Raw genomic sequence first — 55038 nt, forward strand, 5'->3', positions numbered from 1 at the left:
GGCGGCGTAACCCCCGTCCGAGAAGCCGGACAGGAAGGCCAGCAGCCCGGCGACCATGAGCAGAGCGGCGGCCGGTACGGCGACCGCCCGGCGGCGGACGCTCACGGCGACCGCCAGAACGACTTGGGCGATCATCATCGGGATCGGTGCCGACAGCCGGGCCTGGGGGCCGAGGGCGTCCAGGAAGGTGGGGCTGAGGCCGGCGGACACCGATATCAGCGCGCCCACCACGTCCATGACGAGCAGGACGCCGATGGTGACGACGACGGCGGGGGCGAAGGAGCGCCCGGCCGACGTGACCGGCGGGGTGAGGGACATGACTTCTCCTCGGAAGAGGTCGCAGGGGGTGACGTTCCGAGGATCCGTGGCGGGACCGCCGGGCGTCCTGAGGCGCCGGTCCCGGCGTCGACGGGACTTCTCGTCCCGTGACGCCGGGACTCGTGGCTGGCAGCATCGGGTGCGTGGCGGACAGAACGGCCTGGCGCGTGGTCGTCCCGGTGAGCGCGCTGGTGGTCTTGGTGGCGGTGACCCTCGCCGTCGAGCCCCGGTTGAGGCACCTCGGGGTGACCGGGATCGTGGAGCGTTTCGACGCGTTCCGCTGTGTGGCGGGGCTGGCGTTCGGCGTGCCGGGACTGCTCGTGGTGGCGCAGCGGCCGGCGAGCCGGGTCGGCTGGGTCATGGTCGTCGTCGGCGCGGCGCAGGCGGTGGGGGTGGCGCTGGGGGCGTACGGCCTGCTGGGCATCAACGACGGTGGGCTGCCGGGCGACGACTGGGCCATGTGGCTGTCGAACTGGCTCTGGGTGCCCGCCTACCTGGCCGTACCGACGATCCTGCTGTTGATCTTCCCGGACGGGCGGCTGCCCTCGCCCCGATGGCGACCGGCGGGCGCCGCCGCGATCACCGGGATCCTTCTGAACGCGCTCGACTGGATCCTCCAGCCGGTGACCCTGATGGGTGCGGTCGGCCGCATGTATCCCCCCGACTATGTGGGCGTCTTCGCGCACCTCACCGGCCTCCCGCCGGCGGTCCGCGCGGCCGGGATCGGCTGTTCGCTGGCCGCCGCGGTGGCGGCGCTCGCCTCCCTGGTGGTGCGTTATCGCCGCGCCGACGAGGAGATGCGGCGCCGGCTGCAGTGGATCATGGCGGGGGCGCTGCTGACCGTGAGCATGATCGGTGTGGCCCTGATGGTCCCGTGGGGGGCGCCGATCCTCGCGCTGTCGTGCGTGCCGCTGCCCGCCGGGGTGGCCGTGGCCGTGGTGGCCCACCGGCTGTGGGATCTCGACCTGCTGCTGTCGCGGGCGCTGGCCTTCAGCGCCGTGAGCGTGCTGCTGCTCGCGGGCTACACGCTGATCGCGGTCACGCTGGGCGGCGTCCTGGGCGCGGGTGCGTCGGCGGTGCTGGTCGCGCTGGCGGTGCATCCGCTGTACGTGCGGGCCGGCGCCGCCGCCAACCGCCTCGTGTACGGAGACCGCGACGACCCCGCCCGAGCCCTGCGCCGGTTGGGAGCCCGCCTGTCCGACGCCGACGCCCCCGGCGACCTGCTCGAACGGATGGCCGCCGAGGTCGGCCGAGTGCTGCGCGTCCCCTACGTGGCCGTCGAGGAGCACGGCGAGATCGTGGCCTCCTGGGGCCCGCGCGGCGAGGCCGCCGAACGGGTGCCGCTGCACCATCGGGGCCGTGACGTGGGCACACTGGTGGTCGGCGAGCGGCTGCGCGCCAAAGACCGGGCGCTGCTGGCGGAGCTGGCCCCGCACGTCGCGGTGGCCGTCCACGCCCACCGGCTCGGCGCCGACCTGGAGCGCTCGCACGCCCGGCTGCTGGCGGCCAGGCAGGAGGAGCGCGACCGGCTGCGCTACGAACTGCACGACGGGGTCGGCCCCACCCTCGCGGCCCTCGCGCTCCAGATGGACCGGGGCCGCCGCCTGGTGGACACCGATCCCGGAAAGGCCAAGGAGATCATGGACGACCTGTCCACCCGCATCCGGTCGACCGTCGGCGACGTCCGCGCGATCGTCAACGACCTGCGCCCGCCGCCCCTCGACGACCTGGGCCTCGCGGGCGCCCTCGCCGACCTGGGCCGAGGCTTCGCCGACCACCTCGACGTCACCGTCGACGCCGACCTCCCGGCGCTGCCCGCGCCGATCGAGCTGGCCACCTACCGCATCGCCGCCGAGGCCCTCACCAACGCCGCCCGCCACGCCAGGGCCTCCCGCTGCACCATCCGGGTGCGCGCCCGCGACGCCCTGGAGCTGAGCGTCGACGACGACGGCTCGGGTCTCGGCTCGGCCAGGGAGGGCGTCGGCCTGACGTCCATGCGCCGCAGGTCGGAGGAGCTGGGCGGCACGTTCGAGGTGCGCGGCGACGGCCCCGGCACCCATCTGGTCGTCCGGCTCCCGCTGGTGACCCCGTGATCCGGGTCGTCGTGGTGGAAGACCACCCGGTCTTCGCCGACGGGCTCGTGGCGCTGTTCCGCGACCTGCCCGAGATCGAGGTCGCCGGCGTCGCGGGCACCGCCGAGACCGCCCTCGACCTGGTCGGACAGCACACGCCGGATGTGGTGCTGATGGATCTGCGGCTGCCCGGGATGAGCGGCGTCGAGGCCACCGCGCTGATCAGGGCCCGGCACCCCGCCGTCGCCGTGCTCGCGCTGACGATGATGTCCGACGACGAGTCGATCATCGCGGCCGTCCGGGCCGGGGCCAGGGGCTACCTCCTCAAGGAGGCGCCGCCCGACGAGATCATCCGGTCGCTCCAGGCGGTGGCGTCCGGCCAGGTCGTCTTCGGGTCGTCGGCCGGGAGCCGGGTGCTGGCCGCGCTGGCCGCCGAGACCGTCCGGCCGCCGGTGCTGCCCGAGCTGACCGACCGCGAGCGGGAGGTGCTCGACCTGGTCGGCGCCGGGCTGACCAACCACGCCATCGCCCAGCGGCTGTTCCTCAGCGAGAAGACGATCCGCAACCACGTGTCGAACATCTTCGCCAAACTCGGCGTCTCCGGCCGCGCCGAGGCCGTGGCCAGGGCCCGCGACGCCCAGCTACGACGATCGTGACGGCCTGAACCTGAGGTGGTCGCCGGGCCGGAGCTGGGCCACCTTCGGGAGATCGGCCACGGTGACCACGCCGATCACCGGATAGCCGCCGGTCGGCGGATGGTCGGCGAGGAAGACGATCGGCTGGCCGTCCGGCGGCACCTGGATCGCCCCCGCGACCATGCCCTCACTGGGCAGTTCCCCGGTCCGCGCCCGCCTGAGCGCCGTCCCGGCCAGCCGCGCGCCGACCCGGTTGCTGTCCTGACTGACCCTGTACGACCCCGCGCACAGCGTCGTGAACCCGTCGTCGGTGAACCAGTCGTCGCGAGGCCCGCGCACCACCTCGACGGTCGGCGAGGCCGAGATCGGCCGCTGCGGCGCGACGTCGGCGTGCAGCCCGGCCATCGGCTCGCCCAGCGCCAGGATCGTTCCCGCCGTCAACGGCGCAGGTCCGAGGCCCGAGAGCGAGTCGGTCGACCTGCTGCCCAGCACCGGCGGCACGCACACGCCGCCCCGGATCGCCACATACGTCCGCAAACCCTCGTAGGGCACGCCGATCGACAGGACCGTTCCCGGCGCCATCCAGAACGGCGACCACATGCCGCCCGCCGACGTCAGGACGGCCGCTCCGGTCAGCGCCACCCAGGCACCCCGAGTGAACCGGAGCGCGGCCCCGCCGAAGGTGAGCTCGATCGCGGCGGCGTCCTCGGCGTTGCCGACCAGCCGATTGGCCAGCCGCAGGCTCGGCACGTCGGCCGCCCCCGACCGGGGAACGCCCAGGTGGGCGTAGCCGCGCCGCCCGAGATCCTGGACCGTCGCGTAGGGGCCGGGAGCGATGATCTCGACCGTCACGCCGCGACCATCCTGACCCGGGTGCCCGGCGTGAGCAGGGCGGGGGAGTCGCCGGTCACGTCCCACACCGGCAGTGAGGTGCGGCCGATCAGCCGCCACCCGCCGGGCGAGGCCGCCGGATAGACCGCCGAGTAGGCCCCGGCGATCGCCACCGCCCCGGCCGGTACGGCGGTGCGGGGGCGGTCCAGCCGGGACATGTGCAGAATCGGATCAAGGCCCACCAGATAGGCGAAACCCGGCGCGAAGCCCAGCCATCCGGCCACGAACTCCGACGCCGTGTGCCGGGCGATCACCTCGTCGATGGAGATCCCCGCCAGGGCGGCGACGTCGGGGAGGTCCGCGCCGTCGTACACGACCGGGATCTCGACGGTCTCCCCGGCCACGTCGTGGAGAGGGGAGTGGTCGAGCTGCTCGATCAGCGGGACGAGCCGGTCGGCCCGCCCGCCCACGACCAGCACCGTCTCGGGCCCCGGGACGATCTCCTCGACGTCTGCCAGCAGTCGTAGCCTGGCCTCCAGCCGGTGGGAGGCGGCCAGCGACCCCGTCTCGACCAGCAGGGCGCGCTCGCCCACCCGCCGGATCACGCGAACGCCTCTACTGCCACACCCGCGCCGACGAGCGCATCGCGGACGGCCTGCGCGAGGCGTACAGAACCGGGCGTGTCCCCATGAACGCAGATGGACCGGGCCTCGACCCGCACCTCGGAACCGTCGGCCGCCACCACGACGCCGTCGCGCGCCATGCGCACGGCGCGCGCGGCCACCTCACCGGGATCGTGGAGCACCGCCCCGGGCTCCCGCCGCGACACCAGAGTCCCCTCGGGCGTGTAGGCCCGATCGGCGAAACACTCGTTGACGGTCGGCACACCCATGCCGTGCACCACCGACCCGGGAAGGGTCAGCACCGGCAGATCGCCATAATCATTCACCGCCCCGACGACGGCCGCGGCCTGGACCCGATCCCAGATCACCCGGTTGTAGAGCGCTCCATGCGGTTTGACGTAACTCACCCGGCCCCCGCACGCCCGCGCGATTCCGTCGACCGCCGCGAGCTGGTAGAGGATCTCGGCCCGCAGCTCCTCGGCCGGTACGTCCATCTCCCGCCGCCCGAACCCCGCCAGGTCGCGGTAGGACACCTGGGCGCCGATGGCCACCCCCCGGGCGACCGCGGCCTCGCACACGCGGCGGATCGTCAGCGGGTCGCCGGCGTGGAAGCCGCACGCCACGTTCGCGCTGGTCACGATCTCGAGCAGGGCGTCGTCGTCGCCCAGTTTCCAGGCCCCGAACCCCTCACCGAGGTCGGCGTTCAGGTCGATCTTCATGATCCTCAGCCTAGACGGGCGGCTCGTCGGGGATGTCGGCGATGTCGTCGAGGGCGGCGGCCAGCTCGTCGGGGTGGTCGCCGATGCGCTCGGCGATCTCGATCAGCACGTGTAAGACGTCGTGGCGGTCATGACCGAGGTCGATCAGCCGCTGGGCCGCCTCCCACATCTGGGGCGGATCGCCGTCCCACAGACGCTTGGCGATCTCCTCGTGCCAGGCCAGATGTTCGGCGAAGTCGGGCCGCGACAGCTCGGCCGCGTGGTCCATCTCCAGCAGGATCCGCCGGTCGGCCTCGTCGGCCGGGTTGAGCCGGTCGAGCTCGATGTCGCCGTAGGTGCCCTGGAGCACCGGGAACACGAACGCCCGCCGCGCCAGCGCCGACAGGTCGCCGTCGGGCAGCAGGCGTTCGACCAGCTCACGGTCGAGCCCGAACGACGTCGGGTCGCGGTAGGCCACGCCGAACCGGGCGGTCGCCTCCCACACCGCGTCGAGCGTGGCCCGGATCGCCTGGTCGGGCAGGCCGATGCGCTGCCCCGCGAAGCGGACCCAGGCCGCCAGCACATGGGGCATGGCGTCCTGCTGCGCCGGGGTCAGCATGATCTTGCGGGGCAGCCAGTCGAGCAGGAACGTCTCACACTTGGACGGGCTGACCCGATGCGGGCGGCCGAAATCCTGGTCGCAGCCGTAGTCGATGATGTGGTCGGCGCACCGCGAGGCCGCCGAGGGGTCGGACAGGTTCTCCGCCGCGTCGCTCGCCAGGAACTCGGCCGCGAGCATGGCCCGCCGCTCTCTCGTGTACGGCGCCTCGGAGTGGGCCGGCGCCGGCCGCTTCCGGCCGGGGGGCAGCGCCTTGATCCGCGACCGGGCGAACGCGTGGTAGGCGGAGTAGCTGTCGCTGACGACCTTGGGCGCCTTGCGGTCGTAGGCCTCTTCCCTGGCCGCCTTCATGGCGAACTCGAGCAGCGCCCGCGCCTGCTGCGGCTCGATCTCCTCGAAGCGCAGCATCGGGTTGCCCGCCGCCTCGAGACCGGCCTGCTCCAGCAGCTTGTCGACCTGCGTGGAGACCCAGGCGTCGCGGGCCATGCCCCGCATGTTGTAGTCGACGACCAGCACCAGCGCGTGGAGGTCGTCGCCGTTGTAGGCGAACGTGCTGACCACGGTGTCCTGGTCGCCGTAGATGTCACGCGAGACGTAACACCCCTGGGGCTTCACCGCGCCGACGCGGTCGGCCCAGCCGGGACGGGCGACGTCGGACTCCATGAGGGCCAGCGCGGCCCCCTCGGCCTTGGCGGCCTGCCGGGCGGTGCCGAGGTAGGCGACCGAGATGAGCAGCGTGAGCGCGGCGGGGGTGCCCGCCTTGGCGGCGTAGTCGACGAGGCCCTCACCGAGGATCTGCTCGACGTCGCCGCCGCGCAGCCGCTTCCCCCACCAGGCGCCCAGCATGTCGGACACCATGAGCTCGGCGTCGAGCGGGCTTCGGACCGCGAGCAGCTCGCGGGCCGCGAGAAGCATCTCCGCGAAGACGTCGTCCGGCGGATTTTCCCGGGGATCTCGTCTCCGTCTTCGACTCACGGTTCCACCTTCTCGCATTACGAGGCCAAAAGGCACCGTAACGCGACCCGGTGACTACCCCGTTATTTATCTCCTGCCGGGAGGCGAGGAGTTGACCAGGGCCAGAAGGTGTTCCCGGGCGATCCGCTCGATGCTCACGGGAGTGACGTCGACTCCGAGGTGCTCGGCGCACGCCCAGACGTCGTCGACGCAACGTTCGACGGTGACGAGGGGAACGGTGAGGAATTCCTCGGTGAGCCGGGTGGTGACGGCCTCGCGTGTACGAGCTTCAGTGGAGCTTGTGGCGAGTGTAGGCATAGAGGTAGGCATCCTCGCTTGCTGTGGGAATTCCGGTGCTCGGTGGGGCACCGGTTGTCGGGCGAAAGTGCCGTCTCTCATTCCATAACTTTCCGCGCTGGTGTCAACCCTCCGCGTGGTTTTGTTACATGAGCCAAACACACCAGGGTGACGCGTGCGAAGCTGGAAACATGTACATCCGGCTAACACAGCGGCCCGAGGCCGACGATCTTCTCGGGCGCAGTGGCCTGGCGCTGCTGGTGGGCATGCTGCTCGATCAGCAGGTCCCCATGGAGTGGGCCTTCCAGGGGCCGTACACGATCTCCGAGCGGCTGGGTCACGATCTCGACGCCCACGAGATCGCCGCGATGGACCCGGAAGCCTTCGCCGCGATACTTTCGGCCAAACCGGCCGTGCACCGTTATCCGGGCTCCATGGCCGGGCGCATCAGGCAACTGGCGGCCCATCTGGTGGACCACTACGATGGCGACGCCGAGCGGGTCTGGGCCGACGCGGGAAGCGGCGCCGAATTGCTGCGCCGCCTCACAGATCTTCCCGGGTTCGGCAAGCAGAAGGCGCAGATCTTCCTGGCGCTGCTGGGCAAACAGCTCGGCGTGCAGCCGCCGGGCTGGCGCGAGGCCGCGGGGGCTTACGGCGAGGAGGGGGCGTTCCGGTCGGTCGCCGACGTGGTCGACGCCGGCAGCCTCGCCAAAGTGCGCGCGACCAAGCAGGAAGCGAAGAGGGCCGCCAAAAAGTAAGTCTTATCTTGCTGCGCGAGGTGGCGCTTTTTTGACAGGATGCGTTGACCGCATGCCGGGCGGGGCTTCCGTCCATGCATGCCCATCGCCGATGATGTAGGGCAGAACCGCGCTACTCAATACAGTTATGGAGATGTGCCTCGTGGGAGACCCTGGCACGCGACGGAGGTGCCGACCATGAGCGCCGAAACCTCCGTGCCCCGTCCCCGGGAGTCGGGTTTGGACATCTCAGACTCTGCCCTGTTCAAGGGCCTCATGACGGAGGCGCCTTACGCCTTCGCATTCTTTGACATCTCTGGCCGTTTTGTCCGTGTCAACTCGACCTTTACCGAGCTGACCGGGATGCCTGTCGACCGGCATATCGACCGCACCCCCGCCGACATCCTGTCGGCCGACCTGGCCAATGTGATCGACTCCGCCCTGCGCAGGATCGGCGACGACGGTCTCCCCGTCACCGACCAGCGGTTCCGCACCCGCGCCGAGAACGGCGACAACCGCCACTGGGCCATTTCGTTCTTCCCGCTCCACGACGACGAGGGCGCCGCCCTCGGGACCTCCCTGTTCGGCGTCGACGTCACCCAGCGCCAGACCACCGAAGAAGACCTGCGCCGCAGCGAGGAGCGCTACCGCTCGCTCGTGGAGTCGCAGCAGCAGCTCGTCTGGATCACCACTCCGTCCGGCTCCGTCATGGAGGACGCGCCGCAGTGGCGCGCCATCACCGGCCAGGGGCTCGAGGAATACCTCGCCCACGGCTGGCTCGACGCCGTCCACCCCGACGACCGCCCCGCCGCCGAGGAGGCCTGGCGCGAGGCCCTGCGCGGCCGCACGATGTTCGAGTGGAGCTACCGGGTCCGCACCCGCGCCAGCGGCTACCGCGACTTCGAGGTCCGGGCCGTCCCGATCATCCGCCACGGCCGCGTGATCGAGTGGGTGGGCGCCAACTCTGACGTCACCGCCCAGCGTGAGGCCGAGGAGATGCGCGGCCGCCTGACCGACCAGCTCGGCGCGGCCGCCCTGCGCACCGCCCGGCTCCAGGGCGCCACCGCGATACTGGCCGAGGCGCTCACGGTCGAGCAGGTCGTCCAGGTCATCATCGACGTCGGCCGCACCGCCCTGGCCGCCGACCACTCCGCCGTCGCGCTGCTCGACCCCGACCGCGGCACCCTCAAGGTGATCAACTCCGGCGCGATCCCCGACGCCGGCGGCGCCCCTGGTGAGGACATCTCCCTGTCGCGCTCCAGCGTCATGACCATGGCCGTCAACAGCCGCCGCCCGGTCTTCGCCGAGTCGCCCGAGAGCCTGCGCGCCCAGCTCGCCGACGCGGGCGGCGAGACCGACCAGATCAACGGCTTCCTCGCCCACACCCAGGAGCGGGCCTGGGTGGGCCTCCCGCTGCTCGCCGCCGGGCGGGCGCTGGGAGCGCTCCGGTTCTCCTTCACCCGCCCCCAGAAGATCTCCCAGGAAGACGGGGTGTTCCTGGAGGCCCTGGCCGGTCAGTGCGCGCTGGCCGTCGAGCGGGCCACCCTGTTCGAGCGTGAGCACCGCACCGCCGAGACGCTCCAGCGCAGCCTGCTCCCCGAGCGGCTGCCGGTCGTGCGCGGCCTCGTGCTGGCCCAGCGCTTCCGCTCGGGCTCACGCCACGTCCAGGTCGGCGGCGACTGGTACGACGCCTTCGTGCTCCAAGACGGCCGGGTGGCCGCCGTGGTCGGCGACGTCATGGGCAAGGGCGTCAAGGCCGCCGCCGGAATGGGCCGCATCCGCAACGCGATGCGCGCCCTGGCGCTGACCAACCCGCCCCCCGCGGCCGTGCTCACCGGGCTCGACCGCGTTTTCGAGGCGACCGAGGAAGAAGAGCAGGTCACGACGCTGGCCTACATGGTCGTCGAGCCCACCACCGGCGAGGGCACCCTCGCGCTGGCCGGTCACCCGCCGCCCCTGCTGGTCTCCCCGCAGGGCACGGCGATCCTCCAGGAGTGCGAGCCCGGCACTCCGCTCGGCTGGGCGACCAGCCGCAAGCAGTTCCGCTTCTCCGTGCCGCCGGGCCATACGGCGGTGCTCTACTCCGACGGACTCGTCGAAAACCGCAAGCGGGGTCTGGACGCCGGTCTCCGGGAACTTTCCGCCGTCGTCGCGGAAGCACCTGAGGAGATCTTGACAAGTCCCCATATGTTGCTTGATTTCCTGGTGGACCGGATGTTGTCCGGGTATGAACAGGATGATGACGTCACGGTGCTTGCGGTCCATGTTCCCGCTGCCACGAAGAGTGACTGAATGAATCAGTCATAACGGTTGCTTTCGGGTATCGGTGACTGGCTTCCGTACGCACCAGTCCTTCGGTCGGCCTAGGGTGGAGGGCAACCGGCCGGAGGCGGCCGTACGGGGTTTGGCGGCGTGTCAGAATGGCATGTCGCCCACCGTGCGACCTCGCCATCGGAGAAGAAGCAACCACCTGGGTCCATTCTCGCCATGCGTTCGTTCGAGAGGTGTTCGTGTCGCCTGCAAGTTCGACTCGCTCGAAGCCGTCGGAGCTGAACGAGCCAGTGATTCAGCAGCTCCTCGAGCGTGGGCGCTCGCAGGGTTTCCTCGAAGCCGAGGATGTCCGCCGGGCCGTCGAGGAAGCGGACATTCCGGTGCCGCAAGTCGCCGGAATCCTGCGCAGCCTCAGCAAAGAGGGCATCATCGTGAGGCTCACCGCCGAGGACTCCGCGGGGCCGAAGAAAGCGAAGCCCCCCGCGAAGACCCGCGCCAAGGCCGCGCCCGTCAAGAAGACGTCCACCAAGGCCGCCGCCGCCAAGGAGTCGCAGCCCGAGACCGTCACCGCCGTGGTGACCGATCCGGCGCCCGCTCCGGCCGCGAAGAAGCCGGCCGCCAAGAAGGCCGCCCCGGCCGCGAAGCCCGCCGCGACCGCGAAGAAGACCGCCCCCGGCGCCAAGGCCGAGGCGCCCGCCAACGGCCCCGCCGTCCCCGGCGCCAAGGCCGACGCGAAGCCCAAGTCGGCCGAGCTGTCCGGTGAAGACGACGACGACATCGAAGACGTCGACATCGAAGACTTCGACATCGAGGACATCGAAGAGGTCGAGGTCGAGGTAGAGGGCGAAGAGGCCGAGGCCGAAGGCGACTCCGAAGAGGAGACGACCGACGAGCCCAAGGCCGAGGTCGTGGTCAAGGTCGAAGAAGAGGTCCTGATCCTCACCGACGACGACGATGACGCCCCCGTGGCGCAGGTCGCCGCCGCCGGTGCCACCGCCGACCCGGTGAAGGACTACCTGAAGCAGATCGGCAAGGTCCCGCTGCTCAACGCCGAGCAGGAGGTCGAGCTCGCCAAGCGCATCGAGGCCGGCCTGTTCGCCGAGGAGCAGCTCGGCACCGACGGTGACCAGCTCCCGGTCGACGTCCGCGCCGAGCTCGAATGGATCGCCGAAGACGGCCGCCGGGCCAAGAACCACCTGCTGGAGGCCAACCTCCGACTCGTGGTCTCGCTGGCCAAGCGCTACACCGGCCGCGGCATGCTGTTCCTGGACCTGATCCAGGAGGGCAACCTCGGTCTGATCCGCGCCGTCGAGAAGTTCGACTACACCAAGGGCTACAAGTTCTCGACCTACGCCACGTGGTGGATCCGCCAGGCGATCACCCGGGCCATGGCCGACCAGGCGCGGACGATCCGCATCCCGGTCCACATGGTCGAAGTGATCAACAAGCTGGCCCGCGTGCAGCGGCAGATGCTCCAGGATCTGGGCCGCGAGCCCACCCCGGAGGAGCTGGCCCGCGAGCTCGACATGACCCCCGAAAAGGTCATCGAGGTCCAGAAATACGGTCGCGAGCCGATTTCGCTCCACACCCCCCTCGGCGAGGAGGGTGACAGCGAGTTCGGTGACCTGATCGAAGACTCCGAGGCCATCGTCCCGGCCGACGCCGTCAGCTTCACGCTGCTCCAGGAGCAGCTCCACAGCGTTCTGGACACCCTGTCCGAGCGCGAGGCGGGCGTCGTCTCGATGCGGTTCGGCCTCACCGACGGCCAGCCGAAGACCCTCGACGAGATCGGCAAGGTCTACGGCGTGACGCGCGAGCGCATCCGCCAGATCGAGTCGAAGACGATGTCGAAACTGCGGCACCCGTCGCGTTCGCAGGTCCTGCGCGACTATCTCGACTAAGGGATAACCGTAAATCTGGCCCGGTGCGCAATATTGCGTGCCGGGTCGGATTTATATTCTGGTTTTACGCGGGTGTAACACAGAAGTATCCCCTCGCCAACTCCCCACTTCTATGCTGCCTCCCCATGGGAGTAATCGAAGTGGATCGAGCACGTGCTCGGGGGCCACGAGTGATCCCGGACCGCCCTTGGGCGGACATCATGCTGGACGAGGCGGTTCTGGCTGTTCAGCGCCGTAATTTCGAGGCGGCAGCCCCCCTTCTCGCCGCCACCAGGGGCGATCCCGAAGTACGCGCATTACGGATCGAAGCCCTCTCCCGTGCCGCGATGGGAATGAGCCGCGGCATCGAAAGCCTCATCGCCCGCGATCAGGCCAATCCTGATCTGTGGCTGTGGCTCGGCAGAACCAGAATCGAGGAAGCCTGGGACATAAAACCGGAGGTCAAGGCCAGGGCCGTGCAGGCCCAACGGCTGGAGGCCTACCACGCGGCCATGGAAAGCGCCCGCCAGCCCCTGCTCACCGCGGCCGGCCTGATGCCCGCCGACCCCGTTCCCTGGGAGTCGATGCTCTGGCTCGCCCTCGGCCTCGAACGCCCCCGGACCGACAAGGACTCGGTCTGGTACGAATGCTCCCGCCGCTGGCCGACCCTCTATTCGGCCAATGTGGCCCGCCTGATCACCCTTTCCCCCGGCTGGGGCGGCACCGCGACCGAAATGCTGGAATTCGCACGCACGGTCCTCGCCAACGCTCCCGAGGGAAGCCCCCTTCCCGCCTTGATCCCCCTGGCGCACTTCGAGAACACCGCCTCGGAACGCACTCCCATGTCGCGCGGGGGCTGGTTCAGCTTCGACGCGCAACGGGAGATCGTCGCCGCGGCGGGCCAGTGGTCCCAGCGCCGGATCGGCCCCGCGCATCCCCGCTCCATCGAGGCCCACAACGCCTTCGGAGCCGCCTTCTACCTTTCTGACCTGCGACGTCCGGCGAGGGGACATCTCACGCGGACGGGCGGGCGCTTCAGCAGACTGCCGTGGTCACACCTCGGCGGCGAGCCGGAGAACCAGTTCCAGCGGGCCTGCAACAAACTGAACGTCATCACGAACTGAGCACCACGTCGAGCCTGCCCGGGTGGAGCTCGACGGCATGACCAAGCCTGGTCAGCAGGTGGGCGAGCTCGCCGGCATCCCTTGCCGGGGCGGGGCTCTCCACCAGCGACCGGGCGATCAGACCACGTGTGAGTTTGGCCATGTGGCTGACGACGGTCCGGTCCTTGGTGAGGACCCTGACCGAAACCGTCTCCCTCTTGGGCTTCCACGCCGCCGCGTAGGTGGCCGACCTGAGATCGACCACGAGCCCCTCGGCCTGGTCGAGCAGCGGGGCCAGGCTCGGCTTCCAGAAGGCGGCCAGACCGCCGACCGGTGGGAGGCGGACCCCCATCGAGAGCCGGTAGGGCGGGACCCGGTCACCCAGCCTGAGCGCTCCCCAGAGCCCTGAGAAGACGACGAGCCGTTTCGTGGCGCGCGCCTTGGCCTTGGAATCGAGCGTGGCGAGGCTCAGGGCGTCGTAGAGGACCCCGGTGTAGAGGTCGGAGACCTTGACGGTGCGGGCCGACCGCAGGCCCTGGTTGCGGCTGATCTCCTTGGCGAGGCCCGGAGGGAGACCGAGGACCTGGTGGGCTTGGTCGGGGGTGTGACAGAGCTCGATGAGCGCGTCGAGGACCTTCTCACGGGAGGAGGTCAGCTCGGGGAAACTCAGCGACTCGAGATCGAGCGGACGGCCCCGGCCGGAGGCCGCCTTGCCCTCCGAGGGCGGCAGGAGGATCAGCACGTGCCTAGCCTAGGGGCGAACGCGCAGGTGGACGGCACGGGGAATTTCTCGCCTGCTCTCCCGCTATCGCGCGGCACGGGCCTTGTGAGGCGGGTGCGTCTGCTGTCACGTGGCCGGTGTTGACGCCGTTACGAGGTGTGCGACGGCCGCCACCGTCTGCTCCGCTGGGGAGGCCGTCGTGGCGTTGCCGTGGAGTCGTTGCGGCGCTAGGCAGGGCGCGGTGAGGGGCGCCGGTTGCGGGCGATACCCGGGGCGGTGGGCGGTGCCGGGGTGGGCGGAGCCGTAACGGAAGAGGAAATGACTACGGCGTGATCAGGGGATGCCTGATCACGCCGTCGTCGACGTTAGTGGCCGGATCACCGCTCGTCGGGAGCGGCGGAGGCGGTTGTCGAACTGAGTCGGGCTGATTCGTCCTGGATCTCAGCGCCCTTGTCGCGCAATGCGGCCACATGCTGTCGGCCGTGGTGTGCGCAGAACAGGAGTTCGGCGCCTACCGGAAGAATCGCGCGAATGTAGGCCTGAGCGCCGCATCGGTCGCAGCGGTCTAGGGCGGTCAGCGGCTTGGTGGGGGCGAGAGCTCCAGTCACGTATCGCCTTTCGGGTCACCCCGTTGACCGGGGATGTTGGCGTCACAGTCACTTGGGACAACATCTAACCGGATGAGGGCGTTCCCAATCACCTCCTGACTACGCCGAGAGCGGAATGTTCCGAAAGGTGACGTGGATCACACCGCAGGTAACGAGAAGCCCTGGACAGCTGGCAAGCTGGTAGTCGTAAAACCACGCCAAGCGCTAAGCTGCGTACGCGTGTTCGACTGTTGAGCGTGGGAGCTGGAGTGACGGTAGCGGAGACGGGTTACACGGCTCGTCATCTGTCGGTTCTGGAAGGTCTCGAAGCCGTCCGCAAGCGCCCGGGGATGTACATCGGCTCGACCGACAGCCGTGGCCTCATGCACTGCCTGTGGGAGATCGTCGACAACGGTGTGGACGAGGCGCTGGCCGGATACTGCTCGCTGATCGAGGTGGAGCTCCATCCCGACGGCTCGATCGAGGTGCGCGACAACGGGCGCGGCATCCCGGTCGACGTCGAGCCCAAGAGCGGGCTGGCGGGTGTCGAGCTCGTCTACACGAAGCTCCACGCCGGCGGGAAGTTCGGCGGTGGCTCCTACGGCGCCTCCGGCGGTCTCCACGGTGTGGGTGCCTCGGTGGTCAACGCCCTGTCGTCCCGCCTCGATGTCGAGGTCGACCGAGGCGGGCGGGTCCACGAGATCAGCTTCCGGCGCGGCGTCCCCGGCGTCTTCGACGGCGACGGGCCCACGGCCAAGTTCAAGAAGAAGTCCGGCCTGCGCGACGGCGGCCCGCTCGGAGCCCGGGTCACGGGCACGCGGGTGCGCTTCTGGGCCGACCGGCAGATCTTCCTGCCCGAGGCGGAGGTCTCGCTCGACGAGATCCACGTCAGGCTGCGGCAGACCGCCTTCCTGGTGCCCGGCCTGACCCTGTCGGTACGCGACAGCCGCGGCGCGGAGCCCACCGAGGAGATCTTCCGCTTCGACGGCGGGATCAGCGAGTTCACCGAGTTCCTGGCGCGCGACGAGGCCGTCTGCGACGTGCTGCGCATGCAGGGGCAGGGCCACTTCCACGAGACCGTGCCGGTGCTCGACGAACAGGGCCACATGACGCCGACCAAGGTCGAGCGCGAGATGGTCGTCGATGTGGCGGTGCGCTGGGGCAAGGGCTACGACTCCACCGTCCGGTCGTTCGTCAACGTGATCGCCACCCCCAAGGGCGGCACCCACGTGCTCGGTTTCGAGCGGGCGCTGGTGCGCACGATGAACGAATTACTGCGTGAGTCCCGGCTGCTCAGGGCCAACGACGACGGCGTGACCAAAGAGGACATCCTCGAGGGTCTGACCAGCGTGGTGACCGTCCGGGTGGCCGAACCGCAGTTCGAGGGCCAGACCAAGGAGGTGCTCGGCACCTCCGCGGCGACCCGCATCGTGACCACGGTCGTCTCGCGGGAGCTCCGCGAGATCTTCACCAACGCCTCACGCAGCGCGAAGCCGCAGCTCAGGGCCGTCCTGGAGAAGATCGTCGCGGCGGCCAAGGCCCGCATCGCGGCCCGCGAGCACCGCGACAACCAGCGCCGCAAGACCGCGCTCGAGAGCTCGGCGCTGCCGGCCAAGCTGGTCGACTGCCGTAGCGACGGCGTCGACCGCAGCGAGCTGTTCATCGTCGAGGGAGACTCGGCGCTGGGCACCGCCAAGCTGGCGCGCGACTCCGAGTTCCAGGCGCTGCTCCCCATCCGGGGCAAGATCCTCAACGTGCAGAAGGCGTCCGTGAGCGACATGCTCAAGAACACCGAGTGCGCGGCGATCATCCAGGTGGTGGGTGCGGGGTCGGGCCGGTCGTTCGACATCGAGCAGGCGCGCTACGGGAAGATCATTCTCATGGCCGACGCCGACGTCGACGGTGCGCACATCCGGTGCCTGCTGCTGACCCTGTTCCATCGCTATATGCGGCCGATGGTGGAGGCGGGGCGGGTCTTCGCCGCGGTGCCCCCGCTGCACCGGGTGGAGCTGACCAATCCGGGGCGGGGGCAGGAGAAGTACATCTACTGCTACTCCGACGCCGAACTGCACAAGGTTCTGGGCGGGCTCCGGAAGCGGAACAAGAAGTGGAAGGAACCGCCGCAGCGCTACAAGGGTCTCGGCGAGATGGACGCCGACCAGCTGGCGGAGACGACCATGGACCCGCGTCACCGGGTGCTGCGACGCATCCGGATCGAGGACGTCGAAGAGGGCGAGCGCATCTTCGACCTGCTGATGGGGAGCGACGTGGCGCCCCGCCGGGAGTTCATCGTGAGCTCGGCCTCCGACATCGACCGCGACCACATCGACGCCTGACGCCCTCCCTCTTTTGGATCACTTCCGCTGCTGACGGGAATGGTCTTGAGCGGTTATGGCATCGCGCCTGGCGGCTTGAGCGCGCCGGGACGAGTTGACGAACGCGTCTGGCCGGGTCACGGGCCGCGCCATTTTGTCGCTGGCCCGTCTCCGGCGCGGAGCGGGCGGTATGCCGAAATTTCGGGCACCGAGGTGCCTGATGTCGCTTCGCCGGCGATTCGGCGGGGGCAGCAAGTGGGTTCGCGACGACTGGTCTGCGGGCGGGTTTGCGGCGTTCAAACGCCGAAATTTCGGGCGGCGAAGCTTTTCCGAGGCCGTGGTTTCGGCGATCTCGGCGCGCGGTCGAGGGGCCGCGTCACAGTCGGCGCTCGTCGGTGATGGACACCCGCTGCACTGTCGCCTGGTCTGTTTGGTCGAGCTGTCTGATGTCGCGTGATGGCGGCTCGGTGGGAGCAGCGGGTGCGCTTGTGGTGCCGAATGGCGAAGTTTCGGGTGGCGGACCGTTTGGTCGGCTCAGCCGAATTTCCGGAATGCGTGGGTTGTGCCGATGGGCAGGAAGCCCAGGCGGGCGTAGAAGTCCTTGGGCCAGTCGTTCTGGTCGGCTTCCAGAAACAGGGACAGACCGGCCGCCCGGTGGATGGCCTCCGTCACGATCGCGCGGGCGTGGCCTCGGCGCTGGTGGGACGGGTCGGTGATCAGGTCGTCGAACTGGGCCAGGCCCGAGGCGCGGTGGACGTACAGGTCGCCGTGGCACACGATCGTCGCTCCGTCGCGGATCGCCAGGAAGGTCACGTCGTAGCCGTCCTGGAGGAGGGCGGAGCGGCGCTCTGTCAGCTCGTCGAGCTCCTCAGGGGCGATCTGGGGGTATTCGGCGGCCCAGGCGGCTCTGACGACCTCCTGGAGCTCCTCTGTCGCCACAGTCGCCACGTGGGGCTCCGAGGGCGGTGTGGGGCCCTGGTGGAGCATCAGGACGTTGGTCTCGTGGCCGTAGCCCACTTCGGTCAGTGACGCGGCCACGGCCGTCGCGGTCGGCTCGTGGTGGATCTCGACCAGCCGGTGGCCGGCCCCGCTGAGGGCGTGGTCGGCCAGGGCCAGGATGTCTCGTGCGTCCGCCGGGCCGGTGATCACGACCTTGTTGTGGTGGTGTGAGGCGGCGTACCGGAGATTCCGCACGGTGAACCCGAAGGGGTGCTCCTGGACATCGTCGGCCTGGGAGCGGATGTGGTCCTCCTTGAACCGGAGGACCCGGTCGAGCATGGTCATGCGGCGGCGTTCCTGCGCAGTTCCTCGATGGGGGTGAGCTTGCCGGTCCGGACGTCGTAGATCGCGCCGCCGACGGCGACCACGCCGTCGAGGAACGGGCTGGTCCGGATGCGGATGAGGTCGTGCCGGAGGGCCGCGTTCTGGTCGGGGACGGTGTGGAAGTCGAGGCTGCGGGTGTCGACGCCCTGGGCCCTCGCCAGGTCGTGGATGTCGTCGTCGGTGACCTTCGTCATGCCGCAGTCGGTGTGGGGCATCACGAGTACCCGGTTCACACCGAGCACGAACACGGCCACGACGAGGGTGCGCAGCACGTCGTCGGTCACGCGGGCGCCCGCGTTTCGGAGGATCTTGGCGTCGCCGGGTTTGAGGCCCAGCAGGCCGAGGGGGTCGATGCGTGAGTCCATACACGTCACGACGGCCAGGCCACGGGCGGCCGTGCCGGTCAGGCCGGAACCCGTGAACGTGGCGGAATAGGTCTCATTGGCGGCCAGGAGGTCGTCGAAGGCACCGTTCATGTACGGAATGTTCCCGCAAACCGCTTTCGTGACCTTTCCCGGGGTCTACCAATGCGGTGAACCACCTCCGAACTCGTGTCACCCTAGGTAATTATCCGTGACGTAAAGTCGCCGACCGTTTGAGGAGACCCGAGAACATGAGCACCACCGCGCCCCTCTCCGACCATCTTCGCGCCCACGCCCGCCGTCGCCTCGACCGCGTGGAGCCGTCGGATGAGGGCCGCAACGCGCGTCTGGCCCTCGCCCTGATCGACGCGGCCTGCTACGTGGACACGCTCCCGGAGGACGACCCGGTGATCGTCGCACTGCGTGAGACGGGAATGCTGAAGCCCGACGGCTTCGAACCGGGCGACCGCGAGGCCCAGTTGCTGGCGGAATGGCCCGGCGGCGACCCGGCGCAACTGCTGGCGGCCTTGGCGAGGTAGGTCTCGGCGGCTCGTCTTGGCGACCGCGGGGGCCGCAGGGTGGTGGCCCGCCTGACTGTCGTGGTGGTGCTCTGAAGGTTCGCCGGGTTCGGGGGAGTGGTCCCGCTCGGCGGTGGACTCGGGGTGGGCTGGGCAGGGGCCGGGATATTGCCTGGCATATCCGGCGACACCGGTATAGCTTCTTTACCGGTTACCTCCTCATGGAAAGCGAGAGACGTCCATGGCCATCGCCGCCCTTCATTCGTTCGTGTACGACTGCCCCGACCCTCAGGCCCTCGCCGGCTTCTACAAGGAACTTCTCGGCTGGGAGGTCGTGCGGGACGACACCGACTGGGTCACGATCGGGGACGGCGGGCCGGTGCAGCTGGCGTTCCAGCACGCGCCCGACTACGTCCCGCCGGTCTGGCCGCAGCCCGATCACCCCCAGCAGGCCCACCTCGACGTCACCGTTGACGACCTGGTCGAGGCGGGGGAGCGGGTCGTCGCGCTGGGCGCGGTCAAGCATCACCACCAGCCGGGCAACGAGAAGGGTTTCGTCGTCTATCTCGACCCGGCGGGTCATCCGTTCTGTCTCTGCGATTGACGTCTTATATTCCCGTCGGGGAATATAGGCTGGTGGACGTGTTCGTAGTGCTCGCCGAGCCGGCCAGGCGCCGCATTCTCGACCGGTTGCGCCGGTCGGAGAGCAGCGTCGGGGAGCTCGTACACGAGCTGTCGATGGGCCAGCCCGCCGTCTCCAAGCACCTCAAAGTGCTCCGGGAGGCGGGGCTGGTCTCGTCGCGCACGGCGGCGCAGCAGCGCATCTACCGCATCGAGCCCCGTCCGCTGGCGGCCCTCGACGAATGGCTGGCGCCCTACCGCCGCCTCTGGGACGACCGGCTCGACGCCCTCGAAGCCCACCTCGACCGGCAGGAGTAGCCATGGATCTCGCGGACGTGTCGTCCCACCCCGAGGACGACGGCCGGTGGACCCTCGTGTTCACCCGGGAACTACGTCACGGCCCCGAGAAGGTCTGGGCCGCCCTGACCGAAGCTGGCCAGCTGAAGGAGTGGGCCCCGTTCGAGTCCAGCCGTGATCTCGGTGCGCCGGGCGAGGCCACCCTGGTCATGGACGGCGCCGGCACCGGCGAGACCGTCACCAGGGCGGAGCCGCCGCACCTCCTCGAATACACGTGGGGCGGCGACCTCCTCCGCTGGGAGCTCGAACCCACCGAGGCCGGCACCCGCCTGCGCCTGTCGCACACCATGCCGGGCCCCGAATGGGGAGCGCGCAACGCCGCAGGGTGGCACGTCTGCCTCGACGTCGCCGACCGTCTCCTCGCGGGCACCTCGAAGGGCCGCATCGTGGGGGACGACGCCCGGGAGCACGGCTGGCAGGAGCTCCACGACGCGTACACGACGAAACTGTCGTGACTGGCACCGCCTAGGCGTGACACGCGGGGTTCTCAGGCGACGAGGGAAGGCCCCCGGTGCCCGCCGAAAGGGCACCGGGGAGCTTGTGGCAGGTGGCCGTCTCGTCAGCCGTTCCCTAGAGGGCGCCGCCGATCGCCGAGACCGTGTGGGTCAGGCGGACGCCCGAGCCGTCGCGGCGGCCGATCTCGTCGGGCAGTGGCACCGGCTTGCCGACCGACGACACCGCCTTGGCGGGGCTCGGACCGGCCCAGGCCAGCAGCAGCACGTCTTCGCCCTTCAGGAAGCGCTGGGCCCGCACCCCGCCCGTCGCGCGGCCCTTCGCGGGGAACTCGGCGTAGTCGGAGATCTTGCCGCCGCCGATCTGGGTGCCGGGCAGGGCGGTGGAGGAACCCGCGATCGTCACCACGCACGACTCACGCGCGGGGTCGATCGCGCCGAACCAGATGACCTTGGCGCCGGGCTCGACCCGGATGCCGGCCATGCCGCCGGCCGGGCGGCCCTGCGGGCGGACGTTGGTCGCCGTGTAGCGCAGCAGCTGGGCGTCGGAGGTGATGAACACCAGGTCGTGGTCTTCGGAGGTGAGCTCGACGGCGCCGATCACGGTGTCGCCGTCTTTCAGGCCGATGACCTCGAACTCGTCGCGGTTGGCCGGATAGTCGGGCACGACCCGCTTCACCACGCCCTGTTCGGTGCCCAGCGCCAGGCCGGGGCCGTCGGGGTCGAGGGAGCCGATGCCGACGACGGTCTCGTCGGCGGCCAGCGACACGTATTCGGCCACCGGATGCCCGCCCGCCAAGGAGGGCGGACCGGCCGAGCCCGGCAGCGTCGGCAGGTCGACGACCGACACGCGGATCATGCGGCCCAGCGAGGTGACCACGCCGACCTCGCCGCGGACCGTCGACCGGACGGCCGACACGAGCACGTCGTGGACGCTGCGCTCGCCCACCCCGGGCAAGGGTGAGGCGTCGAGGGTGCGGGCCAGCAGGCCGGTGGAGGAGAGCAGGACCAGGCACGGGTCGTCGGCGACCTCGAGCGGGACGGCGGCCACCGCCGCCACGCCGCCTTCGAGCAGGACGGTGCGCCGGGGGGTGCCGTAGGTCTTGGCGACCTGGGCGAGCTCGTCGGAGACGACCTTGCGGAGCTTCAGGTCGGAGGCGAGGATCTCGCTGAGCTCCGCGATCTCGCGGGTCAGCGTCTCCTTCTCCTTGTCGAGTTCGAGGTTGTCGTAGCGGGTGAGGCGGCGCAGCGGGGTGTCGAGGATGTAGTTGGCCTGGATCTCGCTCAGCGAGAAGGTCTCGATCAGGCCGGTGCGGGCCGCCGCCGAGTCGTCGGCGTTGCGGATGACCCGGATGACCTCGTCGATGTTGAGCAGGGCGATGATCAGGCCCTCGACCAGGTGGAGCCGCTCCTCGCGCTTGCGCCGCCGGTAGAGGGAGCGGCGGCGGACGACGTCGATGCGGTGGTCGACGTACACGGAGAGGAGTTCGCGCAGGCCCAGGGTGCGCGGCTGGCCGTCGACCAGGGCGACGTTGTTGATGCCGAACGTCTCCTCCATCGGGGTCAGCCGATAGAGCTCCTCGAGCACCGCCTCGGGGTTGAAACCGTTCTTGATCTCGATGACCAGCTGGAGGCCCTTGTGCCGGTCGGTGAGGTCTTTCAGGTCGGCGATGCCGGTCAGCTTCTTGGACGTCACCAGTTCCTTGATCTTGGTGACCACCCGCTCGGGGCCCACGTTGTAGGGCAGGGCGGTGACGACCAGGCCCTTGCGGCGCGGCGTGACGTTCTCGACCGTCGCGGTGGCCCGCATCTTGAAGGTGCCGCGGCCGGTGCGGTAGGCGTCGTGGATGCCGCCCAGGCCGTTGATGTAGCCGCCGGTCGGCAGGTCGGGACCGGGGATGAAGTTCATCAGGTCGTCGAGCGTGGCGTCGGGGTGCTTCAGCAGGTGGCGCGCGGCGGCCACGACCTCGACCAGGTTGTGGGGCGCCATGTTGGTGGCCATGCCGACCGCGATGCCGGTCGAGCCGTTGACCAGCAGGTTGGGGAACGCCGACCCCAGGACCGAGGGCTCGGTCTCCTGGCCGTCGTAGTTGGGCTTGAAGTCGACCGTGTCCTCGTCGATCGACTGCACCATGAGCATCGCCGCGTCGGACAGGCGCGCCTCGGTGTAACGCATGGCGGCGGGCAGGTCGTCGGGCGAGCCGAAGTTGCCGTGGCCGTCGACCAGGGGCAGCCGCATCGAGAACGGCTGCGCCTGGCGGACCAGCGCGTCGTAGATCGCGCCGTCGCCGTGGGGGTGGAGCTTGCCCATGACCTCGCCCACGACGCGGGACGACTTCACATGCCCCCGGTCGGGACGCAGCCCCATCTCGTTCATCGAGTAGAGGATGCGGCGCTGCACGGGCTTCAGCCCGTCGCGGGCGTCGGGGAGCGCGCGCTGGTAGATGACGCTGTAGGCGTACTCCAGGAAGCTGGTGCGCATCTCCGCGGACACGTCGATGTCGACGATCCGCTCCTCGAAGTCCTCGTCGGGCGGGGGGCTGGTCGTTCGTCGGGCCATGTCGAACATTTTGCCGGTCCGCACCGACACCCGCGACTCAGACCGCCGAGACTTCCGTTTTGTACAGGCGGAAACCCCTGGCCTCGTAGTTTCCGCGCGCCGCCGGGGAGTCGAGTGAACAGGTGTGCACCCAGACCCGCTCGGTGGCCAGACTCCAGGCCCGTTCGACGCCGTAGTGCAGGAGATGCCCGCCGACGCCCTTGCCGATGGCGAAGGGAAGAAGCCCGAAGTAGGCGACCTCCACTGAGGAGCCCTGTGGTTCCAGCGCGATGTAGCCCGCCGGTGTGCCGCGAAGGTAGGCCACCCAGGTCTCGACACCCAGGTCGAGCCACGTGAGCCACTGCTCATCGGTCCACGAAAGGCGGTCGGTCCACTGCCAGCCGCCGCCCACCGCGCCATAGAGGAAGCGGTGGAAATCGGCTGACGGGGTTTCGGCCCGGACGATGTCGACATCGTCGCGAGGAGGCCGGGCGGCCCGTAGATCGGAGGGAGAGGTCTGTTCGAGGTACCAGGTGGTGACGTCCACATGAGGAATTTACTGGTACTAAGGACACCGTGAGCGAAGAGGAGATGCTGCGCGAGGAGGCGGAGGAGCGCCTGAGGGCGCTCGCCGGCGACCATGCGACCCTGCGTGACGACCAGTGGACCGCCATCAGGTCGCTGGTCCTCGACCGGCGGCGCACGCTGGTGGTGCAGCGCACGGGGTGGGGCAAGTCGGCGGTCTACTTCATCGCCACCGCGCTGCTGCGCGAGCTCGGCGAGGGGCCGACGGTGATCATCTCGCCGCTGCTGGCGCTGATGCGCAACCAGATCGCCGCCGCCGAGCGGGCCGGGATCCACGCCGTCAGCGTGAACTCGGTCAATCCGGGCGAGTGGGAGAAGATCTACGGCCAGGTCGCCGAGGGCACGGTCGACGTGCTGCTCGTCAGCCCCGAGCGGCTGAACAACCCCGAGTTCCGCGACCAGGTGCTGCCTGAGCTGGCCGAGTCGGCCGGGCTCGTGGTGGTCGACGAGGCCCACTGCGTCTCCGACTGGGGCCACGACTTCCGGCCCGACTACCGGCGGCTGCGCACCCTCCTCGAAGAGCTGCCGCCCGGCGTGCCGGTGCTGGCCACGACCGCGACCGCCAACGCGCGGGTGACGCGCGACGTCGCCGAGCAGCTCGGCGACGCGCTCGTGCTGCGGGGGCCGCTCGAACGCGACAGCCTGCGGCTTTCCGTGGTGCAGCCGGGCGGGCCCGAGAAGCGGCTGGCGTGGCTGTCGACCGCGCTCAAGGAGCTGCCGGGGTCGGGCATCATCTACACGCTGACCGTCGCCGCCGCCTCCGAGATCGCCGCCTACCTGCGCGACCAGGGGTTCCCGGTGGTCGCCTACTCGGGGCAGACCGAGCCCTCGGAGCGCCTGGCCGCCGAAGACGACCTGCTCGCCAACCGGGTCAAGGCGCTCGTCGCCACCTCCGCTCTGGGCATGGGCTTCGACAAGCCCGACCTGGGGTTCGTCGTGCACGTCGGGGCGCCGCCGTCGCCGGTCGCCTACTACCAGCAGGTCGGCCGCGCCGGGCGCGGGGTGGCGCGGGCCGAGGTCATCCTCCTGCCCGGCACCGAAGATCGTGACATCTGGGCCTATTTCGGCTCGCTGGCGTTCCCGCAGGAGAACCAGGTCAGGGCCGCGCTCACCGCGCTCGACGGCCAGATGCTGTCCACGGCCGCGCTCGAAAGCCGGGTCGACCTCAGCCGCAACCGGCTGGAGATGATGCTCAAGGTCCTCGACGTCGACGGCGCCGTCCGCCGGGTCAAGGGCGGCTGGGAGGCGACGGGGGAGGAGTGGTCCTACGACGCCGACCGCTACAAGCGGGTCGCCGCCGAGCGCACCGCCGAGCAGCAGGCCATGCTCGCCTACCTCACCACCACCGACTGCCGCGAGATGTTCCTGCGCCGCCACCTCGACGACGACACCGCCACCCCGTGTGGCCGCTGCGACAACTGCAGCGGCTCGACCTGGGATGCGAGCGTCGCCGAGTCCGCGGTGAAGAGCGCCCACGACCGCCTGGCCCGGCCCGGAATCGACCTCGAACCCCGCCGCCAGTGGCCGACCGGCCTCGACGAGCTCAAGGGCCGCATCAAGCCCGAACTGGCCGCCGGCACCGGCCGCGCGCTCGGGCGGCTCACCGACATCGGCTGGGGGTCACGTCTCAGGGAACTGATCGCAGGCCCCGACCAGGACGTACCGGACGACGTCTTCGCCGCGGTCGTCGAGGTGCTCAAGCACTGGGGCTGGGAGCAGCGGCCGGTCGCCGTCGTCAGTGTCCCGTCGGTCTCCAAACCGCGGCTCGTACGCTCTCTCGCCGAGCGCCTCGCCCAGGTCGGCCGCCTCACCTACCTGGGAGAACTCGGCTACCGCAACGGCAGCCCCGGCCGCCAGTTCAACAGCAACCAGCGGGTCCAGGCGATCAGGGGCACCCTCGCGATGCCCCGTGACCTGGCCGCGAAGATCGCCGAAGCGGGCGGCCCGGTGCTGCTCGTCGACGACCGCGCCGACACCGGCTGGACGGCCACACTGGCCGCCGCACAAATCCGGCACGCGGGCGCACCACAGGTGCTCCCTCTGGTGTTGGCGACCGCCACGTAGGTATAGGGGAGGGGTGCTTCCCTCCCACCGCGTCGCGGACGCCCTCGTCACCGTCACCGCCGACCGAGAACCGGTCGCCGGGCAGGACGTTCTCGTAAGGCAGACCGATCACGAGTTCCTCTTCGGCTGCACCGGTTTCGACAGAGACATCCCCTTCATCGACCCCTGGCTCGACGTGTTCAACTTCGCCACGCTGCCCTTCTACTGGGGGCGGTTCGAGGGCGAGGCGGGCAGACCGCAGACCGAGAAGCTGATGGAGATGGCCTGGCTCTTCAGGGACCGGGGCGTTCCGGTGAAGGGCCATCCGCTGGCCTGGCACACCCTCGCCCCCGACTGGCTGCTCGACCTGAACAACGGGGAGATCGCCGCCGCCCAGGTGGAACGCATCACCCGGGAGGTCACCGAGTTCTCCGGCGTGGTCGACATGTGGGACGTGATCAACGAGGTCGTGATCATGCCCATCTTCGACAAGTACGACAACGGCATCACCCACCTGTGCCGCGACATCGGCCGCATCCCGATGATCCGGATGGTGTTCGACGCCGCCCGCCGCGCCAACCCCCGCGCCACCCTGCTGCTGAACGACTTCGACATGTCGGCCGCCTACGAGTGCCTCATCGAGGGCGTGCTGGAGGCGGGCGTCCGCATCGACGCCCTCGGCCTGCAGAGCCACATGCACCAGGGCTACTGGGGCGAAGAGCGCACGCTGGAGGTCCTCGACCGCTTCTCCCGCTACGGCCTGCCGATCCACTTCACCGAGACGACGCTGCTGTCGGGCCACCTGATGCCGCCGGAGATCGTCGACCTGAACGACTACCAGATCGACGAGTGGCCCAGCACGCCCGAGGGCGAGGAGCGCCAGGCCGACGAGATCGTCCGGCACTTCCGGACGCTGGTGGGTCATCCCGCCGTCCGGGCGATCACCTACTGGGGGATCCAGGACGGCGAGTGGCTGGGCGCGCCGGGGGGCCTGATCAGGGCCGACGGGAGTCTCAAGCCCTCGTATCACGCCCTGCGGAACCTGGTCAGGGACGAGTGGTGGCTGCCGGAGACGACGATGCGGACCGACGGTGAGGGCCGGTTCTCGTTGAAGGGCTTCCGGGGGACGTACACGATCGAATGGGCAGGCCGCCAAGGCACGGTGACGCTCGGAAACGGTAGTACTTTGGGCGGATCTGCCATCGAGTGCGAACTCGTACCATGACGGCGTGTGGAACGAGCCGCGTCCTCCCGACGCGCCGAAACGGGTCTGGCGCGACTACGCGCTGATCGGACTGCTGGTCCCGGCCGCGGTGCTCGAAGGGGTGCTGCGGCCGGAGCTGCCGTGGACGGTGGTGGCGCTGACGCTCGCGCTGGTGCCGACGCTGTGGTGGCGGCGGTCGCATCCGCTGACGGTGGTCGTGATCGCCTTCGGGGCCACGCTCGTGGCGCGGTTCGCGATGGGCGGCGACCCCGACACCTACACCGCCGTGTTCATGCTGATCCTGCCCTACAGCCTGACCCGCTGGGGGTCCGGGCGGGAGATCCTGGCGGGGGCGGCGCTCATCCTGGGCAACGTCGCCCTCTCGATGACGGGGCTCACCGACCTCGTCGGCGCCTTCGCCGTGGTGTCGATGGCGCTGCTCGCCGGGATCGCGATCCGGTTCCGGGCCCGGTTCCAGCAGCGCGAACGCGACCAGGTGAAGCTGCTCGAACGCGAACGCCTGGCCCGCGACCTGCACGACACCGTCGCCCACCACGTGTCGGCGATGGCGATCCGCGCCCAGGCCGGGCTGGCCCGCGCTCCGAAAGACCCCGACGCGGCCGTGGAGGCCCTGAAGGTCATCGAGGCCGAGGCGTCGCGGGCGCTGGCCGAGATGCGGACCATGGTCCGGGTGCTGCGGCAGCCCGCCGACCTCGATCCGGCCCGGGGCGTCGCCGACCTGGCCGAACTCCAGAAGGGCGCCGGGGTGCCGGTGTCGCTGGAGATCCACGGCGACGTCGCGGCGATCGCGCCTTCGACCGGTGCCGCGATCTTCCGGCTGGCCCAGGAGTCGGTCACCAACGCCCGCAGGCACGCCCGGCACGCCACCCGCATCCATGTGCTCGTCGCGGCCGACGGCGATGCGATCAGGCTGCGGGTCACCGACGACGGCGAGGCGACGCCGCCCGGCGCGACGGGTTATGGTCTGCTCGGCATGGCCGAACGGGCCACCCTCCTCGGCGGCACCTGCGAGGCGGGCCCCGGCCCCGGCCGTGGCTGGACCGTCACCGCCGTGCTCCCGAGGACCGCATGACCATTCGCGTGATCGTGGCCGACGATCAGGAGATCGTCCGCACCGGCCTGGTGATGATCCTGGAGGCCCAGGACGACATCGAGGTGATCGGCGAGGCCGCGAGCGGCGAACGCGCCGTCGAACTGGCCCGCCGCCTGCGGCCCGACGTCTGCCTGCTCGACATCCGCATGCCGGGCATGAACGGCATCGAGGCCACCCGGCAGCTCTCGGGCGAGGTCGCCGTGGTGGTCATCACCACGTTCGATCTGGACGAATACGTCTACGCCGCCCTGAGAGCGGGGGCCCGTGGCTTCCTGCTGAAGGACGCCGGTTCGGCGCTGCTCGCCCAGGCCATCAGGGCCGCCGCCAACGGCGACGCGCTGATCGCCCCCAACGTGACCGCCCGCCTGCTGCGCGCCTTCGCCGGGACCAGCGACCCCGTCCAGCCCTTCGAGCCCCTGACCGACCGCGAGGAACAGATCCTCGCCACGGTGGCCAGGGGCCGGACCAACACCGAGATCGCCGACGAACTTCACATCTCGGTCAGCACGGTGAAGACCCACATCGCCAGCCTCATGGCGAAACTGGGTGCCCGGAACCGGGTCGAGATCGCGATGTGGGCGTACGAGTCGGGGCGGATCCGGAACGCCGGATAGCCCATTCGGCGACGGCGATGTTGATCGCCCATCCGGCGGCCATCGCGACGAAGCGTCCCGTGTCGTCGGGGGTGGTCCCGGAGACGGCGAAGGGGAGATGGGTGAAGGCCTGGGTTCCGGCGCCCATGGCCAGGGCGTAGGCGCGGATCATCCAGGCCCGGTGGGTGCGGAAGTCGCGGCGGCGGACGGCGCGGAAGGCGTACAGGAGAGCGAAGGCCATCACCCCGCCGACGGTCACCCTCAAGATCATCATGGGCAGCCCGTCGTCGATGTCGGGCATGTCGTACCAGAGGGCCATCCAGATCCCGCTGAACGCCACCACGAGCCCGCAGACCAGCACCAGCCGCCCGGTCCAGCGATGGAAGCGATGGTGGGCGAACTGGAAGGCCCCCACCAGGCTGTAGATCAACGCACCGAAGATGTGCGCGATCACGGGCACCGGCATGTCGAAGAAGCGCGCGTTGTCCGGCGTGACGGGTCCCCCGGAGGAGAGATCCTCAAGGCGGATGGCACCGCCGAGCGCGGGAATCAGGGCGAGGAGGACAAGGCCGACGATCAGGGGAACGCGGGAGGTCATACCTCAGATCGTCGCGATCGGGGCTGCCCGTCCACATCGTGCCGACGGCTCCGGCCCACTCGTTCGATGGGCCGGGAACCGGGCGTACTTTCGGCTAGAGGCGGGGCCGGGCGCCGAGGTTGACCAGGCACTTGGCGGCCAGCGCGTTGCCGGCGGCCAGCGCGTCGGCGGGCTGCTTGCCGTCGAGCCAGCTCGGCAGGAAACCGGCGGCGAAGGCGTCGCCCGCACCGGTGCCGTCGACGACCCGCTCGACCTGCTCGGCCGGGGCCTTCACGGCCTCGGACCTGTTGTTGCTGTACCAGAGCGCGCCGTCGCTGTTGCACTTGATGACGACCTGCGGGAACCACGCGGTCAGCACCTTGGCGGCGGCCTCGGGGTCGTCGCGGCCGGTGAGCACCTTGGCCTGGTCGGCGTTGGCGAACAGCAGCTTGGCGCCGTGGGTCCACTCGAGGAAGGGCTCGGCGCCGGTGCGCTCGACCGGCGCGGAGGAGGCGCAGTCGACCGAGATCGACATGCCCGCCCGGCGGGCCAGGTCGAGGGCGGCCAGACCCGCGTCGCGGGAGCCCTCGCAGATCAGGGTGTAGCCCGACATGTGGAGGTGGGTGCCCTGGGTGAACAGGTCACGGGGCAGGTCTTCGGGTGACAGGGCCGCGTTGGCGCCCGGGTCGGAGAGCATCGTGCGCTCGCCCTTGTGGGTCACCAGGACCACACAGGTGCCGGTGGGACGCTCGGGATCCATGACGAGCCGGGCATCGACGCCGTAGCCCATCAGTTCCATGTCACGGTTGCGGCCGGTGATGTCGGCGCCGCGCCGCCCGATGAAGGCGACCTCGCCACCTTCGACGGCGAGCCACGAGGCGATGTTCGCCCCGGAACCACCGCCGTGCATGGTCACCACGGCCGGAGTGTCGCTTGCCCGGGCGAGCGGATACCGGGCGCGGGCGACCGCGTCGGTCATCAGATCGCCCACCACGACGACCCGCGTCATGATGTCACCACCTTGCCCCTGCAAATCGACGCTGACCCCGCAAAACTTAACAGCTTCCGCAAGCTTCGTGGGGGGTGAGGCGGACACTCGTACACAGTCGATGCACATCCGTTGCCCAACCACCGCGATTGCCCACAGATACCCTCGAATGGTGGAAGCACCGTATCCCGCCCACTGGGAGGCCGACGTCGTCCTTTCCGACGGCGGCACCGCTCACCTGCGGCCTATTCGCCCCGACGACGCCGAACAGTTGCGGTCCTTCTACTCGCGCCTCTCCGACCAGTCCATCTACTTTCGTTTCTTCGGTCCCCGACCTCGCTTGTCAGATCGGGAAGTGACACGCTTCACAACGGTCGACTACAACGACCGTCTGGCGTTGATCGCCACCATCGGAACGGAAATGGTGGCGGTCGTTCGTTATGACCGGGTCAAGCCCGCCGACCATGCCGAAGTGGCCTTTCTCGTCGAAGACGCCCACCAGGGCCGGGGAATGGCGTCGGTCCTTCTGGAGCACCTGCGCGCGGCGGCCCGGGAACGCGGCATCCGCACCTTCATCGCCGACGTGCTGCCGGCCAATCACCGGATGACGCAGATGTTCCGGCAGGCCGGATATACGGCGCAGAGCACCTTTGAAGACGGCGTCGTCCGCATGACGCTCGATCTGGCCAGCACGCCCGATTCCGTCGACGCGATGACCGGCCGGGAGCACCGGGCCGAGGCGCGGTCGATCGAGCGCCTGCTCAAGCCCGAGTCGGTCGTGGTCATCGGGGCCAGCCGGGAGCCCGGCGGCATCGGGCAGACGGTGCTGCGCAACCTGCTGCGGGCCGAGTTCACCGGGCCGGTCTACCCGGTGCACCGGGAGGTGCGGGCGGTCGCGGGCGTGCGGGCGTACAAGAACGTGAGCGCCATCGACGGCGAGGTGGACCTCGCGGTGGTGGCCGTGCCGGCCGAGAGCGTGCTCGACGTCGTCGAGGAGTGCGCGGAGAAAGGTGTCAAAGGACTGGTCGTGGTCTCCAGCGGTTTCGCTGAAACCGGTGAAGAGGGGCTGCGGCGCGAACAGGAACTGGTGCGGATCTCCCGCGCCTACGGCATGCGGGTCGTCGGGCCCAACTGCCTGGGCATCGCCAACACCGACCGGTCGATCAAGCTCAACGCCACGCTGGCCGAACGGCTGCCCGCCCGGGGCCGCATCGGCTTCTTCAGCCAGTCGGGCGCCCTCGGCACCGCCCTGCTGCACCGCGTCGCCCAGCGGGGGCTCGGCATCTCGACCTTCGTCTCCGCCGGGAACCGCGCCGACGTCTCCGGGAACGACCTCCTTCAGTACTGGGAGGAGGACCCCGCGACCGAGGTCGTCCTCCTTTATCTGGAGTCGATGGGCAACCCGCGCAAGTTCACCCGGCTGGCCCGCCGGATCTCCCGCACCAAGCCGATCGTCGCGGTGAAGTCGCAGGCCGCCGAGCTGGGGCTGCCCGACAGCGCGGTCTCCTCGCTGTTCGAGCAGGCCGGGGTGGTCCGCGTCGACGACCTCACCCAGCTCTTCGACGTCGCCCAGCTCCTCGCCTGCCAGCCCCTCCCCGAAGGCCCGAGAGTCGGCATCGTGAGCAACTCCGACGCGCTCGCCCGGCTGGCCGCCCACGCGTGCGTGAGCGCGGGCCTCACGCCGCAAACCGTGGATCTCGGCGCCCGCGCCGACGCGAGGGCCTTCGCCGATGCGCTGTCCGGGCTGATCCCCGACGTCGACGCCGCCGTGGTCGTCTACATGCCGCCCGTCCCCGGCCCCGACGCCGAGGTCGCCGCCGAACTGCTGCGGGTCGCGGGCGAGAGCGGCAAGCCGGTGCTCGCCACCTTCAAGGGGGAGGCGGGCGTCCCGGCCGCGCTGCGCGCGCCGGGAGAAGGTCCCGCACGGGGTTCGATCCCGTCGTATCCGGCGCCCGAGGAGGCGGTCCGGGCCCTGGCTCTGGCTGTACGTCATGCGCAGTGGCGCCGCCGCGACGAGGGCACCATCCCCGAACTGGACGGCATCGACGTGGTCGGCGCCCGCGAGATCGTCTGCCGGGCCACCGAACACCCGGTCGAGCTCGACGCCACCGAACTGCTGGCCACCTACGGCGTCGAGGTCTGGCCGAGTGAGGTCGTCGAGTCGCCCGAGGAGGCGGTCGCGGCGGCCGAACGGCTCGGCTTCCCCGTCGTGGTCAAGTGGACCGGCACCGGTCGCGCCGGGACGGTCCGCCTCGCCCTGTCGGACGGGGGCGCGGTCGCGAAGGCGTACACGGACCTTCGTGATCTTTTCGGTCCCCGGCTGGCGGTGCAGCCGATGGCACCCCAGCCCGCCGTGCCGACCGTGATCACCTCGGTCCAGGACCGCGACTTCGGCGCGGTGGTCTCCTTCGGGCTGGGCGAGATCGCCGCCCGGCTGCTCGCCGACGACGCCTACCGGCTCGCTCCGCTGACAGCGGAAGACGCCGCCGGGCTGGTCCGCACCCCCAAAGCGGCCCCGCTGCTGTTCGGCGCGCACGGCTACCCGCCCGTCGCGGTCGGCGCGCTGGAGGAGCTGCTGTGCAGGATCGGACGGCTGGCCGACGCGCATCCGCAGGTCACGACGTTGCGGCTCGATCCGGTGCTGGTCGGCGAGAGCGGGGTGCACGTCCTGGGCGCCCGGGTGGTGCTCGAAGCGGTCACCGGACCCAGGCCCGACGTGGGTCCGCGGCGGCTTCCCTCCTGACAGACCAGTGAAATCACCCCGGTGAAATCAGGGTGCTTGACAGGGCAGGATGGTCCCATGAGGGATACCCGAGTCTCGGCTGCAGGTCTGCGCGAGGCCATCGACCGAAGTGGCTACTACCCCGACCTGGTCGCCGACGCCGTCGATTCCGCCCTGGGCAAGGAAAGCGTCAGCGCCTACGTCGTCCATCATGAGGCCACTTTCGACCCGGCCATGGAGGTCCGCCGCCACGTCACGGTCCTGGTCCTGTCGCCCACCCGGTTGCTCGTCTGTCACACCGACGAACATCCGCCGGCCGAGGGGAACCCCGCCTCCCACGCCTCCACCACCACCGAGGCGGTCCGGCTGAGCCGCGTGCAGTCGGTGGCGCTCACCCGCCTCGTGCCCGACCCGGCGAAGTACTCGCCCGGCGTCGCCCCCAGCGAGGTCACCCTGACCATCGGCTGGGGCGCCATCTCCCACGTGGACCTCGAACCCGCCACCTGCGGCGACGAGAACTGCGAGGCCGACCACGGCTACACCGGCTCCATCACCGCCGACGACCTCCAGTTGAGGGTCAGCGAGGCCGCCGACGGTCCCGAGGCCGTGCGCCACGTGTTGGCCTTCGCCGGTGCCCTGTCGGAGGCGACGGCCCGCACGTGACGGGCACCCTCGCCGACATCGCCGGTTCCGTCTACGCCACCTTCGACGGAACCGGCGGCGGCACCCTCGGGCTCGACCCGGCCGACAAGGTGTGTCTGTTGATCGTCGACGGCTTAGGGGCCGACCTGCTGGCCGCCTATCCGGCCCACGCGCCCTTCCTGTCGTCGGCGCTGCCCCGGGTGCTGACGGCCGGATTCCCGTCGTCGACCCCCGTCAGCCTGGCGACCATCGGCACCGGCGTGCTGTCGGGCCACCACGGGATGCTCGGCATCCACGTCGCGGTGCCCGGCGAGGGCCGCCTCCTCAACTGCCTGCGCTGGCCCGACGACGGCCCGCAGGTCGACCCCGCGGCCTGGCAGCCGGTCGACACCGTGTTCCAGCGGCTGGCCCATCTCGACGTCGCGTCTTCTTATGTGGCCCCCGCCGCCTTCGACGGGGGCGGGCTCACCCGGGCGGTCTACCGGGGCGTCCGTTATGTCCCGGCCGACACGGTCGCCCAACGCGTCGAGGGTGTGCACGCCGCTCTGCGCGCGACGCCCAAGGCCTATGTGACCTGCTACTACCCATTGCTCGACACGATGGGGCACCGGGCGGGGGTGGGGTCGTCCGAGTGGCTGGGCCAGCTCTCCATCGTCGACGACCTGGCCGAACGCCTCGCCGGAGCCCTGCCGCCAGGCGGCGTCCTCTACGTGACCGCCGACCACGGCATGGTCAACGCCACCGACAAGATCGACCTCGACGTCCACCCCGAACTGACCGAGGGCGTCGCGCTGCTCGGGGGAGAACCCCGCGCCCGCCACCTCTACACCGTGCCCGGCGCGGCCGACGCGGTGCTGGAGACCTGGCGCGCCGTCCTCGGCGACCGGGCCCGGGTCGCCTCGCGCGCCTCGGCGATCGACTCGGGCTGGTTCGGGCCGGTGAGCCCCGAGATGCTCGGGCGCATCGGCGACGTCGTCGTGGTGGCCGGACCGGAGTGTGTGGTCGCCTCCTCCACGTCGGAGCCGCACGAGTGGTCGATGATCGGATACCACGGGTCACTCACACCCGCCGAGCAGAACGTGCCCTTCTTGGAGATCCGCCGATGAGCCCTCTGATCAGTGCTTCCGACCTCGCCGCGACCCTGGGCGAGGTGACCCTCCTCGACGTGCGCTGGCGCCTGGGCGGCCCGCCCGGCCCCTCCGAGTTCGCCTCCGGCCACCTTCCGGGCGCCGTCTACTGCGACCTCGACACTGCTTTGGCGGCTCCGGCCGGGGCGGGCGGGCGTCATCCCCTTCCTTCTTCCGCCGACTTCGAGGCCTCCATGCGGGCGCTCGGCGTTTCCGACGGGCGGCCCGTTGTCGTGTACGACGACTGGAACTCGCTGGCGGCCGCTCGGGCGTGGTGGTGCCTGCGCTACTTCGGGCACTCCGATGTGCGGGTGCTGGATGGTGGGCTGGGGGCGTGGACGGGGGAGCTGTCCAAGGACGCCGCTTCTGTGGAGCCGGGGGATTTCACGGCCCGGCCGGGCGGGATGCCGCTGATCAACGCCGACCAGGCGGCGATCCTGGCCGAAGACGGGCTGCTGCTCGATGCTCGGGCGCCCGAGCGGTATCGGGGGGACGTGGAGCCGGTCGATCCGGTGGCCGGGCACATTCCCGGCGCCGTCAACGCGCCGACGACCGAGAACCTGGAACCCGGTGGGCGGTTCCACTCGGCGGAGTTCCTGCGGGAGCGGTTCAACACGCTGGGGGCGGTGGAGGGGGTGCCGGTCGGCGCGTACTGCGGGAGCGGCGTGACGGCCTCGCATGAGGTGCTGGCCCTGGAGACGGCAGGCATCAAGGCGTCCCTGTACGCGGGCTCGTGGTCCGAATGGATCACCAACCCGAACCGTCCGGTGGAGAGGTCCTGACCCGTCGGCGCTTTGTAAGTGTGTGACCGGCATGATGGCGGCCGTGGTGGTCGATGCGGCGCCGGAGGCGCCTCCGAGGTCCGGGTGGCGCTGGGTGACCGTGGTGGTCTGGGTGATCACGGCGGGGTTCGGCGGCTGGGCCGTGCTGCGGCTGATACCCGGTGACGTGGGGTTCTTCTGGGTGCAGCTGGTGGCGTTCACTCCTTATGTGGCGTTGCTGGCTGTTCTGCCAGTTGGCTTGGCTTTGGTGACCCGTCGGTGGGCGGCGGCCAGTGTCGCGCTGGTGGTTTTGCTCGTTCTGGGGATGCTGGTCGTGCCGAGGATGCTCGGTGAGAACGCGCCCGGCGGTGCCGGGCCGCGGCTTCGGGTGCTGTCGATGAACCTGCTGGTCGGGGCGGTGCCGGGGGACGAGGTCGTCCGGCTCGTCCGAGAGGTCGGGGCCGATGTGGTGGCGTTCCAGGAGCTGACCCCGGCGGCCGTGGAGGCGATGGAGTCGGCGGGGATCGGCGAGCTGCTGCCCCATCAGGTGATGGAGGCCCGGCCCGGGACGGGTGGATCCGGGATCTACTCGCGGTTTCCCGCGACCAAGGTGGGGTTGCTCGACCACGGCCGGTTCGGCCAGATCATCGGCCGTCTGGACGTCGACGGGAAGGTGGTGGAGCTGGTCTCCGTCCACCCGTGTGCGCCCTATGTGTCGAGCTCTCACAACTGCTGGGCCGACGGTCTCGACGCCCTGCCCAGAGCGGGTGGGACGACCAAGGTCCTGGCCGGGGACTTCAACGCCACCCTCGACCACGCCAGAGTCCGGGACCTGCTCGGCTCCGGCTACCGCGACGCGGCCGACCTGACCGGAAACGGGCTGAAGACGACCTGGCCGGTGCTCCCGCGCACCTTCCACGACCTGCTGCCCATCCCGCCCGTGGCCCTCGACCACGTCATGGTCGATGCCTCCACTGCGGTGCTCGCCTTCTCCACCCACGTACTCCCGGCCACCGACCACAAGGCCGTCTTCGCCGAACTCGAACTCCCGCCGAACTGAGGGCTACACCGCCCCGAAGCAGGCGAACCCGGGCACATCCGTGGCGGCCGCCGCCTTGGCGAGGGCCTCGGCCGGTCTCTGGCCGAGGGCCAGCAGGCGGTGGAACTCGACCATCAGCCGGGCCGCCTCGTCGTCTCTGACCGGCACGATGCCCGCGACCACGGTCCGCGCCCCCCGATCGAGGAAGGCGCCCGCCAGGCCGAACGCCGCGCCGTCGGCGGGGGCCGACGCCATGCCCGCGTCACAGGCCGACAGGACCACGAGCGGCGGCACCCGCGCCAAGCGGAAGAACTCGTGCACCAGCAGCGGGCCGTCGTCCAGGAGGATGCTCGACATCATCGGGCGCCGCCCGGAGAAGATGCCGTGCGCGGCGATGTGCACGACACCGGCCCGCCCGAGCGCTTCGAGCAGGGCGCCTCGCGTCGCGGGCGCCCGTTCTCCTTTTTCGTGTACGCCCACGACCGCCGCCACCTCCTCCTCCGCATGCGCCAGATCGGGACCGGCCAGCGCGACCACAGGGCCGCCGACCTCCCGGCCCGCGACGGCCATCGCGGCCGAAGGCGCCACCGACACGGCCCTTTCGCGGAGCGAGGGGAGCAGTGACCAGGGCAACGAGTGGAGCGCTGCGGTGGGCACCACGCTGACGGCTCCCGGGGGCAGGCCGAGGGGGCGGATCAGCACCTCGTCCAGGGCGGACAGTTCTCTGAGGAGCCCGGGTGAGAGCCCTTCCTCGCCTTCGGGCCGGGTGTCTCTGAGGTTCCGGCGCCGCAGGTTGTAGCGGATGCGGACCATCGCCTCGGTGATCGACGACAACGACCCCAGGGCGTGGAGGGAGATCCGGTCGTGGTGGGCGACCACGGCGTGGAGGGCGTCCTGGTCGCGTACAAGCTGGACCAATACTTCTGGCCGTTCGGCCACCGGCTTCGCACCGCTGACGAGCGCCCGCCACCGCTCCGACCAGAGCAGCACCTTCTCGGCACACCCGACCCCGATGGCCAGCTCCAGCCCCAGCATCGCGATCTCCTCGGCCACCCGGGACACCCGCCACCGCTCATCCGCAGGCCGCCTCGCCGCTGGTAAGACCTTCGGCCTTCGGGCCGCAGAGCGGTGATGCGCGTCCTGAGGGGCGAACTCAGAAAGAGCCCCGGCTTTAGGCGCAGAAGTCGGCCTATCGCCCGCGATTGCACCCGCGCCGATGCTTGATCCCGGTCTCTCCGCACCTCCTCGCCAATCGGGGACAGACCGCGAGGGAGGCAGGTCTTCGCCGAAGGGGTCCGCAGTCGGCTGCTCTGCATCGGAGATCGCACCCTCCACCGAGGCAAGTCGCGACATGTCGAGAAGCGACGCGGAAAACCCCTTTTGGGTGGCTTCGAGTGCTGCCGCGAGGTCGCCACCGGCCCATCTCCGTAACGCCTCCGCATGCAGCCGCGAGCTCGCGCACCCGACCCCATCTCGGACCTGGTCCAGAATCCGATGGATCTGGGACAGATCCGCTGCGGTTGGTGGCTTCGGGACTTCGGGCATATCGGCACCCTCGCGACCCACCTGGCGCACGATCGTCGACGCTACGAAGAGCCTCAGCTCGTCGGCCTCCGAGGGCAGGCCCGCCTTCTCCAGCCCGTCCGCCCCGTCCGTACATTCGGCCAGCAAGCCCTCGTCGAGCCCGCCCGTCGCCGTCGCCTGGACCAGGCGGGCGCGCAAAGCCACGTCTCGGGCCCGTTGTTCCCAGGCTGTTGAACCCAAGAGGCGGAACTCCTCCACGGCCGTCGTGGCGGTGTCCTCGGCTCGGCGGGTGTCGCCGGTCTGGAGTTCGACCGTTGCCAGGAGGAGGCGGGCGGCCGCTGTGGGGGCGCCCGGTCTGGCCCATGTCAGGTCGGGGAGGGCCAGTTCCAGGAGCATGCGGGCCTCGCCCGGGAGGCGGGCTCCCACCAGGGCCGAGGCGAAGGCGGCGCGGGTGACGGCCAGGCGGTCGGCGGAGTCGTACAGAACATCTTCGGCGGCCAGATGGACGTCGAAGGCCGCCAGGATGTCGGCGCGCCTGGCCGCCGCGAACGGGCCGTAGGGGTCAGGCGCGGACACGCAGCCAGCGGGTGACCACCGGGGGGCCGGTCGGGCGGTGGTAGGCGACGCTCACCCAGCCCGGCGGCAGGCCCGTCACGGCGAACTGGCCGTCGGGGGAGGGGACGCGGACCTTTGTCACGTGGGGGGTGCGGACCTCGACGTAGGCGTCGCGGGCCGGTGGGGGGCCGATCTGGCCGGCGATCTCCAGGCGGCCCTCGGTGATGGTGGTCTCGATGTCCAAGGTGGTCTCGCCAGCGGCGAAGCGGTGCATCTGGGGTTTTCCGTCGGCGCGGGCGCCGGAGGCGGCCGTCAGGTCGGCCGGCGCGGCCATGACGCTGCCGGGCAGGCGCATGGACAGCGCGGCCATCGCGTCGGCCGACAGCCTCGCGGGGGGAGGGTCGGCGTGGGCGGCCAGGCGCATCGCGGCCAGCAGGTAGGTCTCCAGCGCGGCGTCGTCAGCACTCAAGGGGGTCCTCCGCGAGCAGGGTCCGGAGTTTGGCCGAACATCGGATCTTGGTCGGGCCGACGCTGCCGACGGGGATCTGCATCCGGGCCGCGATCTGGACGTAGCGGGCGTCGGGGTTGAGGGCGAAGAGCCGGAGCATGGTCCGGCAGGGTTCCTCCAGCCGGGACACGCGCGACCACAGGGTGCGCCCGTAGTCGGCGTCGACGATCTCCGTCGTGGGGTCGGGGGTCAGGAGGGGGGGGTGTTCGTAGAGGTCGGGCGGGTCGGTGGGGAACTCCTGGCCGGCCTTGCGGCCGAGCCGGAGCGCCTCGCGCCGGGTGGTGGTCATGAGCCACGCGCCGATCGCCTGCGGGTCGCGGATGCGGTCGACGCTCTCGACCAGCCTCAGCCACGCTCCCTGTACGGCGTCGGCCGCGTCGGCCGCCCCCAGGCCCGCCGCCCGTGCCACCGCCCACATGCCGGGGTCGAAGCAGGCGACCAACTCGGACCACGCGTGGTCGTCGAGCAGATCGAGGGGGATCGATTCATTGTGTACCTGGAAAAGCACGCGTCACTGACCCTTTCCGCACCATACTTACTCACCGTGCTGACAGAGGAGCGTTGCGTGAGCAACTCTAATCATGGTGTCCGGTGGGATCGGGGAATTCCGGAAGGGTCGCCAACTTCCGGGATCGGGTCAAATTACGCCCCGGGATGAACCTGATTGTCGCGGCGGCCCAGCGGGAATCGGTATGACCCTCCTCTGGTGCCCCGCTGCAACGGACGGTAGTCTCTCCTAGAGTCACTAGTGATCATCCCTGTATGAGGCCGTTGGGGAAGGCGTACCTCGTACGAATCGGGAGGTCCGGTGGCTGCTGCACGTGGCGTCCTGTACGTCCACTCGGCTCAGCCTGCGCTGTGCCCACACATCGAGTGGGCCGTCGCAGGCATTCTTGGCGTTCCCGTCGACCTGACGTGGACGCCCCAGCCCGCTGCGCCCGGCGCCCTGCGCGCCCAGGCCGAATGGGAGGGGCCCGCTGGCGTCGCCGCCAAGATCACCTCATCGCTGATGGGGTGGCAGCGCATCCGCTTCGAGATCACCGAGGATCCATCGCAGGGCAGTGATGGGGCGCGCCATGCGTACACCCCTGCCCTGGGTGCCTTCACGGCGGCCATCGGCGCCAACGGCGACATCATGATCCCGGAGGACCGCCTCCGGAACGTCATGCTCATGGCCGCCCAGGGGCGCGCCGTGCTCGAAGACGAACTCGACAAACTGCTCGGCAAGCAGTGGGACGAGGAACTGGAGTCCTTCCGCTACGCGGGCGAGGGCGCCCCGGTCCGCTGGCTCCACGCCGCCGTCTAGCAACCTGAAGGGCGCGCACCGCCCGCCCTTCAGCGCGCCCATGAGCCGGGGCCGCCTTACCCGGCTTCCACACTCCCGCACCGATGGCGCCCGGCCCCGCGCCGGGCGCTCAGGTTCTCCGCGCCTCGCCTGGGACGGATGAACCAGGCGCGACGACGAGATTCCCACCCGCTCTGCCGTCGTCGATATGCCGAAATTTCGGGCGGCGGAGCGCGGTCGCGTGACCTCCCGTTCTGCTCAACGGACGGTGGCGATGGGAAGGGGCTCATGAGGCCGGGCGCGAAGCTCCAACGCCGAAACGCCGCCCTTCTCAGTGAGAGGGGCGGCGCTTTGGTCGTACAGAGAACTAGAGCGGGATGTTCCCGTGGGCGCCCCTGGCGGGGGTCGCTCGGGCGATGACCTTGGCGATGGCGCCGCGGGTGTCCTCCGGGTTGATGACCTCGTCGACGACGCCCAGGTCGATCGCGCGCTCGAGGCCGCCGGCGATCTTCTCGTGCTCCTCGGCCAGGCGGTGCTCGAGGTCGGCGCGCTCCTCCTCGGGAGCGGCCGCGAGTTCGCGGCGCTTGAGGATGCGGACCGCCGCGACCGCGCCCATGACCGCGATCTGCGCCGTCGGCCAGGCGAACACGCGGGTCGCGCCGAGCGAGCGGGAGTTCATGGCGATGTAGGCGCCGCCGTAGGACTTGCGGGTCACCAGGGTCACGCGGGGCACGGAGGCCTCGGCGAAGGCGTGGAGGAGCTTCGCGCCCCGCCGCACCACGCCGTCGTGCTCCTGGCCGACACCGGGCAGGTAGCCGGGGACGTCGACCAGGACCACCAGGGGCACCCCGAACGCGTCGCACATGCGCACGAACCGGGCCGCCTTCTCGGCGGAGGTCGAGTCGAGGCAGCCGCCCAGGCGCATCGGGTTGTTGGCGATGACGCCGACGGTCCGGCCGCCGAGACGGCCCAGGGTCGTCACGATGTTGGGGGCCCACTTGGGGTGGAGCTCCACGCCGGGCTCGTCGAGGAGGCCGTTGACCAGCGGCTTCACGTCGTAGGCGCGGCGGACGTTCTCGGGCAGCAGGGTCGAGAAGTCGACCTCGCCGACCTCGCCCAGCCGCACCCGGCCCTGGTGGCCGAGCAGGGTGGCGACCTGGCGGGCCCTCAGCAGGGCCTCGGGCTCCGACTTGGTGACGATGTGGACCACGCCGCTGCGCTTGCTGTGCGGCTCGGGGCCGCCCAGCGAGGCCATGTCGATGGTCTCGCCGGTGACCGAACGCACGACGTCGGGGCCCGTGACGAAGATGCGGCCCTCGTCGGCGAGGATCACGATGTCGGTCAGCGCCGGGCCGTAGGCCGCCCCGCCCGCCGCCGCGCCGACCACGACGGAGATCTGGGGCACGATGCCCGACGCCTTCGTCATGGCGGCGAAGACGCGGCCGACCGCGTGGAGGGACTCCACGCCTTCGGCGAGGCGGGCGCCGCCCGAGTGCCAGACGCCGATGATCGGCACCCGCTCGCGGACCGCGACGTCGTAGGCGTGGACGATGTGCTCGCAGCCCTCGGCGCCCATGGCGCCACCCTGAACACGGGCGTCGCTGCAGAACGCCACCACGGGGACGCCCTCGACGCGGCCGGTGACCGCCAGGGCCCCGCTCTTGTCCTGCGGCGTGATGAGCCGCATGGAACCCTCGTCGAGCAGGTGGCCCAGCCGGACGACGGGATCGCGGGGGTCGGCCTCCTCCTGGTCGGAGGCGGCCGTCACCACCCTGTTGTCAACGACAGTCATTGCGTCCCTCTCAAAAGCTGATCAGGCAGAGGTAAAGACCACGGCGACGTTGTGGCCGCCGAAGCCGAAGGAGTTGTTGATCGCGGCGAGCTGGCCGTCGGGGAGCTTGCGCGGCTCGCCGCGCACGATGTCCACGTCGAGGCCGTCGGCCGGATCGTCGAGGTTGGCGGTGGCGGGCACGATGCGCTCGCTCAGCGCCAGGATCGTGAAGATGGACTCGATGCCGCCCGCGCCGCCGAGCAGGTGACCGGTCATCGACTTCGTCGAGGTGATGAGCGGGGAGCCGGGGAGCGCCTCGCGGATCGCGCGCGCCTCGATCTCGTCGCCGACGGGCGTCGAGGTGGCGTGGGCGTTGACGTGGACGATGTCCGCGGCGGTGAGGCCCGCGTCGGCGACGGCCGTCAGCATGGCGTTCTTGCCGCCGATGCCGGTCGGCTCGGGCGCCGAGATGTGGTTGCCGTCGGAGGTGATGCCGACGCCGGCGGCGACGGCGTAGATACGCGCGCCGCGGGCCCGGGCGAACTCCTCCGACTCCAGGACGACGATGCCGGCGCCCTCGCCGAGCACGAAGCCGTCGCGGCCCTTGTCGAAGGGGCGCGAGGCGCGGTGGGGCTCGTCGTTGCGGGTCGACATGGCGCGCATCGCCGCGAACGAGGCGATGTTGAGCGGGTGGATCGCGGCCTCGCTGCCACCGGCGACGACGACGTCGGCGCGGCCGGAACGGATCATCTCGATGCCGTAGCCGATCGACTCGGCGCCGGTCGCGCAGGCGCTGACCGTGGCGTGGGTGCCCGCGCGGGCGCCCAGGTCGATGCTGATCCAGCCGGCGGCGCCGTTGGGCATGAGCATCGGGACGGTGTAGGGGGAGAGCCGGTTCCAGCCCTTGTCCCGGTAGGTGTCGTAGGCGTTGAGGATCGTGCTGATGCCGCCGATGCCGGAGCCGACGACCACACCGAGGCGGGTCGGGTCGACTTCGGGCGCGCCGGCGTCCTGCCAGGCCTGGCGGGCGGCGATCAGGCCGAACTGCTCATAGCGGTCGAGACGCCTGGCCTCGGGCCGGGGCAGCACCTCGCCGGGGTCGACAGCGGCGACCCCGGCGAATTTCACCGGGACGGTGTCGACCCATTCTTCGGTGACGGTGCGTACGCCCGACCGTCCGTCGAGGAGCGCCGCCCAGGTCGAGGCGACGTCTCCACCAAGGGGCGTCGTCGTGCCGAGTCCGGTGACGACGACTCGCACCCGGTTGGTACTCACTTTGGCTGCACTCCTCTACGGTCGAACGGTTGTGCGGGGGAACTCAGTTCTGGATGAAGTTGACGACGTCCTTGACGGTCTTCAGGTGCTTGAGCTGGTCGTCGGGGATCTCCGCGCCGAACTCGTCCTGGGCCGCCACGGCGATCTCGACCATCGACAGCGAGTCGATGTCCAGGTCGTCGACGAAGCTCTTCTCCGGGGTCACCTCGGAGGCCGGGATACCGGTGATCTCGTTGACGATCTTGCCGAGGCCGGCCAGGATCTCCTGCTCGGTGACTGCCATGTCTCTCCTTTGAGTGGTTTCTCTGGGTTTTCGTACGGCGAAGACCGTACAAGCTTTACGGGATCTCGATGACCTGGGAGGCGTAGGTCAGGCCCGCGCCGAATCCCAGGAGGAGTGCGAGGCCGCCCGAGGGCACCTCGCCCTGTTCGATCATGCGGGACAGCGCGAGCGGAATCGACGCGGCCGAGGTGTTGCCGGCCAGCACGATGTCACGGGCGACGACGGCCTTGTCGGCGCCGAGTTTGCGCGCGATGGCCTCGATGATGCGCAGGTTCGCCTGGTGGGGCACGAACGCCGCCAGGTCGGCGGGATCCACGCCCGCACGGTCGCAAGCCTCTTTGGCCACCGGGTGAAGGGCCGTGGTGGCCCAGCGGAACACCGTCTGACCTTCCTGGTGAAGAGACGATGACCGATCTTTGATCATGATGGCGTCGGCCTTGTCACCCGCGCTGCCCCAGACCACCGGGCCGATGGCCGGGGTCTCGGACGGGACGACGACCGCCGCGCCCGCGCCGTCGGCGAAGATCACCGAGGTGGCGCGGTCTTGGATGTCGATCCACTGGGTGAGCTTCTCGGTGCCGATGACCAGCACGTTCTTCGCCGAACCCGCGCGGATCGAGTCGCTGGCCGCGGCGAGGGCGTAGCAGAAGCCCGCGCAGGCCGCGTTGAGGTCGTAGGCACCCGGCGCCTGGACGCCCAGCCGGTGGGAGACCCGCCCGGCCAGGTTGGGGATCGGGGCCTCGGGGGTGCAGGTGGCGACGATCACCAGGTCGATGTCGGAGGCCGCCAGGCCGCTCGCGGCCAGCGCCTTCCCGCCCGCCTGGACGGCCAGGTCGATCTCGGACTCCTCGGGACCGGCGAACCGGCGCTCCTTGATGCCGACCCGGCTCTGGATCCACTCGTCGTTGGTCTCGATGATCTTGGCGAGGTCGTCGTTGGTGACCACGTTCGCGGGCTGGTAGTGGCCGAAGGCCAGCACCTTCGCGCCCGGCGCCCCCGCGGGAAGCTTCACTTGATCGCCTCCTTGGCGGCGTCGAGGGCCGGGGTCAGGTCGGCGGGGGTCTTCAGGGCGACGGTCTTCGAGCCGGGCAGGCCGCGCTTGGCCAGGCCGGTGAGGGTGCCGCCGGGGAGCAGTTCGATCATGGTGACCGGGACGTCCCCGGCCTCCTCGGCCATGGTCGCCGAGCACAGGTCCCAGCGGACCGGGTTGCTCACCTGATTGACCATGCGGTCGAGGGCGTCGCGGCCCGACATGACGATCGCGCCGTCGGCGTTGGACAGCAGCCGGATCGCCGGATCGGCCGGGGTGATCTCGGTCGCGGCGGCGCGGAGCCGCTCGACGGCCGGAGCCATGTGGTGGGTGTGGAAGGCGCCCGCGACCGACAGGGCGATGAGACGGGCGCGCTGCGGCGGATCGGCCTTGAAGGCCTCCAGCTGCTCCAGCGTGCCGCCCGCGACGATCTGACCGGCGCCGTTGTTGTTGGCGGGGGTCAGGCCGTGTTTCGCCAGGGCGTCGAGGACGTCGACACCACCGAGGACGGCGGTCATGCCGGTCGCGGTGACGGCGGCGGCCTCGGCCATCGCCCGGCCGCGCTCGGCGACCAGCGAGACGGCCTGGTCGGCGGTGATCACCCCGGCCAGCGCGGCCGCGGCGAACTCGCCGACGCTGTGGCCCGCGACGAGGTCGGGGGTGACGCCGAGCTCCTCGAAGGCGGCCAGCGCGGCGGCCACCAGAAGCGGCTGCGCGACGGCCGTGTCGCGGATCTCCTCGGCCTCGGCGGTGGTGCCGTAGGCGATGAGGTCGAGCTTCGCGATCTCCGACCATGCTGACAGACGGTCACGGAATCCGGGGAGCTCCAGCCACGGACTCAGGAAGCCTGGAGTTTGGGCGCCTTGTCCCGGCGCGACGATGACGAGCACGGTACCACCCTGCCCTGTAGCCCTTCGACACAGAGCTGGGGATCCGAACGAACTTCTGCCTGCCTCTGTTGTGGAATCCCTACAGTTCTGGTTTCTCCGCAATTAACCAGCGACGCTCAGATTACGGTCAGTCGACCGAGTATGAGTCCTACCTGAAGGGTGAATGCGGACCGCCCCTCCGTGGGGGTGTAGCCCGTCAGTTCGGCGATCTTCCTGAGCCGGTAACGCACCGTGTTCGGATGGACGAACAGCAGCCGCGCCGTCGCCTCCAGGGAGGTGCCCTGTTCGAGGTAGGTCGCCAGGGTGTCGAGCAGCGGGGTGCCGGCCAGCGGCGTGTAGACGTTCTCCACCAGTGCGGCGCGGGCGTCTTCGTCGCCGTCGATGGCGCGTTCGGCGAGCAGGTCGTCGGCCAGCACCGGACGCGGCGCGTCGGGCCACCCGGCGGCGGCCCGCAGCCCGGCGATCGCGGCCCGTGCCGAGCGGGCGGCGGCGTGCAGGTCGGGTACCTCGGGGCCGATGACGATCGGGCCGGGCGCGAAGCGGGGCACGACCAAGCGGGCGGCCTCCTTCATGCTGTCGGCGCCGCCGACGATCACGATCAGCCGGTCGCCCTGGACCCCGGCCAGCAGGTCGTGACCGGCCCGGCGGCCCCGGTCGCGCAGGCCGTCGATGACGCTCTGGGGGTCGTCGCTGGGGGAGAGCCCGGCGAACACGACCACCGGGGCGGAGGTCCAGCCGAGCGCGGCGGCCCACGAGTGAAGGCCGTCGTCGACCTCGCCGCGCACCAGGGCGTCGACGATCAGGGCCTCCAGGCGGGCGTCCCACGAGCCGCGCGCCTCGGCCTCGCGGGCGTAGACCTGGGCGGCGGCGAACGCCACGTCGCGGGTGTAGCGGAGCATCGCGTTGCGCAGCAGGTCTTCGCCGCCGGGCGCGGCCAGCTCTTCGACCTCGGCCTCGACGACCTCGACCACGATGCGGACCAGGTCGACGGTCTGCTGGAGGGAGACGCTGCGTTTGAGCTCACGGGGGGCGGTGCCGAAGAACTCGATGCTGGGGGTGGGGCGGCCCTGCCCCGCGTGGCCGAACCACTCGACGAAAGCGGCGATTCCGGCCTGGGCCACCAGACCGACCCAGGAACGGTCCTCGGCGGAAAGTGCGCGGTACCAGGCGAGCTGTTCTTCCATGCGGGCCATCGCGGCGGTGCCGAGACTGCCCATCGCGCGGTCGAGCCGTCGTGCCGTGTCCTCACGGACCCTGTCGTTCACGGCTACCAGCCTGCCAGGTCGCCTGCGCGGATTCGCCAACGGCGGGCGCGTGGCAAGCTGGGACGGTGTACCGGGAGCGGCCGTCGGTGATTCCGGGCGCGGTGGTGTGGCACACCCCCGCGTCGCCGGGCCGGGCCGCGCGCCGGATCCTCCCCGACGGCTGCATGGATCTGCTGTGGACGGGCGGCAGGCTGCTGGTGGCCGGGCCCGATTCCGTCGCTTACGTCACCTCGATCGAGCCCTCCCAGAGCCACGTCGGCCTGCGCTTCGCCCCGGGCGACGCCCCCCAGCTGCTCGGCGTGGCCGCCCATGAGCTGCGCGATCGCCGGGTGCCGCTGGAGGAGATCTGGCCGGTACGCCGGGTGCGCGCCCTCGAGAACTCGATCAGAAGCGGCCGGGGATCGAGGCGGTGGCCGCCGATCTGACCCCCGACCCGGTGGTGCGCGGCGCCGCCACGCTGATCGAGGGCGGGCTGGGCGTGGCCGCCACCGCCGACCGGCTCGACCTGGGCGAACGCCGCTTCCACCGGCTCTGCCTGCGCGCCTTCGGCTACGGCCCGAAGACGCTGGGCCGCATCCTGCGGATGAACCGGGCGCTGGAGAAGGCGCGGGCCGGTCTCCCCTTCACCGACGTCGCCCACGACGAGGGCTACGCCGACCAGGCCCACCTCGCGCGCGAGGTGAAGGCGCTGGCCGGGGTCACGCTGACGGATCTAGTGGGGCGTACAGATCGACGCTGATGCCGTCGGGGTCGGTCAGAACGGCGTAGCGCTGGCCCCAGAAGGCGTCCCACGGTTCGAGGTGCCCGAACTCCGACATGTCGGCGTAGGTCTTGTCGACCTCGGCCGGGCTGTCGCACTGGAACGCCAGGCCGGTGCGGCCGGGGCCCGGCGTCCACTCGGGGTCGAACGACCTGATGGTCTCCTCGGTGTCCCAGCACAGGCGGAACCCGCCGGGCAGGGCCGCCTCGACGTGGGGGGCGCCGTCCGCCTCGGCCGGGAGGTCCAGGCCGAGGCGGCGGTAGAAGGCGAGCGAACGGCCCATGTCCGAGACGACCAGGCCGATGACGTTGAACTGAATAGCCATGGTCCGACGGTACGAGACCTCGTACCGGACCGTCTTGAAGGAATCGGACGTCAGATGACGGCGACCGCCGTGATGAGGCCGATGGCGACGTGGGTGACCGACAGCAGGACGGTGGCGGGCTGGAGCGTGGTCTCGTGGACCAGCGCGCGGATCGAGATGCCGGCCACCTTGTCGAAGGCGAACATGCCCAGCGTCTGGACGGCGATGCCGATCACGCCGAACACCGCCGTGGCGATCAGGCCCTCCTGGAGCCTGCCGCCCGAGGAGAAGATCGAGGCCGCCACGATGAGCCCGACCGCGCCCAGGCCGGCCGAGGTCAGCGCGGTGGCGTTGGGGTTGCGGTCTTCGCGGATCAGCTTGCTGAGCTTGCCCGGCGTGGCCATGTCGATGACATAGAAGCCGACGATCAGCAGCAGCACGCCGAGAACGGCGTAGGCGGCGATAGCCAGGGCACCGTTGCCGAGGACCTCGCCGAAGGAAGTGGTGTCCATTGACCCTGCTCCTATTGGGGGGTGTTAACCGTTGATTCGATGGGGGACGAACGACGAGGTGTCGTCGGTGATCAGGCCGGCCGTCTCTCGGATGCCGAGCCCGGCCGACTCGTCCTCCACCACCCAGGCGCCCAGAACGGGTCGCTGGCCGTCGAAATCGGGCAGAGCCCGGAACTCCTGGAAGACGAAGCCCTCGGCGCCGTAGGTGCCGCCGGTCTCCAGGGAGTGGTCGGGCGACATGATCGTCATCGAGGCGCCCTCGCGGCCCAGGAGGGGCTTGCGGATGAATCCTTCCAGGTCACGCGGGCCGTCGAGGTAGGCCGCCAGCAGGTTGGGATGCCCGGGGAACAGCTCCCAGAGCACCGCCAGCAGCGCCTTGTTCGACAGCAGCATCTTCCACGGCGGCTCGATCCAGGTCATCGACGGCATCATCCGCAGCGCGTGGGCGCCGAACGGCTCGTGGACGATCCACTCCCACGGATAGAGCTTGCAGAGCGACCGGATGACGCGTTCCTCGACGTCGACGAACCGCCGGTTCAGGGAGTCCCAGCCGATGTCCTCCATCGCGATGGCGACGGTGACCAGACCGGCCTGGCCGGCGGTCTCCTGGAGGTAGCCGAGGGTCATCGCCTCTTCGCCGGAGGTGTCGAGGTTCGTCCAGGCGAAATGAGAAGGGCCCGTCGGGAGGGTCGCGGCGATGGCCTTCCAGCGGTCGACCAGGCGCTCGTGGATGGAGTTCCACTGGTCGTCGTCGGGGAAGACGTCCTGCAGCCAGTACCACTGGACGACCGAGCTCTCGAGCAGGCTGGTCGGGGTGTCGGCGTTGTATTCGAGCAGCTTGGCCGGGCCGGTGCCGTCGTAGCGGAGGTCGAAGCGGCCGAACAGGTGGGGGTCGCGGCGGTACCACGAGTCCTTGATCGCCTGCTGCCACTCGGGGGGCACGGCGAAGTCGTGGAAGCGGCCGGTGACCACGACGTGGTCGACCGCCTCCAGGCACATGCGGTGCAGCTCTTCGACCTGGGTCTCCAGCGCGAGCACCTCGTCCATGGTGAAGACGTAGTGGACGCTCTCGTCCCAGTAGGGCCGGGCCAGCCCGCCCGGATGGGCCGACCGGTGATAGGCCAGGCCGTGGGTCTCGACCGTGGTCTCCCAGCCGTTCCGGGGTGCCGACCGTTCCCTGCGCACGGGTCAGCTACCGCTGCTGCTGCCGTGCGAACCGAACCCGCCGCGCTGGATGACCTTGCCCGACCGCGTGGAGATCTGCGCGCCCGCCGGCTTCAGCGTGCTGCCGCCGCGGATGTGCGCACCGCTGCGGATGCCGCCGTAGTACCAGCCGTAGGCGCCGTGGGAGCCGACGTAGGTCCGGCCGTTGTCGTCGCACAGGTCGTCGTCGACGATCGGGTAGGAGCCGTCGGCCAGCGGGTTGTTCATGTCGACGCAGTCGGCGTCGACCTCTTCGTAGTCGTCGTCGACGGCCGCGCAGAAGCCCACGACCAGCACCGACAGCACGCCGATGGCGCCCAGCTTGACGGCCGTGGAGGCCTTCTTCTTTTTCGGCGGCGGGCCGCCCGCCATGGGGAACGTCGGGGGTCCCGGTGGTGGGAACTGCGGCGGCGGCGGTGGTGTGGCGGCCATACGGCTCCATGATTGCTTGAGGTCGGGCAAGCCTATCGGTGACGGTTTGAGCGGTACAAACAACAATTCTGGCCGGTTGATAACGTCTTCGACATGGAGCCACTTGACGCGTTGCGCCAGATTGCGTTCCTGCTCGAACGGGCCGGTGAACCGACCTATCGGGTCCGCGCCTTCCGGGGTGCCGCCGAGGTCGTCGGCGACATGCCGCGCGAGGAGCTGGAGGAGCGCGCGCTGGCCGGGACGCTGACCGAGCTGCCGGGAGTGGGCAAGGTGACCGCGCTGGCGATCACCGAGGCGCTGGCGGGCCAGGTGCCGACGTATCTGCGCAGGCTGGAGGCGACGTCCGGCACCGACCTCTCCGAGGCGGCCTCCGCGCTGCGGGCGGCGTTGAAGGGTGATCTGCACAGTCACACGACGTGGAGCGACGGCGGCTCGCCGATCGAGGAGATGGCCGAGGCGGCACGGGCGATCGGCCACTCCTACCTGACGATCACCGACCACTCGCCCCGGCTGACCGTGGCGCGCGGCCTGTCGGCCGAGCGGCTGGCCGAGCAGATCGGGGTTATCGAGGGGCTGCGCGAGCGGTTTGCGCCCTTCGAGATCCGTACCGGCGTCGAGGTCGACATCCTCGCCGACGGGTCGCTCGACCAGGATCCCGCGCTGCTGGCCCGGCTCGACTGCGTCGTCGCCTCGGTCCACTCGTCGCTGAAGATGGAGCCCGAGGAGATGACCAGGCGCATGGTCACCGCCGTCGCCAACCCTCATGTCGACGTGCTCGGCCACTGCACCGGCCGGATCGTCAAAGCTGGCGGCAAACGCGGCGGCCTGCGGGCCGAGTCGCGGTTCGACGCCGAGATCGTCTTCGAGGCGTGCCGCCGGTTCGGGGTCGCCGTCGAGATCAACTCCCGCCCCGACCGGCTCGACCCGCCCAAGCGCCTGCTCCGCCTCGCCTACGAGATGGGCTGCGTCTTCGCGATCGACAGCGACGCCCACGCTCCGGGGCAGCTCGACTGGCTGATGTACGGATGTGAGCGCGCCGCCCTGTGTGGTGTGGAACCGGAACGCGTGGTCAATACGGGTATGTGGCCACTGAGTTAGATGGGAAATACCCGGATTTGTCGCTCACCGCACGTAACGTCGGCGTTATGGACCGTCGACGTGCGCTGGTAGAGGAGTTGCGGAGCAACGGGCGGCTCTCCGCCAAAGACCTCGCGGGCCGGCTCGGCGTGAGCAAACGGACCGTGATCAGAGACATCGCCCGGCTCCAGACCGAGGGCGTGCCGATCCGGCTCGACCCCGGCGGCTACACCATCGACGGCACCGAAGAGGTCAAACGCGCCATCGACCGCGCCCTGACCGGGCGCCGGGTCCTGCGCATCGACTACCTCAACAGCAAGAGCGAGGTCAGCACCCGCGACCTGGAGCCCAGCATCATGCTGGGCGGTCGCGGCGGCTTCTGGTATCTGGTGGCGTGGTGCCGGTTACGCGAGGACGTGCGGGTGTTCCGCGTCGACCGCATCACCCGCGCGGAGGTCCTCGACGAGCGCTACCCCGAACCCGACAAGCAGCGCCTCACCGACCTGTCGTCAGCCCTGCCCCTCTGACAGGTCTTCGACGACGCGGCACGGGTGGTCGACGGGGTCGGCGGCATTGGCCTTCCCGGCCAGGTGTTCCAGCGTCTGGCGGAAGGCGGCCGACTCGGGGGCCGGGAGGTCGCCCAGCAGGTGGGTGTTGACGGCCTGGAGCCTGCGCTCGGCCGCCTCCCAGACCTTGCGGCCCTCCGAGGTGGCCACGATGCGGCGGTTGCGGCGGTCTTTCGGATCGGGCTCGCGGCGGACCAGCCCGGCCTTCTCCAGGTCGTCGAGCAGGTAGGTCATGACCGTGCGGTCGACGCCGAGCTCGCGGCCGAGGACCACCTGGCTGCCCGCGGCGTCGTGGACGGCCGCCGTCAGCACCTGGTAGCCGCGCGGGCCGCCCGGGATGTGGTCGAGCACGGCGTTGGACGCCTTCACGTAGGCCCGGAAGAGCACCCCGAGGTTGAACCCGAGGTCCTGGTGCAGTCCCTTCATGTGCTCATAATAGTCTGTAAGACAGATGATCTGGGGGACTGAACGAATGTCGCTGCTGTCCGAGCTCCAATTCGTCCACAACATGCTCCGCCGCGACCTGGCCTCGATCCGGCGGATGGCGGCGTCGGCGGCGGCCGGGGGCGACCTGAACGAGGTGAAGAAGGGGCTCGTCAAGCTGTCCACGCGGGGGCCGCTGTTCCAGCTCAAGGACAACTGCCTGAGCTACTGCTCGATCGTGCACACCCACCACAGCATCGAGAGCGCGTCGCTCTTCCCGCGCATCCGCAGGATGGCGCCCGATCTCAACGCCGCCGTCGACCGGCTGGAGGCCGATCACGTCGCCGTCGCCGGGCTGCTTGACGAGGTCAGCGCCGCCGCCCGCGACGCCGATAACCGGGAGCGGCTGGTGAAGGCGCTCGACACGCTGGCCGACACGTTCCTCGCGCATCTGGCCTACGAGGAGGAATCGCTCGCCACCGTGTTGTCGCAGATGAGGCACTAGGCTGCCGCGCATGCGGACGGAACGCCTCGAACTCGCCGACCAGGACCTGCGCGACTGGGAGGCCACGGTGCTCGACGCCACCCCCGACGGGATCGTGCTGAGCCGTTCGGCGTTCTATCCCGGTGGCGGCGGGCAGCCCGCAGACCAGGGCACTCTGCTCTGGCAGGGGGTGGAGACCCGCATCGCGGGGGTGCGCAAGGGCGACGACCTCTACCTGATCCCGGCCGAGGGTGATCCGCTTCCGGCGGCGGGCACGGTCGTCCGGGCCGCCCTGGCCGACGAGCGGCGCAGCGCCCTCATGCGCACCCACTCCGGGCTCCACGTGCTCTGCGGCGTGGTGTTCCGCGACTACGGCGCCCTGGTGACCGACGGCAACATGGACGTCGCCGCGGCTCCGGGCGTGGTCGGCACCGCGCGGATGGACTTCAACCTGCCCGAGGTGCCGCCCGGCTTCAAGGAGGCCGTCGAGGCCGCCTGCAACGCCGAGATCGTCAACGACCGGCGCATCGACGTGAGGGTGCTGCCCCGCGCCGAGGCGTTCGCGATCCCCGACATCATCCGCACCGCGACCAACCTCGTGCCCGACGACGTCGACGACGTGCGGATCGTCGACATCGTGGGGCTCGACTGCCAGGCCGACGGGGGCACCCACGTCGCCTCGACCCGGCAGATCGGGCGGGTGCGGGTCGCCAAGATCGAGAGCAAGGGCAAGGGGTTCCGGCGGGTGCGGCTGGAGGTCGCCGACTAGTTGTCCACAGGCCGGCTCCTCGCGCCTCCGGGCCGGTCACGGGGGTGCCAGTCTGCGGGCATGGAAATCAGCGCGGTGCCGCTCGTCTATAACGGGATCATGTTCCGGTCGACGCTCGAGGCCGACTGGGCGGCCACCCTCGACGCGCTGGGCATTTATTGGCAGTACGAACCGCTGGCCATTCGGCTGCCCAGTGGAGCGGTTTATGTGCCCGATTTCTATTTACCGGCGCTGAACGCCTGGGCCGAGGTGAAGGGCCCCCATTGGGAGCGGCTCGCCAAGCCGGTGGAGTTACGCGCCACCCTCGCGGTCGCCGGGGGCGCCGGATGGTGGGGGCAGGTGCACGTCGTCGTGCTCGAAGCCCCAGGTCCGGGCGACGCCGCAAGCTGGCACGTGCCCGTCGGAACGTGCAGCCTGGTCGAGTGTGGCGAACGGCAGAACCGGTTCGCCTGGTACGACGGGCGCTGCTGGGCCTGCCATCGGGAAGACCTGGGCGGCTCTCACCATTTCTATCGGCCCGCCAGGGAATTGGCCGCGGGCCCGACCTGGCGGATGACGCGGGCGCCCCGGCCTGAGCCGCTGAGGAAGGCCGCCTGAAATAAATTCACGCTGATAGTTTGGCCCGCATGGGTGGCGAGGAAGAAAATCTCGGGGTGGTCGCGGCATTGGTGCGAACGTCGTTTCTGATCTCCGCCGTTTACGCCGATTCCGCACGTGACCACGGTCTCACTCCCCAGCAGGGGCAGTTACTGTGCGCGCTGATGAGCCGTCCTTATCGGATGAGTGAGCTGGGTGCGACCATGCGGCTGGCCAAATCGAGTCTCACCGAACTCGTCGACCGCACCGCGCAGCGGGGGCTGGTCGGGCGGGAGTCCGATCCGTCCGACGGCCGGGTGGTGCGGGTGGCGCTCACCGCGCAGGGCGTCTCGACCGCGGGGGCGTTCTACGCCGAGACGTGCGAGCGGGTCGCCCAGGTGCCGGGGGGCATTTCGGCCGGGGAGCGGGAGGTGCTGGCCCAGTTGCTCGGGCGGGTCGTGGGCGACAACGAGGTGGGCGAGGTGTTCCTCGACTGGGACGCCGACGTTCACCGCCCGGCCTGACGTTCCCGCAGCTCTTCCCGCGACCAGAGCGGGCCGGTGGCCAGGGTGTAGGCGGGCTCCGGGAGGTCGGGCGGATCGAGGATCTCGGCCGCCTCGGCCGGGCCGGCCAGGTGGGTGAGGCGTTCCAGCGCCAGCAGGAGCAGTTCGCTGTTGTCCCAGTCGAGACGGCCCTCGGCGGCCAGTTCGACGGCCAGGAGGTTCGCGTCGGCGGGGTCGTGGCCGAGCGCGCGGGCGACGGCCCTGGCGGCGGCGAGAACCTGGTAGTTGCGGCTGCGCGTCATCTGTCCGTAGTACCAGAGGAATCGGTCTGCGCCGCAATAGTGGTGTGTAGAACGCCCTTAATTGTCACTATCCGTGCAATAGGTGGGTGAGAGAGCCCCTCCATCCCACAGTGTCCCCTACTCGCACTATCGCTGACCTGGACCTCCGAGGTGTCATGGATACCGGAGGTGCTGAACTATGGCTCGCCGTACGAAAACGCGGCCCGACCGGGGCGATGAACCGCGCCGAATTTGGGACGCCGACAAACGCCGTGCAGCCGCCCATCTCGACCAGATGGAACCGGCATGGGTGGTCTCCTGGGGAACCGGAAGCCGGCGATTCTTCGCCGTCGCCGCCTGGCCGGTCTCCCGGCCATTGATCATCGAAGCACTGGGGCTCGACGAACTCCGCCGCCTGATGAGAATGGCCGAAATGGTGGAGGGCGCGATGGATCCACGACGAGCCTGAGAACGGGCATCCCCCTATACGACCGGCCGGGGCTTTCTCGGCGCGCGCCCCGGCCGGTTACCACT

At 70.3% G+C, this 55038-nt stretch carries 59 protein-coding genes (1 of these 59 cut by a window edge); 30 read left to right on the top strand and 29 right to left on the bottom strand.

Annotated features, from left to right (window positions below):
• Positions 1 to 318 carry the 5' portion of a hypothetical protein gene (locus tag ACYQ78_RS23870; protein WP_459803117.1) on the bottom strand. The gene continues 105 nt to the left of window position 1, outside the view, so the window shows 318 of its 423 coding nt (coding positions 1-318); the start codon lies at positions 316 to 318; its stop codon lies beyond the left edge, outside the window.
• A 143-nt stretch (positions 319 to 461) separates the two neighbouring features.
• Here ACYQ78_RS23870 and ACYQ78_RS23875 point away from each other — a divergent pair, with 143 nt between their 5' ends.
• Both ACYQ78_RS23875 and ACYQ78_RS23880 read left to right on the top strand, forming a co-directional pair.
• Positions 462 to 2411, top strand: coding sequence for a histidine kinase (locus ACYQ78_RS23875; protein WP_459803118.1), 1950 nt, complete (start codon positions 462 to 464; stop codon positions 2409 to 2411).
• Complete coding sequence (locus tag ACYQ78_RS23880) at positions 2408 to 3046, top strand: response regulator (protein WP_459803119.1); 639 nt, start codon at positions 2408 to 2410, stop codon at positions 3044 to 3046. Before ACYQ78_RS23875 ends, ACYQ78_RS23880 begins: the two co-directional genes overlap by 4 nt.
• Here the strand turns inward: ACYQ78_RS23880 and ACYQ78_RS23885 are convergent.
• The 5 genes from ACYQ78_RS23885 to ACYQ78_RS23905 all read right to left on the bottom strand — a co-directional run bounded on the left by ACYQ78_RS23885 (position 3032) and on the right by ACYQ78_RS23905 (position 7068).
• Positions 3032 to 3877, bottom strand: coding sequence for a 5-oxoprolinase subunit C family protein (locus ACYQ78_RS23885; RefSeq protein ID WP_459803120.1), 846 nt, complete (start codon positions 3875 to 3877; stop codon positions 3032 to 3034). The two genes, ACYQ78_RS23880 and ACYQ78_RS23885, sit on opposite strands and share 15 nt — an antisense overlap.
• On the bottom strand, positions 3874 to 4461 hold the full coding sequence (locus tag ACYQ78_RS23890) for a 5-oxoprolinase subunit B family protein (protein ID WP_459803121.1): 588 nt from the start codon (positions 4459 to 4461) through the stop codon (positions 3874 to 3876). Before ACYQ78_RS23890 ends, ACYQ78_RS23885 begins: the two co-directional genes overlap by 4 nt.
• Complete coding sequence (locus tag ACYQ78_RS23895; RefSeq protein WP_459803122.1) at positions 4458 to 5198, bottom strand: LamB/YcsF family protein; 741 nt, start codon at positions 5196 to 5198, stop codon at positions 4458 to 4460. Before ACYQ78_RS23895 ends, ACYQ78_RS23890 begins: the two co-directional genes overlap by 4 nt.
• Positions 5199 to 5208: 10 nt before the next feature.
• The gene (locus tag ACYQ78_RS23900) at positions 5209 to 6711 is read right to left on the bottom strand and encodes a hypothetical protein (RefSeq protein WP_459803379.1); all 1503 of its coding nucleotides are present in this window, start codon (positions 6709 to 6711) and stop codon (positions 5209 to 5211) included.
• A gap of 126 nt (positions 6712 to 6837) precedes the next feature.
• A complete protein-coding gene (locus ACYQ78_RS23905; protein WP_459803123.1) occupies positions 6838 to 7068 on the bottom strand; it encodes a hypothetical protein in 231 nt (76 codons plus the stop codon).
• A 170-nt stretch (positions 7069 to 7238) separates the two neighbouring features.
• On the opposite strand from ACYQ78_RS23905, the gene ACYQ78_RS23910 reads away from it, so the two are divergent.
• From ACYQ78_RS23910 to ACYQ78_RS23925, 4 genes are all read left to right on the top strand, one after another.
• Positions 7239 to 7805, top strand: a complete 567-nt coding sequence (locus ACYQ78_RS23910) for an HhH-GPD-type base excision DNA repair protein (RefSeq protein ID WP_459803124.1) — start codon at positions 7239 to 7241, stop codon at positions 7803 to 7805.
• Between the two features lie 177 nt (positions 7806 to 7982).
• Positions 7983 to 10076, top strand: a complete 2094-nt coding sequence (locus ACYQ78_RS23915) for a SpoIIE family protein phosphatase (protein ID WP_459803125.1) — start codon at positions 7983 to 7985, stop codon at positions 10074 to 10076.
• Positions 10077 to 10294: 218 nt separating this feature from the next.
• Positions 10295 to 11956, top strand: a complete 1662-nt coding sequence (locus ACYQ78_RS23920) for an RNA polymerase sigma factor (RefSeq protein ID WP_459803126.1) — start codon at positions 10295 to 10297, stop codon at positions 11954 to 11956.
• Between the two features lie 200 nt (positions 11957 to 12156).
• Entirely contained in the window at positions 12157 to 13059 is a 903-nt protein-coding gene (locus tag ACYQ78_RS23925) for a hypothetical protein (protein WP_459803127.1), read from the top strand.
• Here the strand turns inward: ACYQ78_RS23925 and ACYQ78_RS23930 are convergent.
• Both ACYQ78_RS23930 and ACYQ78_RS23935 read right to left on the bottom strand, forming a co-directional pair.
• Positions 13049 to 13780 (bottom strand): YaaA family protein, encoded by a 732-nt coding sequence (locus ACYQ78_RS23930; protein WP_459803128.1) that lies wholly within the window; start codon positions 13778 to 13780, stop codon positions 13049 to 13051. The genes ACYQ78_RS23925 and ACYQ78_RS23930 overlap by 11 nt on opposite strands.
• A gap of 356 nt (positions 13781 to 14136) precedes the next feature.
• A complete protein-coding gene (locus tag ACYQ78_RS23935) occupies positions 14137 to 14367 on the bottom strand; it encodes a DUF7455 domain-containing protein (protein ID WP_459803129.1) in 231 nt (76 codons plus the stop codon).
• A 248-nt stretch (positions 14368 to 14615) separates the two neighbouring features.
• On the opposite strand from ACYQ78_RS23935, the gene ACYQ78_RS23940 reads away from it, so the two are divergent.
• Complete coding sequence (locus ACYQ78_RS23940; RefSeq protein ID WP_459803130.1) at positions 14616 to 16682, top strand: DNA gyrase/topoisomerase IV subunit B; 2067 nt, start codon at positions 14616 to 14618, stop codon at positions 16680 to 16682.
• A 513-nt stretch (positions 16683 to 17195) separates the two neighbouring features.
• Here the strand turns inward: ACYQ78_RS23940 and ACYQ78_RS23945 are convergent.
• Complete coding sequence (locus ACYQ78_RS23945) at positions 17196 to 17945, bottom strand: GNAT family N-acetyltransferase (protein ID WP_459803131.1); 750 nt, start codon at positions 17943 to 17945, stop codon at positions 17196 to 17198.
• A complete protein-coding gene (locus ACYQ78_RS23950; protein WP_459803132.1) occupies positions 17942 to 18460 on the bottom strand; it encodes a beta-class carbonic anhydrase in 519 nt (172 codons plus the stop codon). The genes ACYQ78_RS23945 and ACYQ78_RS23950 overlap by 4 nt, the downstream gene beginning before the upstream one ends.
• A gap of 137 nt (positions 18461 to 18597) precedes the next feature.
• On the opposite strand from ACYQ78_RS23950, the gene ACYQ78_RS23955 reads away from it, so the two are divergent.
• From ACYQ78_RS23955 to ACYQ78_RS23970, 4 genes are all read left to right on the top strand, one after another.
• Positions 18598 to 18885: a hypothetical protein gene (locus ACYQ78_RS23955; protein WP_459803133.1), complete on the top strand. Its 288-nt coding sequence runs from the start codon at positions 18598 to 18600 to the stop codon at positions 18883 to 18885.
• A 220-nt stretch (positions 18886 to 19105) separates the two neighbouring features.
• Positions 19106 to 19468 (top strand): VOC family protein, encoded by a 363-nt coding sequence (locus ACYQ78_RS23960; RefSeq protein WP_459803134.1) that lies wholly within the window; start codon positions 19106 to 19108, stop codon positions 19466 to 19468.
• A gap of 38 nt (positions 19469 to 19506) precedes the next feature.
• A complete protein-coding gene (locus ACYQ78_RS23965; protein WP_459803135.1) occupies positions 19507 to 19803 on the top strand; it encodes an ArsR/SmtB family transcription factor in 297 nt (98 codons plus the stop codon).
• Positions 19804 to 19805: 2 nt separating this feature from the next.
• Positions 19806 to 20297 (top strand): SRPBCC family protein, encoded by a 492-nt coding sequence (locus ACYQ78_RS23970; RefSeq protein WP_459803136.1) that lies wholly within the window; start codon positions 19806 to 19808, stop codon positions 20295 to 20297.
• A gap of 115 nt (positions 20298 to 20412) precedes the next feature.
• Here the strand turns inward: ACYQ78_RS23970 and ACYQ78_RS23975 are convergent, their stop codons facing one another.
• Together ACYQ78_RS23975 and ACYQ78_RS23980 are read right to left on the bottom strand one after the other, a co-directional pair.
• Positions 20413 to 22854 carry a DNA gyrase/topoisomerase IV subunit A gene (locus tag ACYQ78_RS23975; protein ID WP_459803137.1) on the bottom strand — a complete coding sequence of 814 codons (2442 nt, stop codon included), beginning with the start codon at positions 22852 to 22854 and terminating at the stop codon, positions 20413 to 20415.
• Between the two features lie 37 nt (positions 22855 to 22891).
• Positions 22892 to 23380 carry a GNAT family N-acetyltransferase gene (locus tag ACYQ78_RS23980; protein WP_459803138.1) on the bottom strand — a complete coding sequence of 163 codons (489 nt, stop codon included), beginning with the start codon at positions 23378 to 23380 and terminating at the stop codon, positions 22892 to 22894.
• 44 nt (positions 23381 to 23424) lie between these two features.
• Between ACYQ78_RS23980 and ACYQ78_RS23985 the strand changes: the two genes are divergently transcribed.
• Genes ACYQ78_RS23985 through ACYQ78_RS24000 form a run of 4 tightly spaced genes read left to right on the top strand, consistent with a single transcriptional unit; the run spans position 23425 to position 28393 of the window.
• On the top strand, positions 23425 to 25482 hold the full coding sequence (locus tag ACYQ78_RS23985) for a RecQ family ATP-dependent DNA helicase (protein ID WP_459803380.1): 2058 nt from the start codon (positions 23425 to 23427) through the stop codon (positions 25480 to 25482).
• A 13-nt stretch (positions 25483 to 25495) separates the two neighbouring features.
• Complete coding sequence (locus ACYQ78_RS23990; RefSeq protein WP_459803139.1) at positions 25496 to 26686, top strand: endo-1,4-beta-xylanase; 1191 nt, start codon at positions 25496 to 25498, stop codon at positions 26684 to 26686.
• A gap of 4 nt (positions 26687 to 26690) precedes the next feature.
• Entirely contained in the window at positions 26691 to 27758 is a 1068-nt protein-coding gene (locus ACYQ78_RS23995) for a sensor histidine kinase (RefSeq protein WP_459803140.1), read from the top strand.
• On the top strand, positions 27755 to 28393 hold the full coding sequence (locus tag ACYQ78_RS24000; protein ID WP_459803141.1) for a response regulator: 639 nt from the start codon (positions 27755 to 27757) through the stop codon (positions 28391 to 28393). The genes ACYQ78_RS23995 and ACYQ78_RS24000 overlap by 4 nt, the downstream gene beginning before the upstream one ends.
• Here the strand turns inward: ACYQ78_RS24000 and ACYQ78_RS24005 are convergent.
• Positions 28311 to 28970 carry a DUF2306 domain-containing protein gene (locus ACYQ78_RS24005; RefSeq protein WP_459803142.1) on the bottom strand — a complete coding sequence of 220 codons (660 nt, stop codon included), beginning with the start codon at positions 28968 to 28970 and terminating at the stop codon, positions 28311 to 28313. The genes ACYQ78_RS24000 and ACYQ78_RS24005 overlap by 83 nt on opposite strands.
• A gap of 94 nt (positions 28971 to 29064) precedes the next feature.
• Positions 29065 to 29958 carry a carbohydrate kinase family protein gene (locus ACYQ78_RS24010; RefSeq protein ID WP_459803143.1) on the bottom strand — a complete coding sequence of 298 codons (894 nt, stop codon included), beginning with the start codon at positions 29956 to 29958 and terminating at the stop codon, positions 29065 to 29067.
• A 148-nt stretch (positions 29959 to 30106) separates the two neighbouring features.
• Here ACYQ78_RS24010 and ACYQ78_RS24015 point away from each other — a divergent pair, with 148 nt between their 5' ends.
• The 5 genes from ACYQ78_RS24015 to ACYQ78_RS24035 are packed head-to-tail and all read left to right on the top strand — an operon-like array spanning position 30107 to position 36249.
• On the top strand, positions 30107 to 32680 hold the full coding sequence (locus ACYQ78_RS24015; protein WP_459803144.1) for a bifunctional acetate--CoA ligase family protein/GNAT family N-acetyltransferase: 2574 nt from the start codon (positions 30107 to 30109) through the stop codon (positions 32678 to 32680).
• Between the two features lie 57 nt (positions 32681 to 32737).
• Complete coding sequence (locus ACYQ78_RS24020) at positions 32738 to 33322, top strand: DUF5998 family protein (RefSeq protein WP_459803145.1); 585 nt, start codon at positions 32738 to 32740, stop codon at positions 33320 to 33322.
• Positions 33319 to 34407, top strand: a complete 1089-nt coding sequence (locus ACYQ78_RS24025) for an alkaline phosphatase family protein (protein WP_459803146.1) — start codon at positions 33319 to 33321, stop codon at positions 34405 to 34407. Before ACYQ78_RS24020 ends, ACYQ78_RS24025 begins: the two co-directional genes overlap by 4 nt.
• Positions 34404 to 35210 (top strand): sulfurtransferase, encoded by an 807-nt coding sequence (locus tag ACYQ78_RS24030; RefSeq protein ID WP_459803147.1) that lies wholly within the window; start codon positions 34404 to 34406, stop codon positions 35208 to 35210. The genes ACYQ78_RS24025 and ACYQ78_RS24030 overlap by 4 nt, the downstream gene beginning before the upstream one ends.
• A 31-nt stretch (positions 35211 to 35241) precedes the next feature.
• Entirely contained in the window at positions 35242 to 36249 is a 1008-nt protein-coding gene (locus tag ACYQ78_RS24035) for an endonuclease/exonuclease/phosphatase family protein (RefSeq protein ID WP_459803381.1), read from the top strand.
• Positions 36250 to 36252: 3 nt separating this feature from the next.
• Here the strand turns inward: ACYQ78_RS24035 and ACYQ78_RS24040 are convergent, their stop codons facing one another.
• The 3 genes from ACYQ78_RS24040 to ACYQ78_RS24050 are packed head-to-tail and all read right to left on the bottom strand — an operon-like array spanning position 36253 to position 39323.
• Positions 36253 to 38328 (bottom strand): CHAT domain-containing protein, encoded by a 2076-nt coding sequence (locus ACYQ78_RS24040; protein WP_459803148.1) that lies wholly within the window; start codon positions 38326 to 38328, stop codon positions 36253 to 36255.
• On the bottom strand, positions 38315 to 38776 hold the full coding sequence (locus ACYQ78_RS24045) for a hypothetical protein (protein ID WP_459803149.1): 462 nt from the start codon (positions 38774 to 38776) through the stop codon (positions 38315 to 38317). The genes ACYQ78_RS24040 and ACYQ78_RS24045 overlap by 14 nt, the downstream gene beginning before the upstream one ends.
• Entirely contained in the window at positions 38766 to 39323 is a 558-nt protein-coding gene (locus tag ACYQ78_RS24050; protein ID WP_459803150.1) for an RNA polymerase sigma factor, read from the bottom strand. Before ACYQ78_RS24050 ends, ACYQ78_RS24045 begins: the two co-directional genes overlap by 11 nt.
• 300 nt (positions 39324 to 39623) lie before the next feature.
• On the opposite strand from ACYQ78_RS24050, the gene ACYQ78_RS24055 reads away from it, so the two are divergent.
• Positions 39624 to 40121 carry a DUF3145 domain-containing protein gene (locus tag ACYQ78_RS24055; protein WP_459803151.1) on the top strand — a complete coding sequence of 166 codons (498 nt, stop codon included), beginning with the start codon at positions 39624 to 39626 and terminating at the stop codon, positions 40119 to 40121.
• A gap of 346 nt (positions 40122 to 40467) precedes the next feature.
• Here the strand turns inward: ACYQ78_RS24055 and ACYQ78_RS24060 are convergent, their stop codons facing one another.
• From ACYQ78_RS24060 to ACYQ78_RS24085, 6 genes are all read right to left on the bottom strand, one after another.
• Positions 40468 to 41892 carry an acyl-CoA carboxylase subunit beta gene (locus tag ACYQ78_RS24060; protein ID WP_459803152.1) on the bottom strand — a complete coding sequence of 475 codons (1425 nt, stop codon included), beginning with the start codon at positions 41890 to 41892 and terminating at the stop codon, positions 40468 to 40470.
• Positions 41893 to 41913: 21 nt separating this feature from the next.
• Positions 41914 to 43146 carry a beta-ketoacyl-ACP synthase II gene (gene fabF, locus ACYQ78_RS24065; protein ID WP_459803153.1) on the bottom strand — a complete coding sequence of 411 codons (1233 nt, stop codon included), beginning with the start codon at positions 43144 to 43146 and terminating at the stop codon, positions 41914 to 41916.
• 43 nt (positions 43147 to 43189) lie between these two features.
• Positions 43190 to 43429 carry an acyl carrier protein gene (locus ACYQ78_RS24070; RefSeq protein WP_061291596.1) on the bottom strand — a complete coding sequence of 80 codons (240 nt, stop codon included), beginning with the start codon at positions 43427 to 43429 and terminating at the stop codon, positions 43190 to 43192.
• Between the two features lie 55 nt (positions 43430 to 43484).
• Entirely contained in the window at positions 43485 to 44441 is a 957-nt protein-coding gene (locus ACYQ78_RS24075) for a beta-ketoacyl-ACP synthase III (RefSeq protein WP_459803154.1), read from the bottom strand.
• A complete protein-coding gene (locus ACYQ78_RS24080; RefSeq protein ID WP_459803155.1) occupies positions 44438 to 45349 on the bottom strand; it encodes an ACP S-malonyltransferase in 912 nt (303 codons plus the stop codon). Before ACYQ78_RS24080 ends, ACYQ78_RS24075 begins: the two co-directional genes overlap by 4 nt.
• Before the next feature lie 116 nt (positions 45350 to 45465).
• On the bottom strand, positions 45466 to 46566 hold the full coding sequence (locus ACYQ78_RS24085; protein WP_459803382.1) for a PucR family transcriptional regulator: 1101 nt from the start codon (positions 46564 to 46566) through the stop codon (positions 45466 to 45468).
• 113 nt (positions 46567 to 46679) lie between these two features.
• Between ACYQ78_RS24085 and ACYQ78_RS24090 the strand changes: the two genes are divergently transcribed.
• On the top strand, positions 46680 to 47039 hold the full coding sequence (locus ACYQ78_RS24090; protein ID WP_459803156.1) for a DUF6597 domain-containing transcriptional factor: 360 nt from the start codon (positions 46680 to 46682) through the stop codon (positions 47037 to 47039).
• Positions 47024 to 47353: a helix-turn-helix domain-containing protein gene (locus tag ACYQ78_RS24095; RefSeq protein WP_459803157.1), complete on the top strand. Its 330-nt coding sequence runs from the start codon at positions 47024 to 47026 to the stop codon at positions 47351 to 47353. Before ACYQ78_RS24090 ends, ACYQ78_RS24095 begins: the two co-directional genes overlap by 16 nt.
• Here ACYQ78_RS24095 and ACYQ78_RS24100 read toward each other — a convergent pair.
• Genes ACYQ78_RS24100 through ACYQ78_RS24115 form a run of 4 tightly spaced genes read right to left on the bottom strand, consistent with a single transcriptional unit; the run spans position 47313 to position 49825 of the window.
• Positions 47313 to 47699, bottom strand: coding sequence for a VOC family protein (locus tag ACYQ78_RS24100; protein WP_459803158.1), 387 nt, complete (start codon positions 47697 to 47699; stop codon positions 47313 to 47315). The two genes, ACYQ78_RS24095 and ACYQ78_RS24100, sit on opposite strands and share 41 nt — an antisense overlap.
• A gap of 50 nt (positions 47700 to 47749) precedes the next feature.
• On the bottom strand, positions 47750 to 48190 hold the full coding sequence (locus ACYQ78_RS24105; protein ID WP_459803159.1) for a DUF350 domain-containing protein: 441 nt from the start codon (positions 48188 to 48190) through the stop codon (positions 47750 to 47752).
• Positions 48191 to 48214: 24 nt separating this feature from the next.
• Entirely contained in the window at positions 48215 to 49375 is a 1161-nt protein-coding gene (locus ACYQ78_RS24110; protein ID WP_459803160.1) for a glutathionylspermidine synthase family protein, read from the bottom strand.
• 3 nt (positions 49376 to 49378) lie between these two features.
• A complete protein-coding gene (locus tag ACYQ78_RS24115; protein WP_459803161.1) occupies positions 49379 to 49825 on the bottom strand; it encodes a hypothetical protein in 447 nt (148 codons plus the stop codon).
• A gap of 93 nt (positions 49826 to 49918) precedes the next feature.
• Between ACYQ78_RS24115 and ACYQ78_RS24120 the strand changes: the two genes are divergently transcribed.
• Both ACYQ78_RS24120 and ACYQ78_RS24125 read left to right on the top strand, forming a co-directional pair.
• Positions 49919 to 50923, top strand: coding sequence for a PHP domain-containing protein (locus ACYQ78_RS24120; RefSeq protein WP_459803162.1), 1005 nt, complete (start codon positions 49919 to 49921; stop codon positions 50921 to 50923).
• Between the two features lie 47 nt (positions 50924 to 50970).
• On the top strand, positions 50971 to 51429 hold the full coding sequence (locus tag ACYQ78_RS24125) for a helix-turn-helix transcriptional regulator (protein ID WP_459803163.1): 459 nt from the start codon (positions 50971 to 50973) through the stop codon (positions 51427 to 51429).
• On the opposite strand, the gene ACYQ78_RS24130 is transcribed toward ACYQ78_RS24125, so the two are convergent.
• A complete protein-coding gene (locus ACYQ78_RS24130) occupies positions 51412 to 51894 on the bottom strand; it encodes a MarR family winged helix-turn-helix transcriptional regulator (RefSeq protein ID WP_459803164.1) in 483 nt (160 codons plus the stop codon). The genes ACYQ78_RS24125 and ACYQ78_RS24130 overlap by 18 nt on opposite strands.
• A 46-nt stretch (positions 51895 to 51940) precedes the next feature.
• On the opposite strand from ACYQ78_RS24130, the gene ACYQ78_RS24135 reads away from it, so the two are divergent.
• The 4 genes from ACYQ78_RS24135 to ACYQ78_RS24150 are packed head-to-tail and all read left to right on the top strand — an operon-like array spanning position 51941 to position 54244.
• Positions 51941 to 52396 carry a hemerythrin domain-containing protein gene (locus ACYQ78_RS24135; protein WP_459803165.1) on the top strand — a complete coding sequence of 152 codons (456 nt, stop codon included), beginning with the start codon at positions 51941 to 51943 and terminating at the stop codon, positions 52394 to 52396.
• A gap of 10 nt (positions 52397 to 52406) precedes the next feature.
• Complete coding sequence (locus ACYQ78_RS24140; protein WP_459803166.1) at positions 52407 to 53144, top strand: alanyl-tRNA editing protein; 738 nt, start codon at positions 52407 to 52409, stop codon at positions 53142 to 53144.
• A 60-nt stretch (positions 53145 to 53204) separates the two neighbouring features.
• Positions 53205 to 53741 (top strand): PDDEXK family nuclease, encoded by a 537-nt coding sequence (locus ACYQ78_RS24145; RefSeq protein ID WP_459803167.1) that lies wholly within the window; start codon positions 53205 to 53207, stop codon positions 53739 to 53741.
• A 29-nt stretch (positions 53742 to 53770) separates the two neighbouring features.
• A complete protein-coding gene (locus tag ACYQ78_RS24150; RefSeq protein ID WP_459803168.1) occupies positions 53771 to 54244 on the top strand; it encodes a MarR family winged helix-turn-helix transcriptional regulator in 474 nt (157 codons plus the stop codon).
• Here ACYQ78_RS24150 and ACYQ78_RS24155 read toward each other — a convergent pair.
• The gene (locus ACYQ78_RS24155; RefSeq protein WP_459803169.1) at positions 54229 to 54525 is read right to left on the bottom strand and encodes a hypothetical protein; all 297 of its coding nucleotides are present in this window, start codon (positions 54523 to 54525) and stop codon (positions 54229 to 54231) included. The genes ACYQ78_RS24150 and ACYQ78_RS24155 overlap by 16 nt on opposite strands.
• Positions 54526 to 54703: 178 nt before the next feature.
• Between ACYQ78_RS24155 and ACYQ78_RS24160 the strand changes: the two genes are divergently transcribed.
• Entirely contained in the window at positions 54704 to 54973 is a 270-nt protein-coding gene (locus tag ACYQ78_RS24160; RefSeq protein WP_459803170.1) for a hypothetical protein, read from the top strand.
• Positions 54974 to 55038 lie beyond the last annotated feature (65 nt).

The organism is Herbidospora sp. RD11066, from assembly GCF_054661255.1.

Coding starts and splice junctions, on each gene's coding strand:
- ACYQ78_RS23895 (WP_459803122.1), bottom strand. CDS start 5,198: ATGAAGATCGACCTGAACGCCGACCTCGGTGAGGGGTTCGGGGCCTGG.
- ACYQ78_RS23900 (WP_459803379.1), bottom strand. CDS start 6,711: ATGCTTCTCGCGGCCCGCGAGCTGCTCGCGGTCCGAAGCCCGCTCGAC.
- ACYQ78_RS23905 (WP_459803123.1), bottom strand. CDS start 7,068: ATGCCTACACTCGCCACAAGCTCCACTGAAGCTCGTACACGCGAGGCC.
- ACYQ78_RS23910 (WP_459803124.1), top strand. CDS start 7,239: ATGTACATCCGGCTAACACAGCGGCCCGAGGCCGACGATCTTCTCGGG.
- ACYQ78_RS23915 (WP_459803125.1), top strand. CDS start 7,983: ATGAGCGCCGAAACCTCCGTGCCCCGTCCCCGGGAGTCGGGTTTGGAC.
- ACYQ78_RS23925 (WP_459803127.1), top strand. CDS start 12,157: ATGCTGGACGAGGCGGTTCTGGCTGTTCAGCGCCGTAATTTCGAGGCG.
- ACYQ78_RS23945 (WP_459803131.1), bottom strand. CDS start 17,945: ATGACCATGCTCGACCGGGTCCTCCGGTTCAAGGAGGACCACATCCGC.
- ACYQ78_RS23950 (WP_459803132.1), bottom strand. CDS start 18,460: ATGAACGGTGCCTTCGACGACCTCCTGGCCGCCAATGAGACCTATTCC.
- ACYQ78_RS23955 (WP_459803133.1), top strand. CDS start 18,598: ATGAGCACCACCGCGCCCCTCTCCGACCATCTTCGCGCCCACGCCCGC.
- ACYQ78_RS23960 (WP_459803134.1), top strand. CDS start 19,106: ATGGCCATCGCCGCCCTTCATTCGTTCGTGTACGACTGCCCCGACCCT.
- ACYQ78_RS23970 (WP_459803136.1), top strand. CDS start 19,806: ATGGATCTCGCGGACGTGTCGTCCCACCCCGAGGACGACGGCCGGTGG.
- ACYQ78_RS23975 (WP_459803137.1), bottom strand. CDS start 22,854: ATGGCCCGACGAACGACCAGCCCCCCGCCCGACGAGGACTTCGAGGAG.
- ACYQ78_RS23985 (WP_459803380.1), top strand. CDS start 23,425: ATGCTGCGCGAGGAGGCGGAGGAGCGCCTGAGGGCGCTCGCCGGCGAC.
- ACYQ78_RS24000 (WP_459803141.1), top strand. CDS start 27,755: ATGACCATTCGCGTGATCGTGGCCGACGATCAGGAGATCGTCCGCACC.
- ACYQ78_RS24005 (WP_459803142.1), bottom strand. CDS start 28,970: ATGACCTCCCGCGTTCCCCTGATCGTCGGCCTTGTCCTCCTCGCCCTG.
- ACYQ78_RS24010 (WP_459803143.1), bottom strand. CDS start 29,958: ATGACGCGGGTCGTCGTGGTGGGCGATCTGATGACCGACGCGGTCGCC.
- ACYQ78_RS24015 (WP_459803144.1), top strand. CDS start 30,107: ATGGTGGAAGCACCGTATCCCGCCCACTGGGAGGCCGACGTCGTCCTT.
- ACYQ78_RS24020 (WP_459803145.1), top strand. CDS start 32,738: ATGAGGGATACCCGAGTCTCGGCTGCAGGTCTGCGCGAGGCCATCGAC.
- ACYQ78_RS24030 (WP_459803147.1), top strand. CDS start 34,404: ATGAGCCCTCTGATCAGTGCTTCCGACCTCGCCGCGACCCTGGGCGAG.
- ACYQ78_RS24035 (WP_459803381.1), top strand. CDS start 35,242: ATGATGGCGGCCGTGGTGGTCGATGCGGCGCCGGAGGCGCCTCCGAGG.
- ACYQ78_RS24060 (WP_459803152.1), bottom strand. CDS start 41,892: ATGACTGTCGTTGACAACAGGGTGGTGACGGCCGCCTCCGACCAGGAG.
- ACYQ78_RS24070 (WP_061291596.1), bottom strand. CDS start 43,429: ATGGCAGTCACCGAGCAGGAGATCCTGGCCGGCCTCGGCAAGATCGTC.
- ACYQ78_RS24085 (WP_459803382.1), bottom strand. CDS start 46,566: ATGGGCAGTCTCGGCACCGCCGCGATGGCCCGCATGGAAGAACAGCTC.
- ACYQ78_RS24100 (WP_459803158.1), bottom strand. CDS start 47,699: ATGGCTATTCAGTTCAACGTCATCGGCCTGGTCGTCTCGGACATGGGC.
- ACYQ78_RS24105 (WP_459803159.1), bottom strand. CDS start 48,190: ATGGACACCACTTCCTTCGGCGAGGTCCTCGGCAACGGTGCCCTGGCT.
- ACYQ78_RS24115 (WP_459803161.1), bottom strand. CDS start 49,825: ATGGCCGCCACACCACCGCCGCCGCCGCAGTTCCCACCACCGGGACCC.
- ACYQ78_RS24120 (WP_459803162.1), top strand. CDS start 49,919: ATGGAGCCACTTGACGCGTTGCGCCAGATTGCGTTCCTGCTCGAACGG.
- ACYQ78_RS24125 (WP_459803163.1), top strand. CDS start 50,971: ATGGACCGTCGACGTGCGCTGGTAGAGGAGTTGCGGAGCAACGGGCGG.
- ACYQ78_RS24130 (WP_459803164.1), bottom strand. CDS start 51,894: ATGAAGGGACTGCACCAGGACCTCGGGTTCAACCTCGGGGTGCTCTTC.
- ACYQ78_RS24135 (WP_459803165.1), top strand. CDS start 51,941: ATGTCGCTGCTGTCCGAGCTCCAATTCGTCCACAACATGCTCCGCCGC.
- ACYQ78_RS24140 (WP_459803166.1), top strand. CDS start 52,407: ATGCGGACGGAACGCCTCGAACTCGCCGACCAGGACCTGCGCGACTGG.
- ACYQ78_RS24145 (WP_459803167.1), top strand. CDS start 53,205: ATGGAAATCAGCGCGGTGCCGCTCGTCTATAACGGGATCATGTTCCGG.
- ACYQ78_RS24150 (WP_459803168.1), top strand. CDS start 53,771: ATGGGTGGCGAGGAAGAAAATCTCGGGGTGGTCGCGGCATTGGTGCGA.
- ACYQ78_RS24155 (WP_459803169.1), bottom strand. CDS start 54,525: ATGACGCGCAGCCGCAACTACCAGGTTCTCGCCGCCGCCAGGGCCGTC.
- ACYQ78_RS24160 (WP_459803170.1), top strand. CDS start 54,704: ATGGCTCGCCGTACGAAAACGCGGCCCGACCGGGGCGATGAACCGCGC.